Consider the following 56203-nt stretch of genomic DNA (forward strand, 5'->3'; position numbering starts at 1 on the left):
CCACCCTCGAACTGCGCTCGGCAGGTGTGGCCGCCCCGCGCTATTGGCGGAATCCGGCGCGCTAACCGGGGCTGTACCCCGGAAACCGCGCCCGATTCGGGTGGGAACCAGCGCGAGGCTGCCTGCGTCCGATCTGGTGTGCTCGAAGATCACCTTCGCCGCCAGGACGGGGTCGTCACGCTGGCGCAGGCGCGTCGGTCGGGGCTCAGCGAGGACGCGGTACGACACCGGGTCAGCGCCGGGCTGTGGCGGCGTTGCGGTCCCGGGGTGTACTTCGCCGACGATCGTCCGTTCACGCCTGCAGCCAGGATCCGGGCCGCGGTATGGAGTCGCGGGCATCGCGCCGCGGCGAGCGGACTCGCCGCCGCGTGGTGGTTGGGGCTCACCGTGACAGTCCCCGACGTGGTCGAGATCACCGTGCCGCGCAACAGCCACGGTCGCGCCGCCCCGGGGACCCGGGTGCGGCGGCGGGATCTCGCCGAGGTCGATGTCGTCGAGCACCGGTCGCTGCGGGTCACGGCGCCCGCGCTGACCGTGATCGAAGCAGCCGTATCGCCTGGCGGTGGCGCGGCCATCATGGACACCGCTCTGCAACGGCGCGTCGAACTGCCCGCCCTCGAACGCGCACACGACCGTAACCGCGGCCGCCGCGGGTCCACCGCAAGCCGGCAGCTGCTGGACGCCGCCGCCGGCGGCGCGCGCTCCGAGGCCGAGCGGCTGATCATTCGCCTACTCACGCAGGCGGGTATCACCGGCTGGCGCGCCAACTTCCCGGTCGGCAATTACGTTGTGGACGTTGCCTTTCCGGCTCAGCGGGTGGCCATCGAGATCGACGGCTGGGCGTTCCACAGCGACCAGGCCGCTTTCCAGAACGACCGCACGCGGCAGAACCGGCTCGCTCTGCAGGGCTGGCAGGTCCTTCGCTTCACCTGGCTGGACCTGACGCAACATCCCAGCCGGGTGCTCGCTCAGGTACGCGCCGCCATCTCGGCGCGATAACCGGGGCTGTACCCCGGAAACCGCGCCGCATCTTTCACTAGTAATCAATCAAACGATTGATTACTATCGCCAGCAGACCACGAGAGGGGTTCATCGATGACGTCTACCGCCCTGCCCGGCGAATGGGTCGACCACGCACCGGGACTCGACGATCTGGCGGGCAGATTCCAATCCCGGATCTCCGCGGACCGCTACCGCTCGCGGGAGTACGCCGACCGCGAGCGTGCGGCGATCTGGATGAAGACCTGGCAGATCGCCGGCCGGGTGGACGACCTTCCCAAAGTCGGCGACTGGATGGAATACAAGATCTACGACCAGTCCTTCCTCATCGTGCGGGGCAAGGACGAGCAACTGCGCGGTTTCGTCAACGCCTGCCGGCATCGCGGAAATGCCATCTGCCAGGGCCGCACCGGCAATGCCAAGCGCGGGTTCCTGTGTCAGTACCACCTGTGGTCTTACGACCTCGACGGCCGACTCAAGGGACTGCTGCGGGAACAGAACGCGGGCGGCATCGACAAGAACGACAACTCGCTGATCACAGTTCCGGTGGACACCTTCGGCGGCTTCATCTTCATCAACCCCGACCCCGCCGCCCAACCGCTTGCGGACTGGATCGGTGCGGAGGCGATGGCGACGCTACAGCCGTATCACCTCGAACTGATGTCGACGGTGATGAACGTCCGAGAAGCTCTGGACTGCAACTGGAAAGTCGTGATGGACGCCTTCAACGAGGGCTATCACGTCAATGGAGTCCACCCGCAGCTGCTGGCAGTGCTCAACATTGCGCCCGAGACCACGCGCTACAAGTTCTTCGAGAACCACACCATCGCGATAGCCCCCTTCGACGTCGTCGGGGCGACCCCCGAAAAGCAGGTCGAGGGCACGCTGTCGCTGCCCGAGACCTTCCCGGGCACGGTCGCGGTGATCCCACGATTCCAAGAACTCGTCAAGGAGTACACCGCCGATGACGGCTCCATCGGCTTCCCCGACGGGGTTACGGCGCGCACGCTGCTGCAGAAGGCGACCCGTGCGCACCTCACCGAGATTGGCTTGGATGTCAGCGGCCTGACCGACGCCCAGATGAGCGACAACCACGGCTGGTTCCTGTTCCCCAACTTCATGATGACCATCAGGGCCGGCGAGTGCCACGTGATCTTGGCGAGGCCGCACCCCGACGGCGACCCCAACCGGTGCGTCTGGCATGTCGCGAGCTACATGTATCTGCCCAAGGAGATAGCCGACCAGTTCTCGGTGGACCTGACCGAGGTCGACGAACCAGGCAGCTACAAGTATTTCGAAGCGCTGCAACAGGATTACGAGCAGATGCAGCGTCAGCAGGCCGGGTTGCGCAACGAGAGCCTCGATCACCTGATGCTGGTGAGCGAGGAGATCGTCGTCGCAAAGTTTCACGACACCATGGATCGATGGATGGCAGGAAAGGCCGCACAGTGAACCTCGAAGACCGCATATCGCTGCACAATCGGATGGCCAGGGCCTACGGTGACGCCTACCTGCGCCAGGGTGTGCAGGACGGCGAGAAGTTCGTCGACGTCTGGAAGTTTCACCCGGACTGCATGTATGCCTCGCCATACTTCACCGGCGATGAGGCGTTCAAGCTCAGCGAGTTTCCCGAAGAGTCCGCCCGCGCGTCGACCATGGAGGCCAAGGTCTACTCGTTGCGCTTCCCGGATTGGAAGCCCGTCGACTTCAAGCACTGGCCTGCCGACAACGGCTTTGTGATGAAGACCCGTTGGCAGGGCACCAACAAGGACACCGGTGCCGTAATGGGCTTCTACTCATACAGTTTCATCGACACCGACGACAACGGTGAGGTCGTGCGCTGGGAGACCCACGTCAACAGCGAGTACAGCGACTTCCTCGACGTCGCGATCGGGGTGCACGGCCCGTTCCACGGAACGCACGAATACACCGACGCATTGGACCGACGGCTGGCCGAGGAGAGGCTGACCGTCTGATGACCCTGTCGCAGACCGTGCTGGACTACAGCGCTCTGATGAAGCGGCTGGTCGACGAGGCCAAACAGCCCGGCTTCTCCACCGAGAGCTGGGCGCCGCTGGCCGAGCTCATCGACACACCGAACTTCGTGCGGGTGGGCAACTTCAAAGAGGTGATGAACTGGGACGACTACGTCGCGTTCCTGACCAACTGGGCGACGTCGTCGGAGTGGGAGTCGGAGTTCAAGCGGGTCACCGAAGCCGGCAACGTGGTGTTCCTCGAGCTCGAAGAGCGCAGCAGAATCGGCGATTTCAGCAACTCGGTCAACTCGGTGTCGGTCTACGAATTCGACCCGAGCGGAAAGATCACCCGCATCGGCGTATACCTCCAAATGGCACTCCCCGATCCCGACATGCTGGCGAGCTACTGCGGCGTCGAGATCTAGCGGAGCGGCGGACCGGTCGCGCAGTACAGTCCACAACCGTGGCCCACTACGACTACGTCGTCATCGGTGCAGGGTCGGCGGGCTGTGCGGTGGCCGCCCGCCTGGCCGAAGGACATGCACGGGTCCTGCTGCTGGAAGCAGGCGGTTCGGACCGGCGCCTGACGGTGCGGGCGCCGCTGGCCTTCGCCGCGCAGATGGGCGGCCCGACCGACTGGGACTACCGCACGGCTCCGGAACCGGCGTGTGACGGCCGGGTCATCCCGCAACCCCGGGGGCGGGTTCTCGGCGGGACCAGCTCGATGAACGCGATGGTCTGGATCCGGGGCACCCAACTCGACTACGACGGCTGGGACCTGCCCGGTTGGGGGTGGGCTGATGTCGAGCCGGTGTTCCGCCGGATCGAGTCGCACTATCTGGGCGGCCCGTCGCACGGCACCGCCGGCCCGGTCCGAATCACCCGGCTGGCGGAGCCCGACGTGACCTCCATTCGATGGGTGGACGCCGCTCGCGCCGCCGGTGTCAGCGACAACGAGGACATCGGCGGACCTGATCTCGATGGGTCTTCCGTTGCGCCGGTGACGGTCTGGAAGGGGCAGCGCTGGAACGCCGCTCGGGCGTATCTGCCTGCGGCCCGGCGCCGTGCGAATTTCACCGTCGTGACCGGGGCGCTGGTGCACCGGGTGGTGATTCGCGACGAACGCGCGGTGGCCGTGGAGTACGAACGCAAGGGGCGGCGGCATATCGTCTCCGCCGACCACGAGATCGTCCTGTCGGCGGGGGCGTACGGAACGCCACAGCTGCTGCAGCTCTCCGGCATCGGCGCGGCCGATCACCTCAGCGCGGCGGGCATCACGCCGGTGGTCGAAAGCCCCAGGGTGGGAACCAACCTCACGGATCATCCGGCGGCAGCGATGAGCTGGGACGTACACCCCGGCTTCATCGGCCTGTCGGATGCGCAGAAACCACAGTGGTTGCTGCGATGGTTGTTTCGGCGTACCGGAAAACTCACGAGCAATGCGATGGAGGCGATCGCGCAGGTCCGGTCCCACCCCGACCTGCCTGCCCCGGATTTCCAGCTGATCCACTCCCCCAGCTACGTCAACCTGATCGCGATGGAGCAAGAGCTTCGCCGCGCCTCGTCGGTGCTGCAGTCCTACTGGACCCCGAAAAGCCGCGGCACCGTGCTGGCACAGTCCGCGGATCCACATGTGCCGCCGGAGATTCGGCTCAACACCCTGGCACACCCGGACGACGTGCAGGCGTTCATCCGCATCGTGCGACGCACCCGAGAGATCGTCGGCACCGAGCCGTTCGCCTCGGTGATCACCACCGAACTGCACCCCGGCTCGGACACCGTCACCGACGGCCAGATCGAGGCGTGGCTGCGTAGTTCGGTCGCCACCACCGGGCACCCCGCCTGCTCGGCCGCGATGGGCAGCGAGACCGACAGCGTACTGGACGAGAACCTGAAAGTGCGTGGCGTCACCGGCCTGCGGGTGGCCGACGCGTCGGTGTTCCCCCGTATCCCCCGCGCCAACACCAACGCCCCGGCAATCCTGGTCGGTGAGCGGTGCGCCGATTTCATCAAGGCCGACCGGTGACCATCTTTGACGCGCATTTCCACATCATCGATCCCCGGTTTCCTCTGGTGCCCAACAACGGTTACCTGCCGGCAGCGTTCACCGTCGCCGACTACCGCGAGCGTGTCGACCCACTCGAGGTGACCGGCGGTGCCGTGGTCAGCGGATCCTTTCAGGAATTCGACCAGGACTACCTGAAAGATGCTCTGGCACAACTCGGTCCGGGATTCGTCGGCGTCACCCAGATCGCCGGCGACAGCACCGACGGCGAGATCCTCGCACTCGACCGCGCCGGCGTCCGCGCTGTCCGGTTCAACCTGTACCGCGGCGGATCGGCGACACTCGACGACGTCGACACCCTGGCCCGCCGCGTGCACGAGGTTGCCGGCTGGCACTGCGAGTTCTATCTCGACGCCGCTGATTTCACCGAGCTGGCACCTATCCTGGCCGCCCTGCCCCAGATCAGCATCGACCACCTGGCCATGTCCGACGACACCGGCGGAGCGCTGCTGCGGCTGGTGGAGTCCGGCGCGGTGGTGAAGGCCACCGGCTTCGGCCGGATCAGCGTCACCGACCCCGACGCCCTGATGCGCGACATCGTGACCGCGAACCCCGCCGCGCTGATCTTCGGCAGTGACCTGCCCTCCACCCGAGCGGCAATTCCATTCCAGGACAGCGATATCGAGCGGATAGCCAATGCCGTCGGCGCCGACCACGTCGATGCGGTGCTGGCGACGAACGCGCGGAACTTCTACCGGCTCTGACCGAAGAGCTGGCCCCGCAGCAGCTGTTTAAGCGCAGCCACCGTCGCGTGGTATTCCTCGGGCGGCGGTGTGCTGGCGGCGTATTCGTTCAGACCCCGGAAGATCATGTACACCGCGTTGGCCGCACTTTCCACGTCGACCCCGCGACCCAACACCTTTTCGCGGGCACCCTGGGAGAGGATGTCCCGGATCAGGTTGCGCAGCGCGACGAATCGGGTGTCGCTGTTCTCGGCGAGGTGCAGGTGCTGCGGGCTCTCGGCGCGGATGGCCCGGTCGAACGCGACGGCGAGCGGGTAGTCCTGCATCACCCGCACGCTCTCGTCCAGCACAGCCATCAGTTTGTCCAGTGTGGCCGCGTTGTCTTCGGCGGCCTGTTCCAGGCGGGGCACCGCGATGGTCGCGACCTCGTCGAAGGTGGCCTTGACGAGTTCAGCCTTGTTCGGAAAGTAGTGATAGAGACTGCCGCTGGTCATGTGCGCCTCGCGGGCGATCTCGCGGATCGTCGTCCGCGAGTAGCCGACGGCCGCGACGCAGCGCATGGTCGCCTCGAGGATGCGCCGCCTCGTCTCCTCGCTGTTGGCGCCCACCGGCCGGCCGAGGAGCGAGGAATTGGCCGACGCTGCACCTTTGGGTTTCGCCATCGCTTTCAGAAGCTTCTCACAGACGTGAGCCGATCGGTTAGAGTCCGCGTCGTGGCAGACCTCATCGACACCGTCGCAGTAGTCACCGGCGCAGCCCGCGGCCAGGGCCGCAGTCATGCCGTCGCTCTGGCAGCCGAGGGCGCCGACATCATCGCGATCGACCGCTGTGCCGACATCGACTCGATCCCCTACCCGCTGGCCACCAAGGACGATCTCGACGAGACCGTCCGCCTCGTCGAGGCCCAGGGCAGGCGCATCGTTCCGGTCGTCGCCGACGTGCGCGATCTCGACGCCGTGACGGCCGGGGTACGCAGCGGTGTGGACGCGCTCGGGGAGATCGACGTCGTCGTGGCCAACGCCGGCGTTGTCGCGATCGGCCTCAAGGATCCGCTGGACACCGAGGTGTACCGCGACATCGTCGAGACCAACCTCAACGGGGTGTGGCACACCATCGCCGCCACCGTGCCTTCGATCATCCGCAAGGGCCGCGGCGGCTCGATCATCTTGACGAGCTCGGCGCAGGGTCTGGTCGGCAAGGGTGGCGACGGTAGCGCGGCGATGTTCGCGTATGCCGCGGCCAAGCACGGCGTCGTCGGGCTGATGCGCTCGGCGGCCAATGCCTATGCCCAGCACAACATCCGGGTCAACACGGTGCACCCCAGCGGTGTCGGCACCCCGATGATCCTCAACGACCACACGCTGCGGACGTTCCAGGAGAACCCCAACGGTGCCGCGTTGTCGGCCAATCTGCTGCCGGTCCCGTTCGTCGAGGCCGAGGATGTCACCAACGTGGTGGTCTTCCTGGCCGGCCCCAAGGCCCGTTACATCACCGGCGTCGCGCTACCGGTCGATGCCGGTCACGCGGTGATGTGACCGCAGGTAGAGCAGCCCACCCGCGGCCAGAATGACCCATGCGCTCAACGCCAACCAGAAGAACACCAGCGAGACGGTGGTCAATCCGCGCCACCCCGTTTCGGCTGCCGTCGCGAACGTGGCCGCCGAGTACATGCCGAGCGGGAACACCATCGCCCACCACACTCCCCTGAACTTCCACCCGCCCGGGTGGTAGTCGATGCGCCGGATCGCGAAGTAGGCCAGCACCGGAATCCACAGTGTCGCAACCACCCAGGTGAACACGGTGATCGCGACGACGGCGTCCGACGGCCAGATGCGGTGGATCCGCTCACCGGCGAGGGTCGCGATCGCCAAGCCGCCCATCAGGATCCATCCGTCCGGGTCGAACCCGTCCGGGTTCAGCCGCTCGTGGAAGGCCCGCCAGAGGATCAGCGCCGTCATCGCGACGTATGCCACCAGCGCCAGCACCCAGAACAACAGTGCGCCGAACAGCCAGTGCAGATCCGCGGACAGGATGGCCAGCCCTGAGGTGGCCACACTGGCCAGCTCCCACGCGCCATGCGAACGGTCGCGCAACCCGACCCAGCGGATCCGCCACATCCGCCGGACCACCAGTGGCGTCAGCGTGAGCCAGAACTGCAGTGCCAGACCGGCGAGGATCCACAGCACAGTGCGGTAGTCCGCCAGGCGTGTACCGAGCACCGCGCACGCCGCGACGTAGGTGAACAGCCGCAGCAGCACGTCGGGGTCGCCGAAGTCCGGTGTTGACCGCCGCCAGCTGAGCGCGCACGCCACGACGAGCACCGGCAACGCAACCGTGGCGATCACGGCCAGCGCCACGCTGATCCAGCGATATCCGTGGTCGGCGGCAGCTATCGAAACGATGCCGGTGGCCATCACCGCCGCGAACACGTCGGGCGGTGGCCGCATGTCAGCCAAGCTCGACGAAGAGGTGCCGAATGCCGGTGTGCCGGTTGCTGCGGGCCCATTCGACCGGCTTGACCACCGCGATCTCCGGGAAGCGGGTCAGCAGTTCCTCGTAGAGCACCCGCAACTCCAGCCGGGCCAGGTTGGCGCCAAGGCAGTAGTGCACACCCTGCCCGAACCCCAAGTGCGGGTTGCGCTTACGGCCCACGTCGAAAGAGTCTGGGTCGTCGAACACCGAGCCGTCGCGGTTGGCCGAACCCTCCCACACCAGCACCTTGTCGCCCGCCCGGATCGAGCACCCACCGAGCTCGGTGTCCCGTGTTGCGGTGCGCCGCTTGGACGGTGACGGCGAGGTCCAGCGGACGATCTCCTCCACCGCGGTCGGCAACAGCGCGGGATCCGCCCGCAGTCGCATGCGCTGATCGGGGTGCTGCGCCAACGCCAGCAGGCCGCCTGCGACCGCATTACGGGTGGTTTCGGCTCCCGCGCTGAACAGCAGATTGAAGAACAGGTACAGCTCGATGTCGCTGAGCGACGGCGCATCCGGATCGTCGACGGTGGCATTGGCCACCACCGACAGCATGTCGTCACCGGGCTCGGCACGCTTCTTCGCGATCAGCTCGGAGCCGTAGGCGTAGATCCGTGATCCCGCCTCTTCGATCGACATGGTGCCGATCTCACCTTTGCGGGAATCCCCGAAGTCGAAGCTCGGTTCGATCGCACGGAACAACCAATGTCGTTCGCTCTCCGGCACTCCCAGCAGAATGCAGATCATCTGCATGGGTAGTTCCGCGGCGACCTCGACCAGGAAATCGAAGGGGACCCCAGGCTCGACCGCGTCCAACAACACGCGGGTACGCTGCCGCAGATCGTCTTCGACCCGGCCGATCATCCGCGGGGTCAGGCCCGAGCTGACCAGTCGTCGGATGCGGGTGTGGCGCGGGTCGTCCATCATATTGAGCACTTGACCGGCGATCGACAAATCCTGCAGGAGCGTGCCGCCGAACGGGCGGTCACCGCCGGTCACCGACGAGTAGGTGTCCTGATCCCGCAGCACGGCAAGGGTTTCCGGATGGGTGGCCACCGACCAGAATCCTTCGCCGTCCGGCGTGTTGTCGGTCGGTGCGTGCCAGTACACCGGCGCGTCACGACGGTGGATTGCGAACAAGTGATGCGGGAAACCCTCGGCGAAGTTGTCGAGGTCGGTGAAGTCGATGTCGCGCAGCAACATTGGTCTACAGGATCGCGCCGGGCGTGTACTTCGCGGCGTCGGGGTAGTCGCTGACCACACGGTCCACCGCGACGATCACCTGGTCGACCTGACTTCCCGCCGCCCCGGTGAACGCCGCCTTGTCGGCCAGCGCCGCGTCCAGTGCCGCCCGGTCCAGCGGCAAGCGCTCGTCGGCGGCCAACCGATCCAGTAGGTCTGGTTCGGCGCCCTTCTCCCGCATCGCGAGTGCGACAGCCACGGCGTGTTCCTTGATGACCTCGTGCGCGGTCTCGCGGCCCACACCGGCCCGCACCGCCGCGATCAGCACCTTGGTGGTCGCCAGGAACGGCAGGTAGCGATCCAGTTCCCGCTGGATCACCGCGGGATAGGCGCCGAACTCCTCGAGCACCGTCAGGAACGTCTCGATCTGCCCGTCGATGGCGAAGAACGCGTCCGGCAGCGCCACCCGGCGCACCACCGAACAGAAGACGTCACCCTCATTCCATTGCGCGCCGGCCAGTTCCGCGGCCATCGACGCGTAGCCGCGCAGCACCACCTGCAGTCCGTTGACCCGCTCACAGCTGCGGGTGTTCATCTTGTGCGGCATCGCCGAGCTGCCGACCTGTCCCGGCGCGAAGCCCTCGGTGACCAGCTCGTGTCCGGCCATCAGCCGCACGGTGTGCGCGAAGGACGACGGGCCGGCACCCAGCTGAACCAGCGCCGAGAGCACATCGTGGTCCAGCGACCGCGGGTAGACCTGGCCGACGCTGGTGAAAACGGCTTTGAAGCCCAGGAATTCGGCGACCCGGCGTTCCAGTTCGGCCAGCCGGACGGCGTCGCCGTCGAACAGGTCGAGCATGTCCTGAGCGGTGCCCATCGGGCCTTTGATGCCCCGCAGCGGATAGCGATCGATCAGCTCACGAACCCGCGTCAGAGCGGTCAGGGTCTCCTCGGCGGCCGACGCGAACCGCTTACCCAGCGTGGTGGCCTGCGCGGCAACGTTGTGGCTGCGGCCGGCCATCACCACATCGCGGTAGAGCACCGCGCGCTCGGCCAGGCGTGCCACCACGGCCACCCCGTGGGCATGCACGAGTTCCAGCGAGCGGCGGATCTGCAGCTGCTCGACGTTCTCGGTGAGGTCGCGACTGGTCATGCCCTTGTGCACGTGCTCGTGTCCGGCCAGGGCATTGAATTCCTCGATGCGGGCCTTGACGTCGTGGCGGGTGACCCGTTCGCGGGCGGCGATCGACGCGAGGTCGACCTGATCGAGCACCCGCTCGTAGTCCTCGACCACACCGTCGGGCACGTCAACGCCGAGTTCGGACTGGGCGCGCAGGACCGCCAGCCACAGCCGACGCTCGGCGACGATCTTGGCTTCGGGCGACCAGATCGCGACCATGTCCGCGCTGGCGTAGCGGCCGGCCAGCACATTGGGGATTGTCACAATGCCACAGCTTACGGCCCTGGTACGGCAAGGTAGACGGATGCACTTTGTCGGCCTGGATCTGGCCTGGGGTGAACGCAAGCCGACGGGCGTCGCCGCGCTCGACGACGACGGACGGCTCGTCCATATCGCTACCGCGCAAGACGATTCGAGCATCCTCGACGAGGTCCGCCCGTTCGTCGACGGATCCTGCCTGGTCGCCATCGACGCCCCGCTCATTGTGACCAACGCGACCGGCCAGCGTGGCTGCGAGACGGACCTGAACCGTGACTTCGCCAAATTCGAGGCCGGCGCGCACCCGGCGAACAGGGGTAAGCCCGAATTCGCCGGAACCCCGCGCGGCGCGCGGATCGCCGAAGCGCTGGGCTTGGACATGGACCCACACTCACGGGCGGCACGGCGAGCCATCGAGGTCTACCCGCATCCGGCCACGGTGGTGCTGTTCCGGCTGGGCCGCACGCTGAAGTACAAACAGAAGCAGGGCCGCAGCCTGCCCCAACTGCGCACCGAGCTGCTGAGGTTGATGGACGAGATCGAGCGTCTCGCCCACGCCACGGTGCCGCTGCGGGTCGGCGATCACCCGGACTGGATCGCCATGCGCGCGACCGTCGAGAACGCCGAGCGCAAAAGCGAATTGCGCCGTGCAGAGGACCCGATCGATGCGGTCGTGTGCGCCTACGTCGGGTTGTACGCCACCCAGCGGCCGGGTTCGGTGACCACATACGGAGACTTCGCCACCGGTTACATCGTCACGCCGACACTGCCGTCGGATCTGACGCCCACACCCCCGGAACCCATGCCCGGTGTGGTCGGTGACGCCGTCGCCCGGTACGCCGAGCGACGGCCCGCCTTGGTCGCCACCACCGAGCACTACCTGGCGCTGGTCACGCGTCTGCTCGACGATGCCGGCATCAACTACCTCAGCGTGACGGCCCGCACCAAGAGCGTGGCGTCGTTCGCGGCCAAGGCGGATCGCAGCAGCAACGGCCGGCGGCTCTATACGGACCCGTCATCGCAGATCACCGACCAGGTCGGCCTGCGGGTCATCACCTACCTGCGCGAGGACGTCACCGCCGTCGGCACCCTGCTGTCGGAGGAATTCGACGTGTTGACCGACCTCGACATGGGGCAGGTCACGGCTCGCGAGGGCCGCTGGGGGTATGCCAGCAGGCACATGCTGATCGCCAATGACGCTGAGACGCAGCCGGCCTCGGTCCAGATACGCACCGTCCTGCAACACGCGTGGGCGGAGTTCGAACATGACATCCGGTACAAGGGAACGGTCCCCGAGCAGGACGCCGCGGAACTCGACCGCCGGTTCACCCTGGCCGCGGGCCTGCTCGAGTTGGCCGACCGGGAGTTCACCGAGATCCGTGACCGATTACGCACATCCATGGCCGAAGTGCGCAGCCCGGGCACGGCGGAGGCGGGCATCGCGACGCCGGTGCTGGCCACCTACCTGGGGCACCGCTTTCCCGAAGCCGGCTGGTCGCGAACCGAGCATTACGGCTGGATGGCGGCACTGCTCGTCGACCTGGGCATCCTCACCCTTGACGCTCTCGAGGAGCTGTTGACCAATGTCGACACCGAGGCCGTCAACAAGAAGATGGACTACCGCTTCCCGGCAGGCGCGGTGCGACGCTTGGACGACGCACTACTGGCCACGTTCGCCGACCGCTACGTCGGTCTGCCGGGCAACGCGCATCGGGTAGCGCTGCTGCAGAACCGGCTCCTGCGGTTGCAGGGCCCGCCGAGCTGACGCCGAGATCGACGTAATGCTCACGCCCGCAGGCCGGTCCACTCGTCCGACGTCCCGGTCAGCCTGCTGACCTGTTCGAGCAGGCGCCGCACCTTGGCCGGATTTTCGTGACGTTGCCAGCCGAATGTGGTCGGCCGCTGGCGACGGTCATGCCAGAAATGCCCGGGCTTGGACTCCGGCCGGGTGGCGACCAGCCAGACGGCGGTGTCGGCGCCGTCGGCCACGTCCCTCAGCAGCGGTCGGGTGAGGACCCGAAACCGCGGCAGGTACTCGGCCACACCGGGGGTGTCCACCCAGCCGGGATGCATGCTCTCCACCCGGATGTCGGTGCCTGCCAGTCGGCGTGCCCACGAATCGGCCAGCACCACTTGCATCTTCTTGGTCCGCGCGTAGGCCCGCACCCCGTTGTAGCCGCGCCGGTACTCCAGATCGTCGACCACCAGCGGCGAGCCGTACATGCCGCCCGAGGACACCCACACCACCGACGCCCCGCCTGCCGCCCGCAGCAGCGGCAGCAGCCGCTCGGTCATCAGATGTGGACCCAGCACGTGCGTGGCCAGCTGCACCTCATGGCCCTCACGCGTGAGGACGCGGTCCTTGGGCATCAGGCCTGCGTTGTGGACCAGGCCGTTGAGCGCAGGCACCCGGTTGGCGAAGTCGGCTGTCCAGTCCCGCACCGCATCGAGGTCCGAGACGTCGCACACCTCGCCGACCACGTGGGCGCCGGCGACCGATTCCCGGATGGCGGCGCACGACGTCTCCACCTTGTCGGGATTGCGGCCCAGCAGGTGGACGGTCGCACCCAGCGCGGCGAACGAGCGCGCCATCGCCAGGCCGATCCCGGCCGTCGCGCCCGAGATCACCACCCGTTTGCCCAGCAGAGCCTGCGGGTCGGCATCCGCCGCCCACCAATGCCTGCGCAGGCCCGAGCCGATCTTGGTGTAACCCACGACCAGCGCCCGGTCCATCGCGCCGTCGAGCAGTTCGGTAGCCGGCCGGGCGAGCCCGGAAAGATCCATGTCTTCGAACGTAATCGTTCAGACCCGGACAGTGCGCTCGTCGATCGGGACCAACACGTCGATCACGTCCATCACCGTGGCCCTGGCCGCCTCTCGCGGGCCGTCGCCGTCGCTGACCAGAGCCGACACCACCGAGCCGTCGACGGCGTTGACCAGAGCAGTCACCAGATCGGTCCGCACATTGCGGCCCGACCGCGCCATGGCCGACACCACGGCATCGACTCGCTGCTGGGCCAGCCGGTGCTGGATCTCGCGCAGTTCGGGGTGCCGGGCGCAGGCGATGTAGCGCTCGTATCGCGAGATCAATTTTTCGCTGCTCGCCTCCCCGTCGGGATCGCCGACCAGCAGGTCGACCAACACGTCGGCAATCGCATCCGCACCGCGCCGCCGCCGCGGGAGCGCGTCCACCCGGGCCCGCAACTGCGCGGTTTCCACTGCGCAGATGTATTCGACGGCCTTGAGCACCAGGTCGTCGAGTGAGGAGAAATAGTAGGTGGTGGACGCCAACGGTAACCCTGCGCGACGCGCCACCGAACGATGGCGCACCGCTTCGAATCCGCCTTCGCGAAGCAGCTCGGCGGCAGCGCTGATCAGCGCATACCGTCGCCGCTCGCCTTTGGGCGTCATCGCTGCTGTCACGTTCAGCAATGCTGCCAGCAGCATCAACGGGACATCGCTCTTTGGAGAAGAATCATCACCTGGCATCGCCGTGCCGCTAGGCTCGATCGCCCACTCCACGTCGCGATGGCAAGATGGCCCGCATGGCGAACCTGAGCCGTCGCGCAGTTCTGCGACTGGGCGCCGGAGCCGTTGCAGGTGCCGCAGGTGCCTTCGCTGCCGGCCGTGCCCTGGATCCCTCGACTCAGCTCGCACGGCCGGACGTCGCGATGACCGGCGTCGGCGCTCCCCTGGCACCGCCCGCCCCGCTGGAGCCGCCCGCGGCGGGAGCCGCTGCCCCGACGATGGTCACCGGGTCGTTCGTCTCGGCCGCGCGCGGTGGGGTGAACACCAACTGGGCGATCGCCCGCCCGCCCGGGCAGACCGCGCCGTTGCGGCCGGTCATCGCCCTGCACGGCAAGGGCCAGGACGCGGCGGGTGTGATGGCCGGCGGCGTCGAAGAGGGTCTGGCTCAAGCGGTTGCGGCCGGACTCCCCCCGTTCGCGGTGGTTGCGGTCGACGGCGGTGGCAGCTACTGGCATCAGCGGGCCTCGGGCGAGGACTCCGGAAAGATGGTGCTCGACGAGTTGATCCCGATGCTCAGCAGCCAGGGCCTGGACACCTCTCGGGTGGCGTTCCTGGGCTGGTCGATGGGCGGTTACGGCGCCCTGCTGCTGGGGGCGCGGCTCGGCCCGGCCCGCACCGCGGCGATCACCGCGGTCAGCCCGGCCCTGTGGTTGTCGTCCGGAGCGGCGGCGCCCGGTGCGTTCGACGGTCCCGACGACTTCGCCGCCAACACCGTGTTCGGGCTACCGGCGCTGGCGTCGATCCCGATCCGGATCGACTGCGGCACCAGCGACCCGTTCTATTCAGCAACCAAGCAATTCATCGCCCAGCTGCCCACTCCACCGGCCGGCGGATTCTCGCCCGGAGGCCACGACGGCAGCTATTGGAGTTCACAGCTGCCTGGCGAAATCGCCTGGATGGCGCCGCTGCTCACGGCCTGAGGCCGCCGCAGTCCTTCGTGAAATCGGGCTTCTCCGACGATTGTCTCCCGTTGTGGAATTGTCTACAGTCGCAGTTACTGTCACCCATTCGATAAGACTCTCGACAGCCCCGGCGAGGAGATCATGACCGTCGAAAGCCCCCCGCTCTCCCCGCGGCCGTACCACCCCCTCGATATCTCGGCGCCGGACTTCTGGACCGCCGACTTCGCCACTCGGGACCGGACGTTCGCACAACTGCGGGCCGCCGACGGGCTGTCGTGGCATCCGCCGGTGTCCTCGGTCTTCCCCCATTCGGAGACCGGCTACTGGGCGATCACCCGCCACGCCGACATCAAGTACGTCAGCCAGCACACCGACATCTTCAGCTCGGCGATGGGCATGAGCGTGGATCCCCTGCCCGCCGAGATCCAGCAGGCCACCAGCTTCTTCCTGGCCATGGATCCGCCGGAGCACACCCTCTATCGCCGGTTGATCAGTGCGACGTTCACACCCAAGCAAGTTCGCCGCATCGAGGCCCAGATCCAGGCCAACGCCGCCGATATCGTCGACCGGCTGATCGAAAGGCTGCGCGACGGCGACGAGATCGACTTCGTCGCCGAATGCTCGGCGAAGCTCCCGATGCGCACGGTTTCGGACATGATCGGCATCGCCCCCGAAGACCAGCAGGCGGTGGCCTACGCAGCCGAAAGCCTGTTCAGCGCAACCGATGACGACTACGCCTCTTTCGAAGAACGCGCGACGCATGCGCTGACCCAGATCGGGATCCTCACCAGTTCGGGAATCGAACTGGCTCAGCTGCGCCGCCGCGAACCGCACGACGACCTGATGACCAACATCGTCAACGCCGAAGTCGACGGCCACCAGCTCACCGACGTCCAGATCGGGTCGTTCATGGTGCTGCTGGCCTCGGCGGGCAACGACACCACCAAGCAGACCACGTCGCATGCGTTCAAGGCGCTGGCCGACAATCCCGACCAAAAAGCTTGGCTGATGGACGATTTCGACGCCCGCATCGCCCCGGCGGTCGAGGAGTTCATCCGATGGGCCACCCCGGTGCTGAACTTCGCCCGCCATGCCACTGCCGATACCGAACTGGCAGGCACCCCGATCAGGGCCGGGGAGAAGGTCGCGCTGTTCTATTGCTCCGCCAACCGCGACGACGCGGTGTTCGACCGGCCCGGCGAATTCGACATCACCCGCTTCCCCAACCCGCACTTCGGCTTCGGTGGCGGCGGGCCGCACTTCTGCCTCGGCGCGAACCTCGCGAGAACCGAGCTGCGGCAGCTGTTCCACCAGCTGCTCACCCGACTACCAGAGGTGCAGGTCGGCGAGCCGGAGTACTTGCACAGCAATGTGATTCACGGCGTGAAGCGGCTTCCGGTCAAGCTAGTGTAATGCGGCCCTCGGCGGCCGCCAGTGCAATGTCACTGCGGAAGTGGCTGCCCGGCAATCGGATCGAGGACACGATCCGGTAGGCCTCCTCGCGGGCGGCGACCAGGTCGGCTCCGGTGCCGATGATCGAGAGCACCCGACCGCCGGAGGACACGACTGCGCCGTCGTCGCGCCGGGCGGTGCCGGCATGCAGGACGCCGTCGGCCTCCGACCCGGTGATCACATCCCCGACCCGAGGACGGCCGGGATAGTTCTCGGCGGCCACCACCACGGTGACGGCGTATCCGTCGCGCCACAGCAGTGGGCCTGCGTCGGCCAGCGTCCCGGTCGCGGTGGCATGCAACAGCTGTCCCAGCGGGGATTCCAGCAGGGCCAACACCGCTTGGGTTTCGGGATCACCGAAGCGGCAATTGAATTCGATGACGGCGGGTCCGTTCGAGGTGATCGCCAGCCCCGCATACAACAGCCCGGAGAATGGACAACCGCGCTGAACCATCTCGGCGGCGACGGGTTCGACGATTCCGCTGACGATCGCCGACAACACGTCGGCGGGCAGCCACGGCAGCGGCGAATAAGCGCCCATCCCACCGGTATTGGGCCCGGCGTCGTTGTCGGCGACCCGCTTGAAGTCCTGGGCGGGCAGCAGCGGCACCACCGTCGCACCGTCGACCAGACAGAACAGCGACACCTCGGGTCCGTCGAGGAAGGACTCCAGCAGGACCGGGTGCCCCGAGTCGAGCAGCGAGGCGGCGTGCGCACGGGCCACATCGCGATCGGCTGTGACCACTACACCTTTGCCTGCGGCGAGGCCGTCGTCCTTGACCACCCAGGCGGGTTGGCCGGCCGCGGGGCCGAAGCGATCCAGCGCGGCATCGAGGTGCGCCGGGTTGTCGACGGTCTCGCTGCCCGCGGTGCGAACACCGGCGGCGGCCATCACGTCCTTGGCAAACGCCTTGGAGCCCTCGATCCGGGCGGCATCCTTCGACGGGCCGAAGCAGGCGATGCCCGCCGCACGCACCGCGTCGGCGACACCGAGAACCAGCGGCACCTCGGGGCCGATGATCACCAGGTCCACCTCGAGCTTGCGAGCCAGCGCAGTGACGGCTTCGGCCGAGGTGACGTCCACCTCGTGCTGTTCGGCTACCGCCGAGGTGCCGGCATTGCCGGGCGCGACGGCGAGGAAGTCGATTTGCGGATCTCTGCGCAGGCCCAACAACAGGGCGTGTTCGCGGGCACCGGATCCGATCACGAGGACGCGCACAGGTTCACACCCTATCGCCCTGCCCCGCTACCAGGTGTCGACGAACCGCCTCGGCGGCGGGAGTTCACCGCGTGCTGCGGCGGCGGCCAGTGTCGCGACGATCAGGTCGCGGGTCTCCGACGGGTCGATGACATCGTCGACCTCGAAGATCTGGGCGGCGTTGAGCGCTTTGGCGTTCTCCTCCATCGCCGCGGTGGCCTCGGCGACCCGCCGCTCCCGCTCGGCCTCGTCGTCGATGGCCTCCAACTCCTTGCGCATGCCCAGGCGCACCGCGCCTTCGAGCCCCATCGGGCCGAGGTGGGCGCCTCCCCACGCGACGGTCAGCAGCGGCTCGTGCAGGCTGCCGCCGGTCATCGCCTGCGCGCCCAGTCCGTAGCCGCGGCGCAGCACGACCGCCACCAGGGGCACCCGAAGCGCAGCGCCGGCGACCAGCATCCGCGACGCCCGCCGAACCAGCGCCTCCGCCTCGGCAGCCGGGCCGACCATGTAGCCCGGGCAGTCGATGAGCGAGACGACCGGCAGTGCGAACGTGTCGCACAGTTGCAGGAAGCGCGCCGCTTTGTCGGCCGCCGCGGCGGTGATCGCCCCGGCCATCACCATTGTGTTGTTGGCGATGACACCCACGGGTCGGCCGTCGATGCGGGCCAGCGCGGTGACCATCTCGGCCGCGAACTTCTCCCTCAGGAAGGTCACCGAGTCTTGGTCGGCGATCGTCTCGATGACCGGCTTGATCGGATATGCGCGCCGGGCCCGCTCGGGAATGACTGTGCGCAAAGCGTTTTGGTCGGCGACCCCACCGGGCGCGGTGACGCCCTGAAAGTAGCCGAGGAGCCGTTTGGCGACCGCCACGGCCTCGGCCTCGTCGGCGACGACGACATCGACGACGCCGTTGGGCGCCTGTACCGAGATCGGGCCGACGGCATCGGGTTCGACGTCGCCCAGCCCGCCGCCGGCGATCATCGCCGGCCCGCCCATGCCGATCGAGGTGTCGGCGGTGGCCACGATGAGATCCGAGCAGCCGGCGATCACCGCGTTGCCCGCGAAGCAGCGGCCCTTGACGACCGCGATGCGCGGCACCACGCCCGACAGCGCCGCCCACAGTTTGAAGGCCCTGGTCTCCAGCGAGGAAACCGTGGGGACGTCGGTGTCGCCGGGCCGGCCGCCGCCGCCCTCGGCGAAGAAGATCGTGGGCAGCCGCATCCGCTCGATGAGTTCGAAGAGCCGGTCTTTCTTGCGATGCCCGACGTAGCCCTGGGTGCCGGCCAGCACCGTGTAGTCGTAGGACAGCACCGCGCATGGCTTGCCGTCGACCTGTGCGGTGCCGGCGATCAGCCCGTCGGCGGGGGTGCGGGCGATCAGGTCGTCGAGGTCGCGGCGGCGGCGCTGCGCGGCGATCGCGAAGCGCCCGTACTCCACGAAGGAATCGGCGTCCACCAGGTCGGCGATGTTCTCGCGGGCGGTCCGGCCGCCGGCGGCGTGCCTGCGCTCGACCGCGTCGGGGCGGGCCGCGTCTTCGGTCAGCGCGCGGCGGCGCAGCAACTCCGCGAGGTCGGGACGATCCGTCATCGATCGAACCTAACGGGCATACACTCAGCGTCGAGGTGTATGGTCGTTTCAAAGGTGCGCTACATCACAACTACAGCGAGGTAGACCATGACCACCGCCAGCGTGTGTCCGTTCGGAGCTGACCCCAATTCCCGGGTCGCTGCGCTCCTGCCCTCCGGCTTCGACTTCACCGACCCCGACCTCATCCAGGCGGGCATGCCCGTCGCCCAGTTCGCGCAGTTGCGCAAGACCGCACCGGTCTGGTGGAACGAGCAGCCGCTCGGGAGCACCGTCTTCGACGACGGCGGGTATTGGGTGATCACCAAACACCGCGACATCCGGGACATCTCCCGCGACGGCGACCTGTGGTCGACCAACCAGAGGGGCGTCGTCATGCGCTTCGCCGACGACATGACCGCAGACCAGGTCGAGATCACCAAAGCACTGCTGATCAATCACGACGCGCCCGAGCACACCCGGCTTCGCAAGCTGGTCTCGAGGCTGTTCACCCCGCGCGCGGTGGCCAAGCTGGAGGAGAAGCTGGCCGACGCTGCACGCGACATCGTGGCCGCTGCCGCCGCGAAGGACACCGGCGATTTCGTCGACGACATCGCGATGCAGCTTCCGCTGTTGGCGATCGCCGATCTGCTCGGCGTTCCGGAAGAGGATCGACAGAAGCTCTTCCACTGGACCAACAGCATCATGAACACCGACGATCCGGAATTCAACGACGTCGACCCGATCGAGGCGAACGCAGAGCTGATGGGCTACGCGTACTCGATGGCCGAGCAGCGCAGGCAGTGCCCGGCCGACGACATCGTCACCCGCCTGGTGGAGGCGGACTTGGATGGCGAGTCCTTATCTGAAGTCGAGTTCGCGTTCTTCGTGATCTTGCTGGCGGTGGCCGGCAACGAAACCACCCGCAACGCGATGACCCACGGGATGAACGCGTTCTTCGAAAATCCGGACCAGTGGGAGCTTTTCAAGCGCGAACGCCCCGAGACGACGGCCGACGAGATTGTCCGTTGGGCCACGCCCGTGCACTGCTTCCAGCGCACCGCGACCAGAGACACCGAGATCGGCGGTGTCACGATCCGCGAGGGGCAGCGGGCCGGCCTCTTCTACAGCTCGGCCAACTACGACGAGGAAGTCTTCGACAACCCGTTCGGATTCAACATCTTGCGTGACCCGAACCCCCACCTCGGCTTCGGTGGCAACGGCGCACACTTCTGCATCGGCGCCAACCTCGCGCGGATGGAGATCAAGCTGATCTTCAACGAGATCGCCAACCAGATCCCGGACATCAGCAAGCTTGGCGAGCCGCAGCGATTGCGGTCGGGCTGGCTCAACGGCGTCAAGCATTTGCCGGTCACCTATCGCTAGCGCGATAGCATCCCGGGTCATGGGCTACCCGGGCTATCCGCCCTACCCCGGCTATCCGCCGCCGCCGGCCGCGCCGCCACGCTCGGCGGCCGACCTGACGATCTCGATCATCTTCATGGTCCTGACGCTGGTGGTCGGCGCCGGCGCTGCGTTCCTCGGCCTGTTCTCACTGGCCTTCCTGGACTACTGCCCGCCGGCGACATGCAGTGCCGAGGGCGCGGTGACCGCAGTGATGACCTCGGTGGCCGTCGCCGCGGGAATCGGTGTGATCGGAGTCGTCGTCGCGATCGTTCAGCTCGCGCGGCGCAAACTGGCGTGGCCCTTCGCCGTTGGGACGTTGGCGCTGTGCTTGATCGTCCTGCTCTTCGGCGGCGTCGCCTACTACTCCGCGGTGGGCGGCTGACATGCGGACACACGGATGGTCCGGGGCAGCCCCCGCCACCGACGAGGAGGCCGTCGCGAGGATCCTGGCTGCGGCCAACAAGGCCATCGACTCGCACGGTGCCGACCTCAGCATCGCCGACGTCGCTCGCACGCTGGGTGTCACCCGCCAGACTGTGTATCGCTACTTCCCCAGTACCGACGCGCTGTTGCAGGCCTCGGCCATGGCGGCCGCGACCGGGTTCCTCGACCGGCTGGCCGACCACCTGGCCGGCATCACCGACCCGGCCGATGCGGTGACCGAAGGCATCGCCGCGGCGGTGGAATGGTTGCCACACGACAAGCACATGGGGTTGTTGCTCGGGCCCGAACGGTCGAGCACGTTCAGCGCCGAGGTCACTTCCGATGTCGCTCTAGCGTTCGCGGGTTCGATGCTGCGCCGCTTCGACGTCGATTGGGGCGCAGCGGGTTTCAGCGACAGTGATCTCGACGAGCTCGGCGAACACCTGCTGCGGATCATCCAGTCGTTCGTGCTCGATCCGGGCCGCCCGCCGCGACACGGCGACCACCTTCGCCGGTATCTGCGCCGCTGGGTCGGCGCGGCGTTGCTCGCGCCGGCTAGGGAGCCGGAGCGCTCTGCTGCACCTGGGCGTTGACCGGCCCGGAAATCGCTGCATGGCCGACGAGTTCACTCGGATCCTGGGCAGGCCACACCACGGCGGCGAAGATCGCGCACGCCGAGACCACCGGCGGGCAGAGTACGGTCACGGTCGTGTCGATGACACCGGCCCACTTTGATGCCTGACGAACGACCCTGCCGCGCTTGGTCGGCGGCTCCGTCCAGAGGCTGAGCATGGTCGGGGCCGTCCATGACTGGTCGTACATCGCCATAGAAGTCATAGCCACTCCCATCCCTCACCGAGGCCCGCGGCGCTCGATTTCACTTCGGTAACACTGGTGCACAAATGTCACATTTGTGACACGGCGCGATAACCGTTTGCGATCTGCGCGTTTCCTTACCGTTGTCTTACCGACCTCTTTGTTATGCGCCGGCGGCCCGTTGGAGCCCCCAGACGGGCTCCAGCGGGCAGCGGCTCAGTTCTCGGTTCGGCCGTTGTGGACGGCCGCGGCGACATCGCGTGCCGCCTGTCGCCGCGTCGCGGTGATCTGCTGGTGTGAACCGGCCATCGCGACGCGGTTGCCGGCGATCTCGGTGTGGCCGCTTTCGCGGTGCGCACTGATCTGTTGTGCGGCTTCCTGCTTGCTTATGTCGCCGGCGCGCGCACTCTGTCGCACCGCGACATTCTCGCTGGCGACGGTCCTGCGAACCGCCGCGTTCTCCTGGGCGTCGGCGACGATCGCGGACCGGGTCATCGCGTTGTCCTTCTTGGCCGTGTCGAGGATGGCCCGCACATCCTCGACCGTGCCTCCGTCGTGGCTGACGGTGATGATGTCGCGGATATCCGCTGCCGCGCTCTGCCGGGTCTGCCGGATGTCGTCGCGCGAGACGCCGATGGCCTGGTGTTCATCGTGAATCGCGCTGCGGGCAGCCTCGGTGATCGCCACGATCTGGCCCTCGCCCACTGCGCCGGCCAGGACGCTGGACCCGATGGCGTGGGCGGCGTCTCGTCGGGTGACACGGATCGCCTGCCGATCGGCCGCGACGTCACTCCGGTCGGTGTGCACGGCGGTGTGCGCGGCCGTGAGCACGTCGTGGATGGCCGACGATACTTCGGCCGGCAGTGCTGTCAGGCGAGCCGACATCGTCGAACTCACCGGCCCGGTGGCGAGTGTGGTGAGCGACATTGCCGCCACGACGCTAAGTGCGGCGACCGCCGCGACGGACGAACGCGGAGCCTGTTCTCTCAAGATCATCTCTGTTCCCTTTCCCTGGATCGTGTCGACGTCCACGATGGGCGCCACGAGGAACAGTCGACCACCACAGATGTTGGTTGCGTGTTTGCGGCACAACCCGATTGGCTGGACGAACCAACTACCGAGCCTTGGGGAACACCACGTCCACAGTCAGTCCACCGCGGGGGCCAGGGGTCGCGGTGACCCGCCCACCGTGGGCGTGGGTCACCGCGCGCACGATCGACAAACCCAGACCGGCCCCGGTGAAGACGGTGGTGTCGGACTGCTCTCCGTTGGCCAGCCGGCGAAATGGCTCGAACATGACGTCCAGGTCCGACGGTGCAACGATCGGCCCTGCGTTCTGCACTCGCACCCACGCAGCGCGCGCATCAGCTCCCACGCTGACGTGCACCCACCCATTCTTCGGAAGGTTGTAGCGCACGGCGTTGTCGACGAGGTTGTCGATAAGGCGTTGCAGCAGAGCCGGATCGCCCGCGACAAGTGCGGGGCCGATACTCACGGTGACACGGACGCCGGCCTGTGAAGCACGTTGCCCCACATTTGCGATCGCCTGGTTCGCCGCCTCGCCCAAGTCCACCTGTACCAGTCGGTCGATGCGCTGGTCACTGCTGGCCAGTACCAACAGTCCGTCGATCAGGCGCTCATGCCGCTTGTTGACACCTAGCAGCGTCTCGGCGAGATGACGCGTCGACTCGACGAGTTCGGGATCTTCCAACGCCACTTCAATAACCGTGCGGTTGATGGCGAGCGGTGTACGCAATTCGTGAGACGCGTTGGCTACGAATCGATATCGACTCTCGAAGGCACGGTCCAGTCGCTCCAGCATCGCATCGAAGGTATCGGCCAGCTCTTTGATCTCATCGGGTGGACCGGTCAGCGAAATGCGCTCGTGGAGATTACGGTCGACGACTCGGCGGGCGGTTGCGGTGACCTCCTGCAGTGGTTGCAGGAATCGGCCCGCCAGCACCCAGCCGAATGCGAAGGCCGCCAGCCCGATAACGGCCAAGCACACCAGCGACCAGACGAGCACCGCGCGCAGCGTGTCACGACGCTGTTGCTCAGCCTGAGCGCTCAGACTGGTCACCAAATCTTCGAGGAGCGGATGTGCCTGCATCCCCCGCTGCCCCAGGAAGCTCTGCGCTGTCGCCAACGCATTCGCCCCGGGACTGTTGTCCAGAGACTGGCGCACATAGAAATACATCACCGCCACCAGCAGTGCGCCCGCGACGAAGAACGCCCCACCGTAGAGCACGGTCAGCCTCGTTCTGATGGTCCTGCCCCGCAGCGGCCAACCCAGCAGGTGCGATAGCCCGAATGACTGCATGCAGTCATCGTCGCCGATCTGGTGTTTGGCCGCCGTGGGGAAGCCCAGTGGCGCGACCGGCGCGGTCACCCGCCAAGCGGTCCGGCCGGTAGTGACACACCGCAGCGCTGGGCGAACTCGTTCAGCGGTGAACGCAGCTGCTGCAGGTCGGCGCGCACAGCGGGGTTGGCGTTGAGGTACTGCTGTGCGTCGGCACGCATCTGCGCACGAGGCTCGCCCTTCAGTTTGGTGAAGGCGTTGTTGACGTCGGGGTGGGCGTCGAGATAGTCGGCCATACTTGCCGACACACCCGATACCGTCCGGGCCAGCCCGCTGGCGGTGCAGTCGGCTGCGGCAGAAGCGGGCGCCGCCTGCGCTACGGCCGAGACCGCGATGGCGGCCGCGATACCGATGAGGGTTCGGCGCCAGGTAGACGCCGCGGTGGTGATGCTGATGGCCATGAGTGCCGTCCTTCCAATCGTTCACATGTGCCGGCAACGCCGGTCGGGTATCAGATTGCCGCCGAGGCTGTTTGGTCGGCGTGAGGACGGACCTCACCGGGACTGAACGCCGTCCGCACAACACTGACGGCTGCACGAATCCACCAACATGGAAGGAAAACTCATCATGGGTTATCGAAGAATCACGGTGCGGGCGCTGGCCGGGCTGGCGGGCGCCGCAGCTGTCGTCACTGTGCCATTGACGGTCATGTCCGGGGTGGCCAATGCCGACCCCGGTCTGGGCTGGGGCGCTCCCGGTCCCGGCATCCTGCCCGGCCTCGGCTTCGGCGGTGTCGGAGGCCCGGCATCGGGCTTGGGCTTGTTGCCAGGAGCCGGACTCGGCGCTCCCGGAGCCGGTCTGTTGCCCGGACCGGGGCTCGGCGGGCTCGGCGGACCGCTGTCCGGGCTCGGCCTGCTGCCCGGTGCGGGCGTCGGGCTTCCCGGTCCCGGTCTGATCTGACCGGCTGAGCGGCGGGCGTGCGGCGAGTTCGACAGCTCGCCGCACGCCTGCCCGCCAAACAGCCACCAAACGCGGCGGCGAGCATACTTTGTCGCATGCGGGTCCTGGTCGTCGAAGACGAAGTCGTGCTCGCCGACGCGATCGCGGCAGGCCTGCGGCGCCACGCGATGGCGGTTGACATCGCGTACGACGGAGCCAGCGGACTGGAACGCGCGACGGTCAACGATTACGACGTCATCGTCCTCGATCGGGGCCTTCCGGTGCTCTCCGGCGACGATGTCTGCGCTCAACTGTCCGGCAACGGGCGTCTGGCCCGGATCTTGATGCTCACAGCAGCCAGCGCCGTCGCCGACCGGGTCAGCGGTCTGCAACTGGGCGCCGACGATTATCTGAGCAAGCCGTTCGCGTTCACCGAACTGGTGGCACGTGTGCAGGCGCTGAGCCGCCGATCGCAGGCCGCGGTGCCACCGGTACTGGAACGCAGCGGCATCAGGCTCGATCCTCACATGCTTATCGTGACTCGAGACAACACTCCAGTGAGTCTGTCCCGCAAGGAATTCGGGGTGCTGGCGGAGCTGCTTCGCGCCGAGGGCGCGGTGGTGTCGGCCGAGCATCTCCTCGAGAAGGTCTGGGACGAACATGCCGACCCGTTCACCGGCGCCGTGCGGTACACCATCATGATGCTGCGCCGAAAACTCGGATCGCCGCCGATCATCGAAACCGAAACCGGTGTGGGATACCGCCTCCCGTGATGGAACTGCCTATCCGCCGCATTCGGCGATTCGCCGGCACAGGAAGGCGCGTCCCGGCTCCGAGCCGTTAAGGCTGAGCGCTTCCCGGTAGGACTGCACTGCCTCGTCGTGCCGGCCCGCTCGGCGCAACAGGTCCGCACGCACGGTCGGCACCAGCGCGGATCGGGCCAATCGCGGATCGTGGGCGACCTTCTCGAGCGCGGCGAGCCCCGCCTGTGGCCCGTCCCGGAAGCCGATTGCCAACGCGCGGTTCGCCCGCACCACCGGGGAGTCCGTTTGCCGTAGCAGTTGGTCATATGCCCGGCAGATGGTCCACCAGTCGGTCCGCTCCCAGCTCGGGGCGGTCGCGTGCGCGGCGGCGATCACCGCCTGCGGCAGGTACGGACCGCTCGCACCCTCGGCGCGGCGCAGGGCGTCGACGCCGCGGGCTATCCGCGCCCGATCCCACCGGGACCGGGCCTGCTCCTCCAACGGCACCAAGACCCCGGCGGGATCGACTCGGGCTTTCCTGCGTGAATCATGGAGCAACACAAGGGCATAGAGTGCACGGGCGTCGAGATCGTCAGGCATCAACACGCACAGTTCACCGGCCAGCCGCACACCTTCATCACACAGCTCGTCGCGAATCGCGGACGGACCGGCGGTGGACCAATACCCCTCGGTGAACACCGAGTAGATGCAGGACAACACGTGCGGGACTCGTTCACCCAGCAGCTCCGGCGGCGGCACCCGAAGCGGGATGTTGGCATGTCGGACCTTGTTCTTGGCTCGGGTAATGCGTTGTCCCACCGCTGTTTCGCTGATCAGAAGCGCTCGGGCTATCTCCGGCACCGTCAAGCCCGACACCAGTCGCAGAGTCAGCGCGAGCTGCGAGAGCCGTTCGAGGGCGGGATGAGCACAGGTGAACATCATCCGTAGCTCGTCGTCGCGGACCCGATGCACCACGCGGTCGTCCGCCCAGCCGTCGCCCTGCACCGCCGCCAATTCCTTTCCCGGCCGCGCCGATTCGCGGCGCAGACGATCCATGGCCCGATTGCGCGCCACCGTCATCAACCACGCGCCCGGATTGTCAGGAACCCCGTCGCGACGCCAGCTCCGTAGCGCTTCGGCGCAGGCTTCCTGGACGGCGTCTTCGGCGACGCCGAGATCACCCGACCACCGCGCGAGTGCGGCCACCGTGGGACCCCACTCCCGCCTGAAGACGCCGTCCAGGGAACGCATCTACAGCCCGGACACTCCCGCCATGCGGCGCAGTTCCACCACCGACGCCGGGATCATCGACGCGATCTTGGCCGCCTCGTCGCGATCACTCGCCGACAAGACGTAGTAACCGTTGGCGACCTCGACGCCCTCGGCGTAGGGCCCATCGGTCAGCAGCAACTCTCCGTCACGCACGCGCACCGTCGTCGCCGTCGTCGGAGGATGCAGGGGCGCCCCACCGAGGATGTGAGACCCGGCCGCTCTACCGAACTCGGCGTGCTCGGCCAGGCCGCGGTCCCACTCCGGGCTGCCGGGCACGTTGACGTCATCGGCGGGTTCGAGCAAAAGCGCCAGCCAGTCCGAATCGGTCGTCGGCCGCCCCACCGCGGTCCAGTGGACAGCAGGCCACACCTCGACCGCACCATATTGGGCCGCCGGGATCTGCCGGGCCAGCTGCAGCGCCTCGTCGAGGTTTTCGGCCTCGAACATGTAGTAACCGCCGGCCACCTCGGCGCCCTCGGCGTACGGACCGTCGGTGATCACCGGCGCATCCGGGCCGCCGGTGATCCGGACCGCCTCGGCGGCCGGGCCCAACGCGTCGCCCTCTCGAATCGCCGCCGATTCACGCGCGTGGAACTCGGCGTAGGCCTGCATCTCCCGGCCCGCTTCCTCGGCGCTGAGGTCACGCTCCGGGGTCTGCAGCAGTGCGAAGTAGTACATGGCGACGTCCTCTCACGGTAGGGCGTGAAACCCCGCTGGTCTCACTCTCTACCTCTACGACGAACAGCGCTTCGCGAATCCGACATCAGGTCGACATCGAGTCAGACACCCGAGCGACGATTCTCGCGGATTCGTCGCTCACGATTCTGAATCGACGACGATTCAGTCCGGACGGTGGCGCTGATAGTGGCGCGCCACCCGCGTTCTGTTGGCGCAGATGTTCTGGGTGCAGAACTTGCGACGCGCGTCAGATGCGACGAAAAGCATGCTGCAGGCCGGGTTCTGACATCTCCGCAAACGGTCTTGAGCAGGCCCGGTGAGCACGTCGATCAAGCTTTCGGCGGCTGCGGCGAGCGAGAGCCGGTAGGGGCGATCGACGGGCGCGTGGCGTGTGCTGATGGCTGCCCAACCGGCCGAGGTCTGCACAAGCGACCGGGTCGAGGGTGCGCAGGCGGCGGCGTCGTTGACACGGCCGATCGCAGCGTCGTCGGGCGCCACCCCCGCCAATCGTGCGTCCAGGATGTGCCGGATCGCCTGGCGCAGTTCGACGGTGGGCTCGAGCGGCGGGAGCGGACCGCCGGGCAACCGGTCCTGCTGCAGGCTCCACCACAACCGATTCGCCTTCTCGTCCGCGAGAAGGTCCACGGCAGGCTCGCCGACGGTGATGAGGGTGTCCGCCAGGTCAACAGCTAGAGGCTCTCCGGCCACGATGAACCCCGCCGCTTGCGCCCTGTGCAGCAGAGAACCCGGTTCCATCGCACTAATGCTAGCAGCGGGTTGACAGCGTTAGGGTCGGCGCCGTAGAAAGGCTAACGTCAATATCAGTACATAACCGTTAGAAACGAGGAATTGTCAATGGACCCACTGGACGTGCTGCGTCGCGCCGATCGCCGCCTGGTTGACCTGGTGACCACGCTCGACACCACTGATCTGGGCCTGCCCAGCCCCTGTACAGGCTGGGATGTCCGATCCCTGCTGAGCCATACCATCGCGTCGATCGATGCCTTTGCCGCCGCCGCGGACGGCGGCGACGGCCCCAGCGAAGAGGAATTGTTCAGCGGCGCCGACATCCTCGGCTCCGACCCCCTGGCCGTCGCGCGGCGTTCCATCGAGCGCTCACAGCGAGCCTGGGCGACGATCACCGACTGGCAGCACCCGGTCACATCGGTGCTCGGTGAGATGCCCGCCGGCCAGGCGCTCGGAATCGTCACCTACTCGACGCTCATCCACAGCTGGGATCTGGCCGTCGCGGTCAACCGGGCAGTCGAGTTCGACGACGCTGAGGCGGCACTCGCCGAAAAGGTGGGATCGGCACTCGTCCCGGCCCTGCGGCCCCAGGAACTCTTCGGCCCCGAGATATACACAGACGGCGCGGCCACCCCGACCCAGCGGGTCGTCGCCTTCGCCGGCCGCCACCCCCTCTGACGAGGATCAGGCGTAGCTATGACGCATGAAGAACGGCTCGCCGCTGTGGGATTCCACAGCGGCGAGCTGGCCGTCCAGAGACGAGCGGGCGTTGGTGCGCGAGCGGCGCGACTCGCACCCATGGCGAGTCGAGGCCGCCTCGGCGATGGCACCGCCGCCTTCCTGGCTTCGGCACGGCTGGTCGCCCTCACCGCGCGCGACCCCGAAGGGCGGCTGTGGATTTCGCCGCTGCAGGGCGAACCCGGGTTCCTCCGAGCCGCGACACCGACCAGACTTCACATCGACGTCGAGCTCCCCGATATGGATCCATTGGCTGGAGCACCGACCGATCAGCCGGTCGGCGTGCTTGTCATCGATCTTGCCGCACGGCGCCGATATCGCATCAATGGACAACTGATGCAACGGGATTCGGCCGGTTTGGCAATCGACGTGGACCAAGCCTATGGCAACTGCCCGAAGTACATCGACCCGTCCGCCCAGGCCACGGCAGACCCGCGCCGGCCCGATCGCACACGGGTCTACACGGGCACCGCGCTACGTCCCGAGGATCGTGAACTCATCGAAAGGTCGACGGCGTTCTTCCTGGGCACCACCCACCCCACATCCGGCAACGACGCCTCGCACCGCGGCGGACCCGCCGGCTTCGTGCGCGCAGATGCCGGCAGACTGTGGTGGCCGGATTACCCGGGCAACAACATGTTCAACAGCTTCGGCAATCTGACCGTGGACCCGAGCGCGGCGCTGTTGTTCGTCGACGCAGGTACCACTCTGCAGTTGTCCGGTAGAGCGGAAGTGGTTTGGGACGCCGAGCAGTCCGACGCTAACCTACGAACCGGACGTCGGGTGATCTTCGCGGCTCAACGCGTCATCGCCACACGCCGCTAGTCGTCGAGCTTCGTGCCGCTGTGCATCTTGAGGGCGTCGTTGACGTTGGCCTTCTTATCCTCGCCTTGACCCGCCTCGGCGGCCTTCTTGCGCTTGGACACGACCTTGGTGACAACCCCGTCCAGCTTCGAGCCCAGCGGGAATCCGAGGTAGTGCGTCAGGAAGATCGCCATCTCCTTGAGCTCCTCAGGCGTGAGCTCCTCGTTGTGCAGGGCGGCATTGGCCTGGATCTCGGCCAGATCGGATATACCGAGCGCGGTGACGACGGTCAGCGTCATGATCCGCTTGTCGCGCATGGACAATCCCGGGCGCGACCAGATCGTGCCGAACAGGTGGTCGGCGGTGAGCGCGAAGTAGTCGCCCGGCGAGTCCGGCATCTCCCAGCCGTAGACCTCGTTCATCTTGTCCAGGCCTTTGCGGCGCAATTCGTCCATCGTCACTCCTTCGTGTTGGGCACACCGAGACCGGCCGCCAGGTCCCGTAGCGCGATCTCGGCCAACGGCAGTTCGACGCCGTTGGCCGCACCGAGGCCCAGCGCCAACTTCAGATCTTTCTCGGCCAGACCGCGGGTGTGAATGAACATGTTGTAGACGAAGTGGTCCGGCTCCAGCGGCTTGGTGTCGTCGCGGACCATGATCGCGCCCGGTCCGCCGCTCTGGGCGTCGCTGTGCCTCACCACCCGGCCCAGCTTCTGCAAGTCGATTCCCGACGCTTCGGCAAGCCGCGAAGCCTCGCACGCGGCCGTGAAACCAATGTAGGTCAACATGTTTCGAGCGATCTTCATCCGGGTGCCCGCTCCGGGCTCGCCGGCGCGAACCACCAGTGACGCCCACTTCTTGAACACCGGCTTGACGATGTCGTACGCCTCGTCGTCGGCGCCGACCATCACGGCCAGTTCACCCTTGTCGGCGGCACCCGCTCCCCCGCTGACCGGGGCATCGACAACGTGAATTCCCTTGGGGCGCAGCTGCTCGGCCAGCTCGGCGGCAGTGTCCGGCTCGATCGTGGAATGGATGGCGATCACCGTGCCCGGCTTGGCGTGTTCGGCGAGATCGCCGACGACGTCGCGGACCTGCTCGTCGTTGAGCACGGTCACTTCGATGACATCGGCTTTCGCGACATCGGCGACAGAATCCGCACGCTCGGCACCCAGTTCGGCCAGCGGTGTCATGGCCTCGGTCCGCACGTCGAAGACGATCAGCCCGCCGGGCCACTCGGCCAACCGTTTCGCCATCGGCAAGCCTTGATTTCCGAGCCCGATGTAACCGACCTTGACCTCTGTCATGAGCGGAAGATCTGTCCACCGTCGACATTGAAGATCTGGCCGGTGATCCACTTCGCCTGATCGGACAGCAGGAACAGGCACATCCCAACCAGGTCGTCGACTTCACCCATGCGCGACAACGGAATCCCCTTGACGATGTCGGCAACCATCTCCTGAGGCGTTGTGGTGCGGTTGGCCTCGGTGTTGATCGGCCCCGGCGCGATCGCGTTGATCCGGATGTTCTGACCGCCGAGTTCGGTGGCCAGCTGCTGGGTGAGGCTGTTGACCCCGGCCTTGGCCAATCCGTAGAAGTTCGAGTACAGCCAGGCCGCGGTGGAGGATTGGTTGATGATCGCACCGCCGCCGCGCTTGGCCATCTTCTTGTACACCGCCCTGGTGCAGACCAGAGCGCCGTCGAGGTTCACGCTCATGAACTTCTTGTAGTAGTCCCAGTCGACGGTGATCAGGAAGTCCAGCTTCATCCCGCCGAAGATCGCGGCGTTGTTGACCAGATAGTCGATGCCGCCGAACTCGGCGAGCGTCTGGTCGGCCATCGCCTTGGCCGATGCCGGATCGCTGACGTCCACCGGTAGCGCCAGCGCGGTGCCGCCCTCACCTTTGATCCCGTCGGCGACCTTCTGCGCGCCATCGGTGTTGATGTCGGCGACCACCACGGCCGCGCCTTCCCTGGCGAGGGCCTCGGCATACGCCTGACCGATACCGCTGCCTGCGCCGGTGACGATGGCCACCTTGTCGTCGAACTGTCCCATACGAATTCCTCTCTAGTCTGTGGTGCGGTCAGACCGCTGTGGCAATGACTTTCAGCTCGAGGTATTCCTCGAAGCCGGCCAGACCCATCTCCCTACCCACGCCGGACTGCTTGTAGCCGCCGAAAGGTACGTCCGCGGAATACCAGACGCCGCCGTTGACGTTCACGGTGCCGACCCGCATCCGGTCTGCGACCCCCTGCGCCCGCTCGGGATCACCGCTGAACACACTGCCCGACAGGCCGTACGGCGAATCGTTGGCGATGTTGACCGCATCGTCGTCACCGTCGTGGGCGATCACCGTCAGCACCGGGCCGAAGATCTCTTCGCGCGCGACCCGCGCGGAATTGTCCAGGCCTGCAATCACCGTCGGTGAGATGAAGTACCCGGTGTCGCGGTCGGCCGGCCGCCCGCCTCCGCACGCGAACCGACCGCCCTCGCTGATCGCGAGGTCGAGGTAGGACTGCACCCGGTCACGCTGACGCTCGGAAATGACCGGCCCGCAAATGGTTCCGGGGTTGGTCGGGTCGCCCGCCTTGATGCCGCCCATCGTCGCCGCGGCCGCCTCGACCGCTTCGTCGTAGCGGGCGCGCGGCACCACCAGACGAGTGGTGATCGCGCAGCCCTGTCCGGCGTGCATCGACGCGGTGAACGCCGCCATCGAGCAGGCGCCGGCCAGGTCGGCGTCGTCGAGCACCAGGAACGCGGACTTGCCGCCGAGCTCCAGGAAGACCTTCTTGATGGTCGCGGCGCCGGCGGCCATCACCGCCCGGCCGGTGTTCGTCGAGCCGGTGAACGACACCATGTCGATGCGCGGATCGCTGGACAGCATGGCTCCGACCGAGTGGTCGTTGGAAGTGACGATGTTGACCACGCCCGGCGGTATGTCGGTGTGCTCGGCGATCAACTCGCCGAGAACCGCTGCACACCAAGGGGTATCGGGAGCAGGCTTGAGCACGATGGTGTTGCCCGCCGCCAGCGCCGGGCCGAGCTTGGCGAGGTTGATCTGGTGCGGGAAGTTCCACGGCGTGATCGCACCGACCACGCCGACGGCCTCGCGGACGATGGTCCGCTGAGTCTTGATGCCCATCGGCGCCGCGACGCCGAGATCGTGGCGCCACGAATAGCTCTCGGCGGTGTCGGCGGAGAACGACAGGTCTTCGACCGGCCCCTCGAGTTGGGCGGCCGCGGTCAGCATGCGCGGCGCACCCACCTCCGCCATCGTCATCTCGCGCAGTTCCTCGACGTGTTCCTTCATCGCATCGCGCAACTGGCGAATGCCGCGCACCCGAAGTTCGGTGTTGGTGGACCAGTCGGTCGTGTCGAAGGCACGGCGCGCGGCGTCGATGGCGCGGCTCATGTCCTCGGCATTGCCGTCGGCCGCGGTACCCAAGACTTCTTCGGTCGCCGGGTTGATCGTCGGGTAACGGCCGTTGCCGCCCGGCACCAGTTCCCCGTCAATGAAGAGGTCGCTGTTCCTGTCCGCCGCAATCGCCATCCCGATTCCCGTCTGCTTCGTTGGACACGTGTCCGAGATTTCGTCTTTCGCACCATAGCGGCAGACGCGGGGACGGTGCAAGGGTATGGCGTTCGACCGCGCCAGGACGCATACGAACAGGTAATTTACCGCGACCTCTTGCCTTGTCAGACACGGTTCCGATAACCTGGACATGTGTCCAGCGATGCCGCGGTAGCCGCCACCCCCAACGGGGACGACGCGCCGCGCAATCGTCGCCAGGAAGAGACCTTCCGAAAGGTCTTGCGGGCAGGCATGGAGATGCTGCGGGAATCGTCGTACGCCGACCTCACCGTCCGCGCCGTCGCCGCACGCGCCAAGGTCGCGCCGGCCACCGCCTACACCTACTTCTCGTCGAAGAATCATCTGATCGCCGAGGTGTACCTCGACCGGGTTCTCGAGGTGCCGTACTTCACCGACGTCAACGACACCCGGCTGCACCGCGTTCAACAATCGCTGCGCAGCCTCGCGCTGGTGATCGCCGACGAGCCGGAGTTCGCCGCAGCCTGCACCACCGCGGTGCTGAGCAACGACGCCGGGGTGGTCCGAGTCCGCGACCGGATCGGCGCCGAGATCCACAAACGCATCAAATCGGCGCTGGGACCGGACGCCGATCCGAAGATCGTGTCCGCACTGGAGATGACGTACTTCGGCGCGCTCGTGCACGCCGGCAGCGGCTCGATGAGTTACCGCGAGGTCGCCGACCGGATGGAATACGTCGTGAGCCTTATCCTGGGAGAGAACGAATGAGTGTGCAGAGTCCGGATATCGTGCTGGACCCGTACAACTACGACTTCCACGAGGATCCGTACCCGTACTACAAGCGGCTGCGCGACGAGGCTCCGCTGTACTACAACGAAGACCTGAAGTTCTGGGCGCTGTCCCGGCACGCCGACGTCCTCCAGGGATTCCGCAACAGCACGACTCTGTCCAACAAATACGGTGTCTCGCTGGACCCGGCCTCCCGCGGGCCGCACGCCTCCAAGACGATGTCCTTCCTGGCGATGGACGACCCGGCCCACCTGCGGCTGCGGACCCTGGTTTCGAAAGGCTTCACGCCCAGGCGGATTCGCGAGCTCGAGCCGCGCGTCACCGAGATCGCCACCAAGCATCTCGACGTCTTGATGGAGAAGGCCGCCGCCGGAGGGACGGTGGACTACGTCGACGAGTTCGCTGGCAAGCTGCCGATGGATGTCATCTCCGAACTGATGGGGGTGCCGGAAGCCGACCGCGTGCAGGTGCGGGCGTGGGCCGACGGTGTGATGCACCGCGAGGAAGGCGTCACCGACGTGCCGCCGGAGGCCGTCGAGGCATCGCTGAACCTGATCGTCTACTACCAGGCGATGGTCGAAGAGCGCAGGAAGAACCCGAGCGATGACCTGACGTCAGCGTTGCTGGACGCCGAGATCGACGGTGACCGGCTCACCGACGACGAGGTGCTGGGCTTCATGTTCCTGATGGTGATCGCCGGCAACGAAACGACCACCAAACTGCTTGCCAATGCCGCATTTTGGGGTCACAAGAACCCCGACCAGCTGGCCGAGGTCTACACGGACCTGTCCCGGGTGCCCCTCTGGGTCGAGGAAACGCTGCGCTATGACACGTCCAGCCAGATCCTGGCCCGCACCGTCGCCGGTGAGCTGACGCTCTACGACACCGTCATCCCGGACGGCGACGTCGTTCTGCTGCTGCCGGGATCGGCGCACCGTGACGAGCGTGCCTTCGAGCGTCCCGACGACTATCTCATCGGCCGCGACATCGGCGCGAAGCTGCAGAGTTTCGGCAGTGGCGCGCACTTTTGCCTCGGTGCGCACCTCGCCCGGATGGAAGCGCGAGTTGCGTTGGAGGAGTTGTTCAAACGTATCCGCGGCTATGAGGTCGACGAAGCGAATTCGGTGCGCGTCCACTCCAGCAACGTCCGCGGTTTCGCCCATCTGCCCATCACAGTGCAAGCTCGCTAGAAGGACGCCCCGAAAGGTTCCCGAATGCCCCGTTTCGCCCCTCTCCCCGACCGCAGGCCGGCGATCGTCGCCGGTGCCTCGTCCGGTATCGGTGAGGCCACCGCGTTCGAACTCGCGGCGCACGGATTCCCGGTCGCGCTGGGTGCGCGGCGCGTCGAGAAGCTCACCGACATCGTCGGCAAGATCAACGCCGAAGGTGGTGAAGCCGTCGGCTTCCACCTCGACGTCACCGACCCGAACTCGGTGAAATCCTTTGTCGCCCAGTCCACCCAGGCGCTCGGCGACATCGAGGTGCTGATCGCCGGCGCCGGTGACACCTACTTCGGCAAGCTCGACGAGATCACCAGCGACGAATTCGATTCGCAGCTGCAGATCCATCTGGTCGGCGCCTTCCGGTTGGCGAACGCCGTGCTGCCCGGAATGCTGGAACGCCGGCGTGGTGACCTGATCTTCGTGGGATCCGATGTCTCGTTGCGCCAGCGCCCGCACATGGGTGCCTACGGCGCCGCCAAGGCGGCACTGGTTGCCATGGTGAACAACTTCCAGATGGAGCTCGAGGGCACCGGCGTCCGCGCGTCGATCGTGCACCCCGGACCGACCAAGACCTCGATGGGCTGGAGTCTGCCCGCCGAGAAGATCGGCCCCGCACTGGAGGATTGGGCCAAATGGGGACAGGCGAGGCACGACTACTTCCTGCGCGCGGCCGATCTTGCGCGGGCCATCACGTTCGTCGCGGAAACACCCCGCGGCGGGTTCATCGCCAACATGGAGCTCCAGCCCGAAGCTCCGCTGGCCGACAACACCGAACGTCAGAAGCTCGCCCTCGGCGAGGAAGGGATGCCATCGTGACCATCACGAAAGAGGTTCAGCGAGTCTCCGGTGGCGAGGAGGAACACGGCCACCTGGAGGAATTCCGCACCGATCCAATCGGCCTGATGCAGCGCATCCGGGATGAATGTGGTGACCTCGGCTGGTTCCAACTGGCCGACAAGCAGGTCATCCTGCTCACGGGTTCCGAGGCCAACGAGTTTTTCTTCCGCTCCCCCGATGCCGACCTGAACCAGGCCGAGGCCTACCCGTTCATGACGCCGATCTTCGGCGAGGGAGTGGTGTTCGACGCCGACCCCGAGCGGCGCGCGGAGATGCTGCACAACACCGCACTGCGCGGTGAGCAGATGAAGGGTCACGCGGCGACCATCGAGAACGAAGTCCGCCGCATGATCGAGAATTGGGGCGACGAAGGCGAAATCGACCTGCTCGAGTTCTTCGCCGAGCTGACCATCTACACCTCGACGGCATGCCTGATCGGTCTGAAGTTCCGGAACCAACTCGACTCGCGGTTCGCGAATTACTACCACTTGCTCGAGCGCGGGACCGATCCGCTCTGCTACGTCGACCCGTACCTACCGATCGAGAGCTTCCGCATTCGTGACGAGGCAAGGACCAGCCTGGTGGCGCTGGTGCAGGAGGTCATGAACGGCCGAATCGCCAACCCGCCCACCGACAAGAGCGATCGCGACCTGCTCGACGTCCTGGTGTCGATCAAGGACGACGACGGCAATCCGCGGTTCTCGGCCAACGAGGTCACCGGCATGTTCATCTCGCTGATGTTCGCCGGGCACCACACGAGTTCGGGCACCTCGTCGTGGACGCTGATCGAGTTGCTGCGCAACCCCGAGTTCTATGCCAAGGTGCAACAAGAGCTCGATGATCTCTACTCCGACGGTCAGGAGGTGAGTTTCCATGCGCTACGCCAGATCCCGAATTTCGACAACGCGCTCAAGGAGACGCTGCGGCTGCATCCCCCGCTGATCATCCTGATGCGGGTGGCCCAGGACGAGTTCGAGGTCGAGGGTTACCCGATCCACAAGAGTCAGATGGTCGCCGCCTCGCCGGCGATCTCCAACCGCATCCCCGAGGATTTCCCCAACCCGGACGCCTTCGATCCGGACCGCTACGAGAAGCCCCGGCAAGAGGACATCGTCAACCGCTGGACCTGGATTCCGTTCGGCGCCGGACGGCACCGTTGTGTCGGAGCCGCGTTCGCGCAGATGCAGATCAAGGCGATCTTCTCGGTCCTGTTGCGCGAGTACGAGTTCGAGATGGCACAGCCGCCCGAGTCCTACCAGAACGATCACTCGAAGATGGTGGTTCAGCTGGCCCGGCCTGCGAAGGTGCGCTACCGCAAGCGCGTGAAGGCGTGAAGGCCTGACATGGGTTGCTACCGAATCGAACTCGACGAGGATCTCTGCCAGGGGCACGCCATGTGCGAACTGGAGGCGCCCGACATCTTCAAGGTGCCCAAGCGCGGCGTCGTCGAGATCGTCGACTCCGAACCACCCGACGAGATGCGCGACGACGTCGAACGAGCCGTCGAAATGTGTCCTACCCGAGCACTATCCATAACAGAAAAGGAAAACTGACAATGGCGTCACGCGAACAACTAGAAGACTGGGCCGAGCGTTGGCTGCAGGCCAACAAGGACTCCGAGGCGGCCGGCGACTGGACAAATCTCGCGGAGTTCTACACCGAGGATGCCACCTACGGCTGGAACATCGGCCCCAAGGAAGACGTGATGTGCGTCGGCAAGGACCAGATCCGCGAGGTCGCACTCGGGCTAGAAATGGAAGGCCTGGAGAACTGGGTCTACGAGTACCAGAAGGTCCTCATCGACGAGAAGCAGAACGAGATCGTCGGCTTCTGGAAGCAGATCGCGCATAAGAGTGACGGCGGCACCGACGAGATCTACGGCATCGGCGGCAGCTGGTTCCGGCTCAACGACGATCTGCTGATCGAATGGCAGCGCGACTTCTTCGACTTCGGCCACGTGCAGAAGGCCTTCGTCAAGCTGATCTCGTCGGGCGACCTGACTCCCACCATGCAGAAGCGCATCGAGCGCAGCGTCGCGGGCGAAAAGCTGCCGGGTTACTACCCGCTGGGTCAAGCCCCCGTCCCGATCTGGTAGAAACTCGACAGCTGTCAAGAACCGGGCCCCGACCGCTAGGATGAAGTGACGGAGGTCATAATGTTCCACAGGACAGGAACACGTTCTAATTTTGACCTAGATTGACCATCCGGCACGGCCGGCCGCCCTGGAAAACCCCGGGGTCGGGTTTTGCGAGTGGAGGTTCGCTGTGAAGACAAAAGGTGCTCTCATCTGGGAGTTCAACCAACCGTGGTCGATCGAGGAAATCGAGATCGGCGACCCGGTCAAAGACGAAGTCAAAATCCAGATGGAAGCTTCGGGCATGTGCCACAGCGACCACCATCTGGTCACCGGCGATATCCCGATGGCCGGATTCCCGGTTCTCGGCGGTCATGAGGGCGCGGGCGTCGTCACCGAGGTAGGCCCGGGCGTCGAGCATCTGGCCCCCGGCGATCACGTGGTGCTCTCGTTCATCCCGTCGTGTGGTGAGTGTCCGGCCTGCCAGGAAGGGCTGCGCAACCTGTGCGACCTGGGCGCGGGCCTGCTGGCCGGCACTGCCGTGTCCGACGGCACCCACCGCATCCACGCCGTGAAGAACGGCCAGCCGGTCATCCCGATGACGCTGCTGGGCACCTTCAGCCCGTACATGGTGGTGCACAAGAGCTCGGTGGTGAAGATCGACCCGTCCATCCCGTTCGAGGTGGCCTGCCTGGTCGGCTGCGGCGTGACCACCGGTTACGGCTCGGCCGTCCGCAGCGGTGACATCCGCCCCGGCGACGACGTCGTGATCGTCGGCGTCGGCGGCGTCGGCACCGGCGCCCTCCAGGGTGCGCTGAACGCGGGTGCGCGCAACATCTTCGCTGTCGACCCGGTCGAGTTCAAGCGTGACAACGCACTCAAGTTCGGTGCCACCCACGCCTACCCCGACATCTTCAGCGCGATGGCCGGCGTTGCCGAGGTCACCCAGGGCCGGATGGCGCACAAGACCATCGTCACCGTGGGCGAACTCAAGGGCGAGGACATCGACCACTACATGAACATCACCGCCAAGGGCGGCACCGTGGTGGCCACCGCGGTGGCGAACATGGCCGACAGCAATGTCACGCTGAACCTGGCGATGCTGACCCTCATGCAGAAGCGCTTGCAGGGCACCATCTTCGGCGGCGGCAACCCGCACTACGACATCCCGCAGCTGCTGTCGATGTATAAGGCAGGTCGCCTGAACCTCGACGACATGGTGACCCGGCAGTACCGCCTCGAGCAGGTCAACGAGGGCTACAAGGACATGCTCGAGGGCCGCAACATCCGCGGCGTCATTCGTTACACCGACGAGGACCGCTGACCTGCGCGTGTCCTGTGCGGATCTTCCGGGCCGTGCCCGCCTTGCCCAAAGGCGCGGGCACGGCCCGGAATTCATGGCGCAGCGTCCATGAGCAGCTTCCCGAACCTGTTGCGTGAGGGCCGCATCGGCTCGATGACGGTGCGCAACAGGCTCGTGATGTCTCCGATGGAGACCATGTACGGCACGCCCGAGGGTCTGCCCTCGCAGCGCACGCGCGACTACTTCGCCGCTCGCGCCAAGGGCGGTGTCGGGCTGATCACCGTGGGCGCCACCGGCATCGACCACCTGCAACCCGAGACTCCGGGCGGGCTACACCTCGGCACCGACGAGGCAGTGAGCGTCCACCGCGCACTGGTCGAGGCCGTCCACGAGCACGGCGCGAAGATCCAGCCGCAGATCGTGCACGCCGGCCCGGACGGGCTCGGGCCCGAGATGCACGGCGTGACGTCGCTCGGCCCGTCGGTGATCCCGTCGTATCTGACCGGACGTCCCTCGGCCGAGGTGACCGAGGCCCAGCTGACCGGGATCATCGACTTGTTCAAAGCCGCGGTGCGCCGCGCGGCCGAGGCCGGCTATGACGGCATCGAACTCCACGCCGCACACGGGTACATGTTCCTGGGGTCTTTCCTTGCCCCCCAGCGCAACCGGCGCACCGACGAGTACCGCGGCGACTCCGCCGACGGGCGCATCCGGGTGGTGTTGCAGACACTGGCGGCCATCCGCTCCGAGATCGGCGACACGCTGCCGGTCACGCTGCGGATCTCCGGCTACGAGCGGGTGGCCGGCGGCCGGCCGAGTTACGAGACGGCTCAGATGGCACCGCAACTGGTGGCCGCCGGCGTCGACGCCTTCCACGTCAGCGGTGGGGTGATCGACCGCCTGGTCACCGGGATGGTCAACGCCGCCGACGACGGCGACGCACTCAACGTCGGCGCCGCGGCCGCGGTCAAGCAGGTGGTCGATGTGCCGGTGATCGCGGTGGGCCGCATCCACGACCCCGCGCGCGCCGAGCAGATCCTCGCCGACGGCCACGCGGACTTCATCGCGATGGGCCGGCCGATGCTGGCCGACCCTGACCTGGTCGCGAAAGTCCAAGCGGGCCAGGCTGCTCGGGTCCGTCGCTGCATCTCGTGCGAGAACTGCATAGACGCCATGGAACAGCGGTTCGCGGTCGACTGTGCGGTGAACCCCCGCACCGGCAAGGAGCGCGAGCTGGCGGTGCACCCGGTCACGCAGCCCAAGCACGTTGTGGTCGTCGGCGGCGGGCCCGGCGGACTGGAGGCGGCAAGAGTGGCCGCCGAACGGGGGCACCGTGTCACGTTGTTCGAGCGCAACGCCGAATTGGGCGGTGCGCTGGTGTGGGCGTCGATCGTGCATCCGGAGAACGAACCGTTCCTGAAATACCTTCGCAGCGAAATCGCCGCCAGCACCGTCTCCGTCGAGATGTCCCACCCGGTCGGCGTCGACGACGTCGCCGAGCTGGAACCCGACGCGGTGATCGTCGCGACCGGCGCCGACATCGTGGTGCCCGACATCGACGGCGCCCGGAATCCCCGGGTGATCAGCGGTCACGAGGCGCGCGACCTGCTGATGAACCCCGCCGCGCTCCCGGCCGGTCGCCAAGTCGTGATAGTCGGCGGCAGCCTCGCTGCGATCCAGCTCGCCGAATATCTCTGTGCCCAAGACCGATTCGTCACCGTGCTGGAATCCGGACGCACCATCGCCGCCGAAGTCGGCCTCAAGCGCCGCACCGAACACATGGACCGGCTCGACCGCCTGGGAGTCCCGGTGCACGTGCGCGCCGAGGTGCACCAGATCACCGACGACAGCGTGGTGTTCACCCCGTATGGCGGTACCCGCCGCGGGCTCGCGGCCGACGCCGTGATCATCACGGGACGCCTCGAGGCGGACACCGTCCTGTTCGACGCCATCACCGACCGGTTGCCCGGCGCCAAGGTGCATGCCGTTGGCGACTGCACAGGTCTGGGATTGATCCGAAAAGCCACCGACGATGGCGCTCGCGCCGCCTGCAGTATCTGACAAACCCCCAGTATCTGACAACCCAAGGAGGAACTGATGTCCACGACCACCGAACAAACTCCCGCGCTGGCCGCATCGCAGGCATCCTGGCGATGCGTGATGTCGCACGACCGCGAGGGCTGGCTGGCCCTGATGGCTGACGATGTCGTGATCGAGGATCCGATCGGGCAGGCCATCACCAACCCCGACGGCAACGGCGTGCGCGGCAAGGCGGCCGTCGCCGACTTCTACGACGCGAACATCTCGGTCAACAACCTTCGGGTCACCTGCGAGGAGACGTTCCCATCCAGCTCCGCCAACGAGGTGGCGCACATCCTGGTGCTGCGCAGCCAATTCGAAGGCGGGATGACCAGCACGGTGCGCGGTGTGTTCACCTACTCCGTCAACGATGCCGGGCTGATCACCAACATGCGCGGCTACTGGAACATGGACGGCATGCAGTTCGGTCAGGCTCCCGCCAGCGGTGAGTGACCGCCCGCTCGAGGGATTCGGCGCCGTCGTCGTCGGCGGCTCTCGGGGCATCGGGGCCGCCGTCTCCGCCTTGCTGGCCGAGTGCGGCGCCGGCGTGGTGGTCAACGGTCGCGACGAGGCGGCAGCCGAGGCGACCGCGGCCGCCATCACACAGGTCGGCGGCCGCGCCGTCGCACACACCGGTTCGGCCGCCGACGAGACGGTCGCCGAAGAGTTGATTGCGCTGTGCGAGAGCGAGTTCGGCGCCGTCGATGCCCTGGTGAACTGCGCGGGTGCGCCCGAGCCCCGGGGCTCGTCGATACTCACGGTCACCCCTGCCGAGTTCCGCGCTCTCCTCGACGTCCACGTCGGTACCACGTTCGCGACCTGTCGGGCGGCCGCCCCCAGAATGGTCGTCCGCGGCCGGGGCGCGATCGTCAACACCAGTTCCTTTGCCTTCCTTGGCGATTACGGCGGCACCGGATATCCGGCGGGCAAAGGTGCGGTCAACGGCTTGACGATGGCGATCGCGGCCGAACTGGCCGAACACGGCGTGCGCGCCAACGTGGTGTGCCCGGGTGCCAAGACCCGGCTGTCCAGTGGGCCGGACTTCGAGGATCAGATCGGATCGTTGCGGCGACGCGGCATCCTCGACGACGTCAGCGCCCAGGGTGCGCTGGACGCCGCGCCACCGGAATACGTCGCCCCGATGTACGCCTACCTGGTCAGCGACCTTGCCAGCAAGATCACCGGCCAGATCTTCATTGCCGCAGGCGGTTTCGTCGGCCGGTTCGACAAGCCCTCGCCGAAGTTCATCAATTACCGGGACCATCACGACTGCCCGCCCTGGACGGTCGGCGAGATCGCGGCGATGTTGGCCTGACCTACGTCGTGAGGTCGTAGATCAGTACCCTGCCGACCCGCATCGGGGTGAAGTTGCGCTGAACCCATTGCTGGATCAGCGCATTGGTGTCCAGGTGTCCCCACTTGTCCTCGTGGACCGGATTGGTGACGATGAAATAGTGGATCTTCTTGGACAGCGCCATCCGTAGGAACTCGTCGGGTGCCGGGGACGGATCGGTGCCGTTGAATCCGCCGACCGGCATCACCGGGTGACCACTGGCCAGTTGGTAACCGGCCGCGCACATCGATCCGATTGTCGCGGCCACCCAGGTGTACCGCTGCGCGTCGGCGTCGAGCAGACCGACGAGCTGCCGGTCGGGCACGCCGGAGTCCAGCAGACTGCAGCCGACCAGATGCGTTCTTGCGGCGGATGATCCGGCGGGCAGCAGGAATCCGGGCCCACTGGCCGACGTGATCTCGGCGCGCTGGACCGGCGCGACACCCTTGGTCATGGCGGTGACAATGCGGGGAACCGGTCCGGCGATCGGCAGTGCACCGGAATTGCCTCGTTCGACGGTCGTGACGCTGTAGGCCACGGGTCCGCCGAGAGCGACCAGTGCGCCTGCCGCGACGATCACCGGCATCGGGATGACGGCGGTCATCAGCCCGACCAACACCAGGACGGCGGCGAGCGGGATGGCCCACCGCAACCACGGATAGAAGGTTGCGACGTGCCGCAGCACGACCACCGCGGTGGCGGCCGTCAGCACCACCGCGACCGCAAGTGCCGCCTTGACCCACAGCCGTTGTCGTTCTTGCCAACTCACGGCAATGCCGATGCCGGTCAGCGCAGCGATCGGCGGGGCAAGAGCCACGGTGTAGTACGGGTGGAAAATGCCGGCCATGTAGCTGAACACCCACGCCGTCACCAGCAACCAGAGCACCCAGACCAGAACGGCGGCGCGGCGCAGATCCCGCCGCGCGGCCCGGCCCCGCCACACCAGCACGACGACCGCGAACACCAGCGCCGCGGGCAGTAGCCAGCCGATGCCACCGATCTGCTCCGGCTCGAACAACCTGCCGATGCCGGGCTGACCCCACGGGTGCGGCGAAGTCCGGCCACCGGTATGGACCGGCGAGATGAAGCCGGGTGAGGCGAGGCTGCCCGGCTCGTCGCCATTGAGCCGGCCGAAGCCGTTGTAGCGCAAGGTCAGTTCGAGGATCGAATTGGTCTGCGTCCCACCGATCCACGGCCGCGTGCTCGCCGGCCACAGCTGCACCAACAGCACCCACCACCCGGCCGCGACCACAACAGCTGCCAGCGCCACCACGAGTTGCCCCAGCCGGGTGAATAGCGATCGCGGACCGGCCACCAGATACGGGAGCCCCAGGGCGGGCAGCACCAATGCCACCTCGAGCTGCTTCGCCAGATACCCCAGTCCCACACAGCATCCCGACACCAGCAGCCAGCGCAGCCGCCCGTCGTCGATCGCCCGCAGCACCGCCCACACCGCGGCGAGCATCAACAGGACCAGAAGCGCGTCAGGGTTGTTGTAGCGGAAGATCGTGACAGCCATCGGGGTCAGCGCCAGGACCGTGCCGGCAATCAGTGCGGCTACTTCGCCGAACGGCCTGCGAACCGCATCCCAGAGCAGGGCGACCGAGGCCACCCCGATGACCGCCTGCGGTGCCAGGATGCTCCACGAATTGAGCCCGAACAGGCGGATGGACAGAGCCGGGAGCCACAGCGACAGCGGCGGTTTGTCGACGGTGATCGAGTTTGCGGCGTCCGACGATCCGAACAGCAGCGCCTTCCATGACTGCGACCCCGCCTGCTCGGCGGCGGAATAGAACGCGTTGGCCCAGCCTGACCGGTCCAGTGCCCACAGGTAGAACACGCCGGTCGCGGTCAGCAAGACGACAAGCGCCCAGCGCTGCGGACCTATCCGTGTTCGTCGGGTGATGGCTTGTGCGACGCCGACTTCCGGCGACTCGACGGTGATCGTCATATCAGCGGGTGGACGCGCCGAACACCCGTCGCAACGCCACAAATCGCACGAGCGTGGCAACCAGGTTGGCCACCACAAGAACTGACAATTCGACGCCCTTGCCGACCGTCGGATCGTAGCGGTGCAGCAGATACAGCGAGCCGCTGGTGATCGCCAGCCCGAACGCGAAGATCACCAGGCCGCGCAGGTGGTGGCGAGCGACATCGGCGCGGCCGCGGATACCGAAGGTGAACGCCCGGTTGGCGGCGGTGTTGGCCAGTGCGGTCAGCAGCAGGGCGATCAGGTTGGCGGCCTGCGCACCGAGCGCGGGGTGCAGCGAAAGATACAGCAGCGCATAGGCGATGGTGCTGGCGATGCCGATCAGCCCGAAGCGCACCATCTGGCCGACCATGCCGCGCGGCACACCGGGCACCAGCGGTTCGCGGCCCAGTGCGGCCTGCAGGTCGCGCAGGGGCAGCGCGCCGGTGGTCAGCGCCCGGCCGACTCGCCAGCAGCCTTTGAGGTCTTCGATCGCGGTGGCGAGGATGTCGACGCGGGAGTCCGGGTCGTCGATCCAGTCGACCGGCACTTCGTGAATTCGCAGGCCGGCCTTCTCGGCCAGCACCAACAGTTCGGTATCGAAGAACCATCCGGTATCGGCGACCAGCGGCAGCAGCCGACGGGCCACGTCGGCGCGCAACGCCTTGAAGCCGCATTGGGCATCGGAGAACCGCGCGCCGAGCAGGCCGCGCAGCAGCAGGTTGTAGCCGCGCGACACCACTTCCCGCTTGATGCCACGGACCACCCGCGACGAGGCCGCCAGCCGCGATCCGATGGCGATGTCGGAATGCCCGGACACCAGCGGCGCGACCAACGGCATGAGGGCCGAAAGATGGGTCGAGAGGTCGACATCCATGTAGGCGACGACGTCGGCCGGGGACGACGCCCACGCGGCGGCCAGCGCGCCGCCGCGGCCCTTGGCGTCGAGGTGCATCACCTCGACGTCGGACAGTTCCTCGGCGAGCTGTCGCGCCACCGACAAGGTGCGGTCGGTACTGGCGTTGTCGGCCACCACGATTCGGGCCCGGTAGGGCACCTCGTCGAGCAGGAACTGGTGGAGCCGTCGCACGCAGGCCGCGACGTCGCGCTCCTCGTCGTACACGGGGATGACGATGTCGAGAATGTAGCGACCCCCGACGCCGATCGCAGCCGTGTCCTGCTCGGCCGGCAGGGTGTCGGTCATACCGATGATCGTCGCGTTGCAAGCTGCCGTGGCACTGGGCCGGATCTGAGGGGTTGCTGTGAGCCAGCTACATGATCGACCCGGGGCGGCGACTCATATGCTTGGGCTCATGGCCTCCGTCTTCACCAAGATCATCAACCGCGAACTGCCGGGACGCTTCGTCTACGAAGACGACGAGGTCGTCGCGTTCCTGACCATCGAGCCGATGACGCCCGGGCACACGCTGGTGGTTCCGCGGGCCGAGGTCGACAACTGGCAGGACGTCGAGCCTGCCGTGTTCAACAAGGTGATGGCGGTGTCCCAGCGGATCGGCAAGGCGGTGTGCGCGGCGTTCGGCGCCGAGCGGTCCGGGCTGATCATCGCCGGGCTCGAAGTGCCGCACCTGCACGTGCACGTGTTCCCCGCACGCAACCTGTCCGACTTCGGCTTCGCCAACGTCGACCGCAATCCCTCTCCCGCGTCGCTCGACGAGGCGCAGGCCAAGATCAAGGCCGCACTGGCCGAACTCGGCTAGATCGCCGGGGCCACCGGGGCCGCGACGTCGGCGATGCGCGGCAGGCTCACCCGGAAACAGCAGCCCTGCCCCGGCGCGGTCGACACCGTGACGCGCCCACCGTGGGCGTAGACCAGCGAGTCGACGATCGACAAGCCCAGCCCGGTGCCACCACTGGCGCGGGCGCGGGATGAGTCGGTGCGATAGAACCGCTCGAACACCCGCCGGGCGTCCTCCGGTGTCATGCCCGGGCCTTCGTCGGCGACCTCGAGCACCGCGTCGTCGGACGACGTGCCCACCCGCACACTGATTCGGGCGGTTTCCGGGGTGTGCTGCAGAGCGTTGGCCACGAGGTTGCCCAGCACCTGACGCAGCCGGGCCTCATCGCCGATGACCTCGGGGGTGCCGGGCCCGTCGAAGACCTCCATGGTGATGGTGCGCTTCGGGGCGATCGACTGGGCGTCGTGCACCGCGTCGGTGGCCAGGGTGAGCAGGTCGACGCGGCGCTGTTCGAGCGGGCGCTGCGCGTCGAGGCGGGCCAGCAGCAGCAGGTCGTCGACCAGTAGGCCCATCCGGCGCGATTCGCTTTCGATTCGGGACATCAGCATCTCGACGTCGCGGGCCGCACCCTGGCGGTAGAGCTCGGCGAAGCCGCGGATGGTGGTCAGCGGGGTGCGCAATTCGTGGCTGGCGTCGGTGATGAAGCGCCGCATGCGTTCTTCGGAGGTGCGGGCCTGCTCGGCGGAGTCCTCCGATGACGCCATCGCGGTCTGGATCTGGGCCAGCATGCCGTTGAGCGCCAACGACAGCCGGCCGACTTCGGTTCGTGGATCACGTTCGGGCACACGGCGATCCAACTGTCCGGCGGCGATCGCGGCGGCGGTCTTCTCGACTTCGACGAGCGGCCGGAGGCTGCGGTGCACCACCCAGTAGCCGGCGACGCCGAGGATGATCAGCACAGCGATGCCGATCGCGAATTGCGACCACGCCAGACTGCGAACGGTGGACTGGATGTCGGACATGTCGATCGCCACCGTGGTCAGCTCGCCGCTGGGCCCGCGCACCGACACCGCACGCCACTCGACCGGCGAGTGCTCCAGGGAGCCGACGGTCACCGGCACCGGCCCGACGTCGTTGTCGTCGGGCAGCGCGGGTTCGGCGTCCCGGTCGTTGACGGCCATCCAGATGTGGCCGTCGGCGTCGACGCCGCGGACGTAGAAGTTGGACGGCGGACGGGCCGGGTTGGGCTCCTCGTCGGGCGGAGGCATCCGGCGGGGCGCCTGGGCCCAGCCCCGGGAGGCGTCCAGCAGGGTCTGGTCGGCGCGGTTGATGAGGTCGTGCTGGAGCGTCGAGGTGACGGCGATCCCGGAGGCCAGCAGGCCGCATCCCACGAGCAGCAGCATGGCGGCCACCAGGCCGACTCTCAGCGGCAACGCTCGGTGGTAGGGCGTGGGCATCTCTCTATTGTTCGCGCCGACCGGCGCGATGCGCCGGATTACCGCGGCTCCCGCAGCACGTATCCCACACCGCGCAGGGTGTGCAGGAGGCGCTTTTCGCCGGTGTCGATCTTGCGGCGCAGGTAAGAGACGTAGGACTCGACGACGTTGACATCGCCGCCGAAGTCGTAGCGCCAGACGTGGTCGAGGATCTTGGGCTTGCTGAGCACGGTGCCGGCGTTGATGACGAAATAGCGCAGCAAGGTGAACTCGGTCGGCGAGAGCGAGACCGGCTCACCGGCCTTCCACACCTCGTGAGTGTCCTCGTCGAGCTCGATGTCGGCGAAGCTCAGCCGGGAATTTCGCGGCTCCTCCACACCCTTGCCTGCGCGGCGCAGGATCACACGCAGCCGGGCGACGACCTCTTCGAGGCTGAACGGCTTGGTCACGTAGTCGTCACCGCCGAGGGTGAGTCCGGCGATCTTGTCCTGGAGGCTGTCGCGGGCGGTCAGAAACAGCGCCGGCGCGTCGATGCCGTCGGCTCGCAGCCTGCGCAGCACACCGAAGCCGTCCATGCCGGGCATCATGACGTCGAGGATCACGGCGTCTGGCCGGACCTCCCGAGCGCGGTCGAGGGCCGCTGGGCCGCTGGAGGCGGTGTGGACCTCGAAGCCCTGGAACTTCAGACTTACCGACAGCAGTTCCACGATGTTGGTCTCGTCGTCCACGACGAGGACACGTGCCTCGGGTTTGGTTTCGGTTGTAACAGGTGCGGCCATGCTGACAATCTCCTCTCACATTGGTGAACTCACGCTGCCTAGGCGCTGTGAGCTTCCTGTGAGTTGGTTTTCTCGTCGGTTAGCCGATACCTCCGGTTACAAACTTCGTCCGCTCCTACACTTGTGAAATGGACCTGGCGAAGACGCTCGTTGGCATCGCGAGCGCACCGGTACGGGCCGGACTGGCCGCCGCCGAGGTCGGGCTCGACGTCGCCAAAGCCGGTGTTGACCTCACCAAACAAGCCCTTGGCGGGGCTGGGGCGGCAGCTTCGCCGAGTTCGATGGCGCAGATGTTCGGGTTGGAGGACACCATCTCCCGGGCGAACAAACTCGCCCAATTACTCGACGACGACGCCCCGCTGGGACGGGCCCTGGCACCGGACGGTCCGCTCGACCGGCTCATGCGCCCGGGCGGGCTGATCGACCGGCTGACCGCGCCGGACGGTGTTCTGGATCGGTTGACCGCCGAGGGTGGCGGCCTGGACCGGTCGCTGGCGCCGGGTGGGCTTGTCGACCAGCTGCTGGACGAGGACGGCCTGATCGAGCGGATCCTGGGCGAGGAGGGTCTGGCCGACCGGCTGATGGCCGAGGGCGGCCTCGTGGAGAAGCTGACCGCGCGCAACGGCCCGCTGGAACAGCTGGCCGACGTCGCCGACACGCTGAACCGGCTGGCCCCGGGGCTGGAGGCGCTGGCGCCGACGATCGAGACACTGCGCGAGGCGGTCACCACGCTGAGCCTGGTGGTCAACCCCCTGAGCAATATCGCCGACCGGATCCCGATCCCGGGCCGACGTCGCAGCTACACACCGCCACGCACGATCGGCACCGAGCGGGTGCGCAGCGAGCGGTTGGTCATCGACGACGACGAACAGTGAGTTCGCTAGTCTGTTAGACGTGTCGGGGCTATATGCGCCGGCCAATGCCTCCTTAGCTCAGCGGTAGAGCAACGCTCTTGTAAAGCGTAGGTCATCGGTTCAATCCCGATAGGGGGCTCTCGTATTGAGAGCATATGCGCTGGCAAAGATCACTTTTTCGAACTTCGATTGCTCCCGATGCCAGGCGCGATTGCGCTGTCGTCAACATCTGCAGCAAACTTTCGTTAATACGACTGGCCGTTGGCGTAGCGCTGGCGGCGGTAGTGCCGACCGCCACCGCGATTTTTAGCCTTGAACGTGGGCAGCTGGCTGTCGCGTGCTTACCGGGTTTCGTCGGACGCCATGATCACGCGGTTGCGGCCGTTCTGCTTGGCTTGGTAGAGCGCACGGTCGGCGGCGTTCAGAAGATCCTTGGGCGTCGTCGTGTTGCTGTCGGTGGCGGCGACCCCGAGGCTGATCGAAATCGCGCGTTTGGGCCATGGCGCCCGTTGCACCGCGCGCCGAAACCTCTCGCCCAGGACAAAGGCACCTTTGCATGTGGTGTCGGGCAAAATGACGGCGAATTCTTCTCCGCCATAACGGAAAAGATGGTCCGATACCCGCAGCTCGGATTTCAACAGGTGGGCCACCCCACGCAGGACCTCATCGCCTGCCGGATGCCCGAAGTCGTCGTTGTACCGCTTGAAGGTATCGACGTCGATCATGATCAACGACACCGTCGTGTGGCGGCTTTGCGCTCGCATACATTCCTCTTCCAGCCTGAGGTCGAACGAGCGCCGGTTCTGCGCACCGGTCAGGACATCCGTCACAGACTGCGACTCCAGGTGCACCCTGATCTTCTCGATGTCCCGCTGATACTCCTGCATCAGCTCCACGTACTTCTCCTGGTCCAGCACCGCCTGCTCCAACGTATCGATACTGCGGCGCAGCTCGAGTTGCACGACGACCTGGCGAGACAAAATTTCCAGGGCTTCCCGCTGACTCTCGGTTAGCTTGCGGGGTTGGCGATCGATCACGCAGAGGGTCCCCAGGGCCTCACCCGTCGGCGCCACCAGCGGAGCGCCCGCATAGAAGCGGATCCCGGGGTCCCCCGTCACCAGCGGGTTGGCGGCGAAACGCTGGTCGGCGGTGGCGTCCTCGACGGTCATCACATCGTCTGGATTCATGATCGCGTGCGCACAGAACGCTTGTGATCGGGGTGTTTGGTTGGCGTCGAGACCGATGTTGGCCTTGAACCATTGCCGCTGCTCGTCAAGCAAGGTGATGAGAGCGATCGGCGTGCCGCAGATCGCCGACGCCAACCTGACGAAGTCGTCGTAGGCCTGCTCGGGCAACGAATCCATGATGTTGTAATCCGCGAGGACGCTAAGTCGTCTGGCCTCGTTCTCGGGAATCGGAAAAGCGCCTTCCGACATCTGCTCCCCACATGTCGTATGTCCTGGCAACTACGGTTGTCGGACTCAGGATGCCCACAGTGAGCCGAAATTTTAACCTGTCGATTCGGGATTGCCGTGCGGACGGCTCGACCTGTGCCGCCGTCACGGTCACGCCAGGGCAGCCCGTTCGACATCGAGCATCTGCTCACCGCGCCGTTCGTCGTCATAGGCTTCGCGGCCGCCGCGGAGGCCGAAGAGCCGCTTGGACACCAACAGATAGATGACCGCGGCCACGTTGATGACGAATGCTCCGCCGCGCGTGAACGTGACCCCTTTGACCAGAAGGTCGTACACCTCCAACGGCAGGAAGATCGACGTCGCGACAACGGCGAAGTATTCGCCCCAGCGCGACAGCAGCCACAGACCGACGCCCTCGACCAGTTCCAGGAGCGCGTAGACGAGCAGCGCGACGAACACCAGCATCAGCGTGCTTGGCTTGGTGGCCAGCGCCTTCTCCAATTCGTGCACGGCGGTCATCTGGTCGACCTTGATTCCCGAGGCCCGGAGCAAGGGCAGGTCGCGCTCGACGGCGGCCTGGATCGAGCCGCGCGCGCCACGGAATTGCCACACCGCCCACGCGGCAAGCGCGATCAGCAGCGCCCGAACCCACCGCTCCACCGCCAGCGCCCGCACGATGATCGCCTGCCGCAACGCGCTGCCGCGAACGATCAGCGGGGCGCGGTCGGCGGGCCCGCGGCCATGCGGAGGACCGACGATGAACTCCCCGCACCGCAGGCACCGCCACACTTCGCCCAGGCCGGTCATCCCGCTCAACCGCTCGGCGAGAGCGGCGTCGTCAGGTGCGTAGGTGACGTGTCCGCGCCGCGCACAGGTGAACAGTTCCCAGCGGTTCATGCCGCGGACCGGGTTCGCCGCCGTGCGCTGCTCCTTCGAGGTCGCCATCGACCCATCATGTCGCTTCACGATGTCAACTACCTGGGGCTGTCACGATCGGGCGGACTTCGCGCGTAACCGCTCCCGAAAGGCGTCGACGTAGCTTAATATTCGCTGAGAAAGCAAACGGGTGCTCGACCGCCACGGCGGTTCGGCGCCTCTATCGGGGGGTTTGCCTGAAGTCCGCCGACTTCACCGGCAACAGATAACGCACGAAGGCGGTACTTTCATGGCAAATGTCCAGCGTGGCGCACGGGCTGGTGCGGCCGCCGTCGCATTGGGCCTGTCTCTGGCGTGGCCGACCATCGCCATTGCCAGCGCCGACAGCCCCGACCAGGGTTCGTCCTCGGTATCGGCCGGTCCGGCAAAGGCCAGTAGCGGGACCGGGAAATCGGCCCGCACGGCCAGGCCCAGCCATGACAGCGCCGCATCGTCGTCGTCGAAGGCGGCGTCCACCGCCGGCAGCAGCACCCGCAAGCCCACCTCAGCGGCGCGCGTCCACGCCAGCACCCCCAGCGCGACCACCGTCGAGAAGCCCACGGCGCAATCCAGCCGCACGGTGTCCGAGGCCACGTCCGTCGCGAGCTCCGACACCAAGAGCACCACGGCGCAGACAACCGACAACCAACAACCGACCACGAGTTCCGCCACCCAGTCGGTCACCGTCACCCCGGTCGCCGCCGCCACGACGACAACGACGACGATCACCGCTTTCCGCGTGCCCTCGGCCAGCGCCTCGCCCGCCGATGTGTTGACCGGTCTGGTCGGCTCGGTGCAGGGGCTCTTCGAGGGCGCAGCGCTGTTGGTGCGCCGCACGTTCTTCAACGAGGCACCGAAGGTCACCCCGGTTCAGCTCACCGGTGAAGTCACCGGACCCATCACCGGCAAGATCGGCGCAACCGATCCTGAAGGCGACCGCCTCGTCTACAAGGTGACCCAGCAGGGCCACTACGGCACCGTCGCCGTCGACGCCGCGGGGAACTACACCTACACCCCGAACGACCCGGGCTCCAACATCGTCGACTCCTTCGTCGTGTCGGCGACCGATACCGGGCCGCACATCAACCTGCTCAACTGGTTCCGGACCTCCAGCACCTACGCGGCAGGCTCGATCTACCAGGAGCCCGTGGGCACCCCGAAAATCACGTACACATTCACCTACGGCAACGGCTCGCAGTTCTGGTCGAGCGCCGCTCGCGCGGAGTTGGCAGCGACGGCGATCTACCTGTCGAGCTACTTCGAGCCGCAGCACAACGTCAACATCACCTATTCGGTCACCGGCCAGTACTCGCTGGCGGGCGCGACGCTGGCATCGGCAGGCAGCGACCTGATCAGTGAGAGCGGCTTCGCCTCGACTGTCGTGCAGAACAAGATCCTCACCGGCGTGGACTCCAACGGATCGGCCGCCGACGGCACGATCGACTGGAACTTCGGCTACGGCTGGGGCTACTTCACCACCGTTCCCGGCGGAAGCTACGACTTCCAGTCCACCGCGATGCACGAACTGCTGCACACCTACGGCTTCCTGTCGGTCGTGGACAAGGCCGGCAACAACACCGTCGAGAACTGGACGGTGTTCGACAGTCACATGGTCGACAAGAACGGGAACTCGGTGTTCTTCGGACCCGATGGCACGACGTTCAACACCGCCTACAACCCGAACCTGACCGGCGGCGTCAGCAACGGCATGTACTTCGGCGGCGCCAACGCGATGGCGGCCAACGGCGGTAACCCGGTGCCGCTCTACAGCCCGAACCCGTGGGAATCCGGCAGCTCGATGTCGCACCTGAACGACGACTACTACACCGGCGCCAACGAGAAACTGATGAACGCCTCATCCGACACCGGGCTGGGCGTCCGGACGCTGAGCACCATCGAGATCGGCATCATGAAGGATCTCGGCTACACGATGGTGTCGGCGTCCCCGACCGTCGCGGTGCTGTTCATAGGCCTGATGCTCGTCCGCCGCCGCAGGCAGTAGCCACCCGCAGGATCAGTTGCTGCCTGGGCAGGAGATCGTCAGGAACACCGTCGTGTTGGCGGGCGGGTGATCCCCTCGCAAGCCGTCGACACCGGTGATCTTGCACTCCGACAGCGGCCGGTCACTCCCGCTTCCGGCGGAGAAGTTGTATTGGACGTTGTAGCCCTGACTCTGCAGCGCCAGCATTCCGTCGGCGGCGTTCTGATTCTGGTTGAAGGCCCGCGGCGGCATCTGAATGACTCCCTTCTCGACGGGAGACGGTGCCGGCTTGCTGGTCGAGGCGCTGCTCGAGGTGGTGGACGACGGGCTCTCCTTGGACGACTGCCCGCAGCCCGCTGAAAGACCGGCTACCGCAATGACTGCCAGAAAGCCGCCGGCCAGCGTGAGCTGACGAGACATCGTGACCGACCCATTAATGCCGTGCTTGACCATGCCGCAAAACCTATCTGCCTGCGCAGAACCGTCAAACCCCATCAGCCCATTACCTGGCCCGCGTCAGAAGATGTTCGCCCGCACGCAACCTTCCCGACATCACCATCCAATCGCGCCGCCGCTGATAGTCTCCCGACAAATCGGGGGTGCGGCGACGATGCCCATGGGGTCAATCCGAACACGAAGCGCCAGTCGGGCGACGCGGATCTCGCTGCTCGCTGTCGCCGCGGCCCTTGTCGGCCTTGTGCATTCGGTCTCCCCGCCCGACCGGACACCAGCTCTGCCCGGCGCCATCAGCGGTCCGTACGCATCGCTGCTGTCGGCATCCACCGACCTGGGCCCATCCAGCGCAACCGCGGTCCAGCTGGTTGCCGGACTTCGCGACGAATCCCGGCCCGACGCGCTGATCGGCTGGGCGCAGCAGCACGGCCTGTCGGTGCGCTGGCGTCCGGGCGATCACTGGGCCGCGGTGACCGGCGCGCCTCCCGCGGTCGCCCTCGCGTTCGCTGTCCCCGTGCACGACTTTCGTGGCCGGACCGGTCGGGTCTTCTACGCCTCGCCGCAGCAGCCCGCAGTGCCCGCGCCCATCGTCGGCGATGTGACCGAGCTCGGCCGGATCCTCGGCTACGTCCCGCACCACGAGTCGGTGCCGGTCATCGTGCCGCTGGACGTACCCGATCAGGGCCTGGGGCCTGCCGCACTGCTGCGCACCTACAACGCTGCGCCGTTGCGCGAAAGCGGATACACCGGTCAGGGTTCGACGGTCTTGGTGTTCGCCTTCGACGGGTTTGACCAAGAAGACCTCGACATGTTCGCGTCCTCTTTCGATTTACCCAAATTCACTCCAGAACTGTTGGGCGACATGCCATCTCAGCGAAGCGGGGAAGCGACCATGGACCTGGAAGCCATCCATGCGGTGGCCCCCGACGCCAAGACGGTACTCGTCAACGCCCGCGGCACCGTGTCCGGCGACGCCACCTATCAGAAGATCGGCGCTTTGATGGAGGAGGCGGACCGTCGTTATCCCGGTGCGATCTGGAGCTTTTCGATCGGCTGGGGCTGCGACAAGATCGCGACCGCAGCCGATCTGGTTCCGGCCCGTTCCGCGCTGCGGGCCGCACTGCGGCGCGGCACCACCGCGTTCAACGCCAGCGGTGACCTCGCCGGGCTGGAGTGCAAGGGCGGCCACAAC

General features: G+C 66.8%; 59 protein-coding genes, 1 tRNA gene and 1 pseudogene (2 of these 61 only partly in view). 33 read left to right on the forward strand and 28 right to left on the reverse strand.

Translation table 11 applies throughout. The features are described from left to right. The 7 genes from BST42_RS11180 to BST42_RS11210 all read left to right on the forward strand — a co-directional run. Positions 1 to 65, forward strand: partial view of a hypothetical protein gene (locus tag BST42_RS11180; protein ID WP_083118638.1) — the 3' portion only. The gene continues 574 nt to the left of window position 1, outside the view; 65 of the gene's 639 nt are visible here — the last part of the coding sequence; the start codon falls outside the window, past its left edge; the stop codon is at positions 63 to 65. 73 nt (positions 66 to 138) lie between these two features. Further along, positions 139 to 999, forward strand: coding sequence for a PDDEXK-like endonuclease domain-containing protein (locus BST42_RS11185; RefSeq protein ID WP_083118639.1), 861 nt, complete (start codon positions 139 to 141; stop codon positions 997 to 999). Positions 1000 to 1095: 96 nt separating this feature from the next. Further along, positions 1096 to 2451, forward strand: coding sequence for an aromatic ring-hydroxylating oxygenase subunit alpha (locus BST42_RS11190; protein WP_083118640.1), 1356 nt, complete (start codon positions 1096 to 1098; stop codon positions 2449 to 2451). Then, complete coding sequence (locus tag BST42_RS11195; protein WP_083118641.1) at positions 2448 to 2975, forward strand: hypothetical protein; 528 nt, start codon at positions 2448 to 2450, stop codon at positions 2973 to 2975. The genes BST42_RS11190 and BST42_RS11195 overlap by 4 nt, the downstream gene beginning before the upstream one ends. Beyond that, on the forward strand, positions 2975 to 3400 hold the full coding sequence (locus BST42_RS11200; RefSeq protein WP_083118642.1) for a hypothetical protein: 426 nt from the start codon (positions 2975 to 2977) through the stop codon (positions 3398 to 3400). Before BST42_RS11195 ends, BST42_RS11200 begins: the two co-directional genes overlap by 1 nt. Before the next feature lie 38 nt (positions 3401 to 3438). Further along, positions 3439 to 5001: a GMC family oxidoreductase gene (locus BST42_RS11205; RefSeq protein WP_083118643.1), complete on the forward strand. Its 1563-nt coding sequence runs from the start codon at positions 3439 to 3441 to the stop codon at positions 4999 to 5001. After that, positions 4998 to 5744, forward strand: a complete 747-nt coding sequence (locus BST42_RS11210; RefSeq protein WP_083118644.1) for an amidohydrolase family protein — start codon at positions 4998 to 5000, stop codon at positions 5742 to 5744. Before BST42_RS11205 ends, BST42_RS11210 begins: the two co-directional genes overlap by 4 nt. Here the strand turns inward: BST42_RS11210 and BST42_RS11215 are convergent. After that, positions 5732 to 6385 carry a TetR/AcrR family transcriptional regulator gene (locus tag BST42_RS11215; RefSeq protein WP_083118645.1) on the reverse strand — a complete coding sequence of 218 codons (654 nt, stop codon included), beginning with the start codon at positions 6383 to 6385 and terminating at the stop codon, positions 5732 to 5734. The two genes, BST42_RS11210 and BST42_RS11215, sit on opposite strands and share 13 nt — an antisense overlap. A 51-nt stretch (positions 6386 to 6436) precedes the next feature. Between BST42_RS11215 and BST42_RS11220 the strand changes: the two genes are divergently transcribed. After that, a complete protein-coding gene (locus tag BST42_RS11220) occupies positions 6437 to 7258 on the forward strand; it encodes a mycofactocin-coupled SDR family oxidoreductase (RefSeq protein WP_083118646.1) in 822 nt (273 codons plus the stop codon). Here the strand turns inward: BST42_RS11220 and BST42_RS11225 are convergent. From BST42_RS11225 to purB, 3 genes are read right to left on the reverse strand one after another with little or no spacing between them, the layout of a single operon-like run. Further along, positions 7226 to 8170 carry a tellurite resistance/C4-dicarboxylate transporter family protein gene (locus BST42_RS11225; protein ID WP_083118647.1) on the reverse strand — a complete coding sequence of 315 codons (945 nt, stop codon included), beginning with the start codon at positions 8168 to 8170 and terminating at the stop codon, positions 7226 to 7228. The genes BST42_RS11220 and BST42_RS11225 overlap by 33 nt on opposite strands. Before the next feature lies 1 nt (position 8171). Further along, positions 8172 to 9398, reverse strand: a complete 1227-nt coding sequence (locus tag BST42_RS11230; protein ID WP_083118648.1) for a cytochrome P450 — start codon at positions 9396 to 9398, stop codon at positions 8172 to 8174. A gap of 4 nt (positions 9399 to 9402) precedes the next feature. Beyond that, complete coding sequence (purB, locus tag BST42_RS11235; protein WP_083118649.1) at positions 9403 to 10821, reverse strand: adenylosuccinate lyase; 1419 nt, start codon at positions 10819 to 10821, stop codon at positions 9403 to 9405. A 40-nt stretch (positions 10822 to 10861) separates the two neighbouring features. Between purB and relZ the strand changes: the two genes are divergently transcribed. After that, positions 10862 to 12580 (forward strand): bifunctional ribonuclease/(p)ppGpp synthase, encoded by a 1719-nt coding sequence (gene relZ, locus BST42_RS11240; protein WP_083118650.1) that lies wholly within the window; start codon positions 10862 to 10864, stop codon positions 12578 to 12580. A gap of 20 nt (positions 12581 to 12600) precedes the next feature. Here the strand turns inward: relZ and BST42_RS11245 are convergent, their stop codons facing one another. Both BST42_RS11245 and BST42_RS11250 read right to left on the reverse strand, forming a co-directional pair. Further along, the gene (locus BST42_RS11245) at positions 12601 to 13599 is read right to left on the reverse strand and encodes an SDR family NAD(P)-dependent oxidoreductase (RefSeq protein ID WP_083118651.1); all 999 of its coding nucleotides are present in this window, start codon (positions 13597 to 13599) and stop codon (positions 12601 to 12603) included. A gap of 18 nt (positions 13600 to 13617) precedes the next feature. Further along, a complete protein-coding gene (locus BST42_RS11250) occupies positions 13618 to 14247 on the reverse strand; it encodes a TetR/AcrR family transcriptional regulator (protein WP_083118883.1) in 630 nt (209 codons plus the stop codon). A gap of 104 nt (positions 14248 to 14351) precedes the next feature. Between BST42_RS11250 and BST42_RS11255 the strand changes: the two genes are divergently transcribed. After that, positions 14352 to 15263, forward strand: a complete 912-nt coding sequence (locus BST42_RS11255) for an alpha/beta hydrolase (RefSeq protein ID WP_083118652.1) — start codon at positions 14352 to 14354, stop codon at positions 15261 to 15263. A gap of 123 nt (positions 15264 to 15386) precedes the next feature. Then, on the forward strand, positions 15387 to 16658 hold the full coding sequence (locus BST42_RS11260) for a cytochrome P450 (protein WP_083118653.1): 1272 nt from the start codon (positions 15387 to 15389) through the stop codon (positions 16656 to 16658). Here BST42_RS11260 and purD read toward each other — a convergent pair. Further along, on the reverse strand, positions 16645 to 17916 hold the full coding sequence (purD, locus tag BST42_RS11265; RefSeq protein WP_083118654.1) for a phosphoribosylamine--glycine ligase: 1272 nt from the start codon (positions 17914 to 17916) through the stop codon (positions 16645 to 16647). The genes BST42_RS11260 and purD overlap by 14 nt on opposite strands. 27 nt (positions 17917 to 17943) lie before the next feature. Then, positions 17944 to 19482: an acyl-CoA carboxylase subunit beta gene (locus BST42_RS11270; RefSeq protein ID WP_083118655.1), complete on the reverse strand. Its 1539-nt coding sequence runs from the start codon at positions 19480 to 19482 to the stop codon at positions 17944 to 17946. Between the two features lie 87 nt (positions 19483 to 19569). Here BST42_RS11270 and BST42_RS11275 point away from each other — a divergent pair, with 87 nt between their 5' ends. From BST42_RS11275 to BST42_RS11285, 3 genes are read left to right on the forward strand one after another with little or no spacing between them, the layout of a single operon-like run. Beyond that, the gene (locus tag BST42_RS11275) at positions 19570 to 20844 is read left to right on the forward strand and encodes a cytochrome P450 (RefSeq protein ID WP_083118656.1); all 1275 of its coding nucleotides are present in this window, start codon (positions 19570 to 19572) and stop codon (positions 20842 to 20844) included. A gap of 19 nt (positions 20845 to 20863) precedes the next feature. After that, entirely contained in the window at positions 20864 to 21247 is a 384-nt protein-coding gene (locus BST42_RS11280) for a hypothetical protein (RefSeq protein ID WP_083118657.1), read from the forward strand. 1 nt (position 21248) lies between these two features. After that, the gene (locus tag BST42_RS11285; RefSeq protein WP_083118658.1) at positions 21249 to 21881 is read left to right on the forward strand and encodes a TetR/AcrR family transcriptional regulator; all 633 of its coding nucleotides are present in this window, start codon (positions 21249 to 21251) and stop codon (positions 21879 to 21881) included. Here BST42_RS11285 and BST42_RS11290 read toward each other — a convergent pair. The 4 genes from BST42_RS11290 to BST42_RS11305 all read right to left on the reverse strand — a co-directional run bounded on the left by BST42_RS11290 (position 21844) and on the right by BST42_RS11305 (position 24864). After that, complete coding sequence (locus BST42_RS11290) at positions 21844 to 22125, reverse strand: hypothetical protein (protein WP_133057446.1); 282 nt, start codon at positions 22123 to 22125, stop codon at positions 21844 to 21846. The two genes, BST42_RS11285 and BST42_RS11290, sit on opposite strands and share 38 nt — an antisense overlap. A gap of 195 nt (positions 22126 to 22320) precedes the next feature. After that, positions 22321 to 23148, reverse strand: coding sequence for a hypothetical protein (locus tag BST42_RS11295; RefSeq protein ID WP_083118660.1), 828 nt, complete (start codon positions 23146 to 23148; stop codon positions 22321 to 22323). Positions 23149 to 23218: 70 nt separating this feature from the next. Continuing rightward, positions 23219 to 24493 carry a sensor histidine kinase gene (locus tag BST42_RS11300; RefSeq protein WP_237159361.1) on the reverse strand — a complete coding sequence of 425 codons (1275 nt, stop codon included), beginning with the start codon at positions 24491 to 24493 and terminating at the stop codon, positions 23219 to 23221. Continuing rightward, positions 24490 to 24864: a heme-binding protein gene (locus BST42_RS11305; protein ID WP_083118661.1), complete on the reverse strand. Its 375-nt coding sequence runs from the start codon at positions 24862 to 24864 to the stop codon at positions 24490 to 24492. Before BST42_RS11305 ends, BST42_RS11300 begins: the two co-directional genes overlap by 4 nt. A gap of 166 nt (positions 24865 to 25030) precedes the next feature. Between BST42_RS11305 and BST42_RS11310 the strand changes: the two genes are divergently transcribed. Both BST42_RS11310 and BST42_RS11315 read left to right on the forward strand, forming a co-directional pair. Next, positions 25031 to 25363, forward strand: a complete 333-nt coding sequence (locus BST42_RS11310; RefSeq protein WP_083118886.1) for a hypothetical protein — start codon at positions 25031 to 25033, stop codon at positions 25361 to 25363. Between the two features lie 95 nt (positions 25364 to 25458). Next, positions 25459 to 26115: a response regulator transcription factor gene (locus tag BST42_RS11315; RefSeq protein WP_083118662.1), complete on the forward strand. Its 657-nt coding sequence runs from the start codon at positions 25459 to 25461 to the stop codon at positions 26113 to 26115. Between the two features lie 9 nt (positions 26116 to 26124). On the opposite strand, the gene BST42_RS11320 is transcribed toward BST42_RS11315, so the two are convergent. The 3 genes from BST42_RS11320 to BST42_RS11330 form a co-directional block, all read right to left on the reverse strand. Continuing rightward, positions 26125 to 27336: an RNA polymerase sigma factor gene (locus BST42_RS11320; protein ID WP_083118663.1), complete on the reverse strand. Its 1212-nt coding sequence runs from the start codon at positions 27334 to 27336 to the stop codon at positions 26125 to 26127. Continuing rightward, a complete protein-coding gene (locus BST42_RS11325; protein ID WP_083118664.1) occupies positions 27337 to 28035 on the reverse strand; it encodes a YciI family protein in 699 nt (232 codons plus the stop codon). 162 nt (positions 28036 to 28197) lie between these two features. Then, positions 28198 to 28791: a CGNR zinc finger domain-containing protein gene (locus BST42_RS11330; protein ID WP_083118665.1), complete on the reverse strand. Its 594-nt coding sequence runs from the start codon at positions 28789 to 28791 to the stop codon at positions 28198 to 28200. A gap of 99 nt (positions 28792 to 28890) precedes the next feature. Here BST42_RS11330 and BST42_RS11335 point away from each other — a divergent pair, with 99 nt between their 5' ends. Together BST42_RS11335 and BST42_RS11340 are read left to right on the forward strand one after the other, a co-directional pair. After that, positions 28891 to 29460, forward strand: coding sequence for a TIGR03086 family metal-binding protein (locus BST42_RS11335; RefSeq protein WP_083118666.1), 570 nt, complete (start codon positions 28891 to 28893; stop codon positions 29458 to 29460). 18 nt (positions 29461 to 29478) lie between these two features. Next, a complete protein-coding gene (locus BST42_RS11340; protein ID WP_165760833.1) occupies positions 29479 to 30345 on the forward strand; it encodes a pyridoxamine 5'-phosphate oxidase family protein in 867 nt (288 codons plus the stop codon). Here the strand turns inward: BST42_RS11340 and BST42_RS11345 are convergent. Genes BST42_RS11345 through BST42_RS11360 form a run of 4 tightly spaced genes read right to left on the reverse strand, consistent with a single transcriptional unit; the run spans position 30342 to position 33874 of the window. Further along, the gene (locus tag BST42_RS11345) at positions 30342 to 30779 is read right to left on the reverse strand and encodes a carboxymuconolactone decarboxylase family protein (protein ID WP_083118667.1); all 438 of its coding nucleotides are present in this window, start codon (positions 30777 to 30779) and stop codon (positions 30342 to 30344) included. The genes BST42_RS11340 and BST42_RS11345 overlap by 4 nt on opposite strands. A gap of 2 nt (positions 30780 to 30781) precedes the next feature. Further along, positions 30782 to 31630 carry an NAD(P)-dependent oxidoreductase gene (locus tag BST42_RS11350; RefSeq protein WP_083118668.1) on the reverse strand — a complete coding sequence of 283 codons (849 nt, stop codon included), beginning with the start codon at positions 31628 to 31630 and terminating at the stop codon, positions 30782 to 30784. Beyond that, entirely contained in the window at positions 31627 to 32379 is a 753-nt protein-coding gene (locus BST42_RS11355; RefSeq protein WP_083118669.1) for an SDR family oxidoreductase, read from the reverse strand. The genes BST42_RS11350 and BST42_RS11355 overlap by 4 nt, the downstream gene beginning before the upstream one ends. A gap of 28 nt (positions 32380 to 32407) precedes the next feature. Further along, positions 32408 to 33874: an aldehyde dehydrogenase gene (locus tag BST42_RS11360; protein WP_083118670.1), complete on the reverse strand. Its 1467-nt coding sequence runs from the start codon at positions 33872 to 33874 to the stop codon at positions 32408 to 32410. A 174-nt stretch (positions 33875 to 34048) separates the two neighbouring features. Between BST42_RS11360 and BST42_RS11365 the strand changes: the two genes are divergently transcribed. The 10 genes from BST42_RS11365 (at position 34049) to BST42_RS11410 (ending at position 43494) form a co-directional block, all read left to right on the forward strand. Then, positions 34049 to 34642, forward strand: a complete 594-nt coding sequence (locus BST42_RS11365; RefSeq protein ID WP_083118671.1) for a TetR family transcriptional regulator — start codon at positions 34049 to 34051, stop codon at positions 34640 to 34642. Beyond that, complete coding sequence (locus BST42_RS11370; RefSeq protein ID WP_083118672.1) at positions 34639 to 35853, forward strand: cytochrome P450; 1215 nt, start codon at positions 34639 to 34641, stop codon at positions 35851 to 35853. The genes BST42_RS11365 and BST42_RS11370 overlap by 4 nt, the downstream gene beginning before the upstream one ends. A gap of 24 nt (positions 35854 to 35877) precedes the next feature. Further along, positions 35878 to 36702, forward strand: coding sequence for an SDR family oxidoreductase (locus tag BST42_RS11375; protein ID WP_083118673.1), 825 nt, complete (start codon positions 35878 to 35880; stop codon positions 36700 to 36702). After that, positions 36699 to 38057 (forward strand): lanosterol 14-alpha demethylase, encoded by a 1359-nt coding sequence (locus tag BST42_RS11380; RefSeq protein ID WP_083118674.1) that lies wholly within the window; start codon positions 36699 to 36701, stop codon positions 38055 to 38057. Before BST42_RS11375 ends, BST42_RS11380 begins: the two co-directional genes overlap by 4 nt. 9 nt (positions 38058 to 38066) lie before the next feature. Further along, positions 38067 to 38276, forward strand: coding sequence for a ferredoxin (locus BST42_RS11385; RefSeq protein ID WP_083118675.1), 210 nt, complete (start codon positions 38067 to 38069; stop codon positions 38274 to 38276). A 2-nt stretch (positions 38277 to 38278) separates the two neighbouring features. Next, complete coding sequence (locus tag BST42_RS11390) at positions 38279 to 38818, forward strand: nuclear transport factor 2 family protein (protein ID WP_083118676.1); 540 nt, start codon at positions 38279 to 38281, stop codon at positions 38816 to 38818. A 169-nt stretch (positions 38819 to 38987) separates the two neighbouring features. Further along, positions 38988 to 40121, forward strand: coding sequence for an NDMA-dependent alcohol dehydrogenase (locus tag BST42_RS11395; RefSeq protein WP_083118677.1), 1134 nt, complete (start codon positions 38988 to 38990; stop codon positions 40119 to 40121). A gap of 87 nt (positions 40122 to 40208) precedes the next feature. Further along, a complete protein-coding gene (locus BST42_RS11400; RefSeq protein ID WP_083118678.1) occupies positions 40209 to 42161 on the forward strand; it encodes an oxidoreductase in 1953 nt (650 codons plus the stop codon). Positions 42162 to 42197: 36 nt separating this feature from the next. Beyond that, complete coding sequence (locus BST42_RS11405; protein WP_083118679.1) at positions 42198 to 42632, forward strand: nuclear transport factor 2 family protein; 435 nt, start codon at positions 42198 to 42200, stop codon at positions 42630 to 42632. After that, positions 42625 to 43494, forward strand: coding sequence for an SDR family NAD(P)-dependent oxidoreductase (locus BST42_RS11410; RefSeq protein WP_083118680.1), 870 nt, complete (start codon positions 42625 to 42627; stop codon positions 43492 to 43494). Before BST42_RS11405 ends, BST42_RS11410 begins: the two co-directional genes overlap by 8 nt. Before the next feature lies 1 nt (position 43495). Here BST42_RS11410 and BST42_RS11415 read toward each other — a convergent pair whose 3' ends face one another. Together BST42_RS11415 and BST42_RS11420 are read right to left on the reverse strand one after the other, a co-directional pair. Further along, a complete protein-coding gene (locus tag BST42_RS11415) occupies positions 43496 to 45463 on the reverse strand; it encodes an ArnT family glycosyltransferase (RefSeq protein WP_083118681.1) in 1968 nt (655 codons plus the stop codon). 1 nt (position 45464) lies between these two features. Next, positions 45465 to 46685, reverse strand: coding sequence for a bifunctional glycosyltransferase family 2/GtrA family protein (locus BST42_RS11420; protein ID WP_083118682.1), 1221 nt, complete (start codon positions 46683 to 46685; stop codon positions 45465 to 45467). A gap of 109 nt (positions 46686 to 46794) precedes the next feature. Between BST42_RS11420 and BST42_RS11425 the strand changes: the two genes are divergently transcribed. Continuing rightward, entirely contained in the window at positions 46795 to 47199 is a 405-nt protein-coding gene (locus BST42_RS11425; protein WP_083118683.1) for an HIT family protein, read from the forward strand. On the opposite strand, the gene BST42_RS11430 is transcribed toward BST42_RS11425, so the two are convergent. Beyond that, on the reverse strand, positions 47196 to 48635 hold the full coding sequence (locus tag BST42_RS11430) for a sensor histidine kinase (RefSeq protein ID WP_083118684.1): 1440 nt from the start codon (positions 48633 to 48635) through the stop codon (positions 47196 to 47198). The two genes, BST42_RS11425 and BST42_RS11430, sit on opposite strands and share 4 nt — an antisense overlap. 38 nt (positions 48636 to 48673) lie before the next feature. Further along, complete coding sequence (locus BST42_RS11435) at positions 48674 to 49393, reverse strand: response regulator transcription factor (protein WP_083118685.1); 720 nt, start codon at positions 49391 to 49393, stop codon at positions 48674 to 48676. A 128-nt stretch (positions 49394 to 49521) separates the two neighbouring features. Here BST42_RS11435 and BST42_RS11440 point away from each other — a divergent pair, with 128 nt between their 5' ends. Together BST42_RS11440 and BST42_RS11445 are read left to right on the forward strand one after the other, a co-directional pair. Beyond that, positions 49522 to 50268 carry a hypothetical protein gene (locus BST42_RS11440; protein ID WP_083118686.1) on the forward strand — a complete coding sequence of 249 codons (747 nt, stop codon included), beginning with the start codon at positions 49522 to 49524 and terminating at the stop codon, positions 50266 to 50268. A 46-nt stretch (positions 50269 to 50314) separates the two neighbouring features. Beyond that, positions 50315 to 50386, forward strand: a tRNA-Thr gene (locus BST42_RS11445). A gap of 106 nt (positions 50387 to 50492) precedes the next feature. Here the strand turns inward: BST42_RS11445 and BST42_RS30080 are convergent. From BST42_RS30080 to BST42_RS29610, 4 genes and pseudogenes are all read right to left on the reverse strand, one after another. Continuing rightward, positions 50493 to 50582: pseudogene (locus tag BST42_RS30080) on the reverse strand (HNH endonuclease); the annotation flags it as partial. 6 nt (positions 50583 to 50588) lie between these two features. Then, positions 50589 to 51683, reverse strand: coding sequence for a sensor domain-containing diguanylate cyclase (locus BST42_RS11455; RefSeq protein WP_083118687.1), 1095 nt, complete (start codon positions 51681 to 51683; stop codon positions 50589 to 50591). A gap of 129 nt (positions 51684 to 51812) precedes the next feature. Further along, positions 51813 to 52607: a DUF2127 domain-containing protein gene (locus tag BST42_RS11460; protein WP_083118688.1), complete on the reverse strand. Its 795-nt coding sequence runs from the start codon at positions 52605 to 52607 to the stop codon at positions 51813 to 51815. A gap of 183 nt (positions 52608 to 52790) precedes the next feature. After that, positions 52791 to 53306: a hypothetical protein gene (locus tag BST42_RS29610; RefSeq protein ID WP_165760834.1), complete on the reverse strand. Its 516-nt coding sequence runs from the start codon at positions 53304 to 53306 to the stop codon at positions 52791 to 52793. 10 nt (positions 53307 to 53316) lie between these two features. Between BST42_RS29610 and BST42_RS11470 the strand changes: the two genes are divergently transcribed. Further along, complete coding sequence (locus tag BST42_RS11470) at positions 53317 to 54579, forward strand: Ig-like domain-containing protein (RefSeq protein WP_165760835.1); 1263 nt, start codon at positions 53317 to 53319, stop codon at positions 54577 to 54579. Positions 54580 to 54591: 12 nt separating this feature from the next. Here the strand turns inward: BST42_RS11470 and BST42_RS11475 are convergent, their stop codons facing one another. Continuing rightward, on the reverse strand, positions 54592 to 55011 hold the full coding sequence (locus BST42_RS11475; protein ID WP_083118691.1) for a hypothetical protein: 420 nt from the start codon (positions 55009 to 55011) through the stop codon (positions 54592 to 54594). Positions 55012 to 55174: 163 nt separating this feature from the next. On the opposite strand from BST42_RS11475, the gene BST42_RS11480 reads away from it, so the two are divergent. Next, a protein-coding gene (locus BST42_RS11480) for a S53 family peptidase (protein WP_083118692.1) crosses the window boundary here: on the forward strand, positions 55175 to 56203 show its 5' portion. Its footprint extends 597 nt past the window's final position; only the first 1029 of its 1626 coding nucleotides appear in the window; it begins with the start codon at positions 55175 to 55177; the stop codon falls past the right edge of the window.

This window comes from Mycolicibacterium rhodesiae, from assembly GCF_002086695.1.
Classification (GTDB): domain Bacteria; phylum Actinomycetota; class Actinomycetes; order Mycobacteriales; family Mycobacteriaceae; genus Mycobacterium; species Mycobacterium rhodesiae.

Excerpts from the sequence above, each read along its gene's own strand:
- BST42_RS11190 (WP_083118640.1), top strand. The coding sequence starts at position 1,096 with ATGACGTCTACCGCCCTGCCCGGCGAATGGGTCGACCACGCACCGGGA.
- BST42_RS11200 (WP_083118642.1), top strand. The coding sequence starts at position 2,975 with ATGACCCTGTCGCAGACCGTGCTGGACTACAGCGCTCTGATGAAGCGG.
- BST42_RS11215 (WP_083118645.1), bottom strand. The coding sequence starts at position 6,385 with ATGGCGAAACCCAAAGGTGCAGCGTCGGCCAATTCCTCGCTCCTCGGC.
- BST42_RS11225 (WP_083118647.1), bottom strand. The coding sequence starts at position 8,170 with ATGCGGCCACCGCCCGACGTGTTCGCGGCGGTGATGGCCACCGGCATC.
- BST42_RS11230 (WP_083118648.1), bottom strand. The coding sequence starts at position 9,398 with ATGTTGCTGCGCGACATCGACTTCACCGACCTCGACAACTTCGCCGAG.
- relZ (WP_083118650.1), top strand. The coding sequence starts at position 10,862 with ATGCACTTTGTCGGCCTGGATCTGGCCTGGGGTGAACGCAAGCCGACG.
- BST42_RS11245 (WP_083118651.1), bottom strand. The coding sequence starts at position 13,599 with ATGGATCTTTCCGGGCTCGCCCGGCCGGCTACCGAACTGCTCGACGGC.
- BST42_RS11255 (WP_083118652.1), top strand. The coding sequence starts at position 14,352 with ATGGCCCGCATGGCGAACCTGAGCCGTCGCGCAGTTCTGCGACTGGGC.
- BST42_RS11260 (WP_083118653.1), top strand. The coding sequence starts at position 15,387 with ATGACCGTCGAAAGCCCCCCGCTCTCCCCGCGGCCGTACCACCCCCTC.
- BST42_RS11270 (WP_083118655.1), bottom strand. The coding sequence starts at position 19,482 with ATGACGGATCGTCCCGACCTCGCGGAGTTGCTGCGCCGCCGCGCGCTG.
- BST42_RS11275 (WP_083118656.1), top strand. The coding sequence starts at position 19,570 with ATGACCACCGCCAGCGTGTGTCCGTTCGGAGCTGACCCCAATTCCCGG.
- BST42_RS11280 (WP_083118657.1), top strand. The coding sequence starts at position 20,864 with ATGGGCTACCCGGGCTATCCGCCCTACCCCGGCTATCCGCCGCCGCCG.
- BST42_RS11285 (WP_083118658.1), top strand. The coding sequence starts at position 21,249 with ATGCGGACACACGGATGGTCCGGGGCAGCCCCCGCCACCGACGAGGAG.
- BST42_RS11290 (WP_133057446.1), bottom strand. The coding sequence starts at position 22,125 with ATGACTTCTATGGCGATGTACGACCAGTCATGGACGGCCCCGACCATG.
- BST42_RS11305 (WP_083118661.1), bottom strand. The coding sequence starts at position 24,864 with ATGGCCATCAGCATCACCACCGCGGCGTCTACCTGGCGCCGAACCCTC.
- BST42_RS11310 (WP_083118886.1), top strand. The coding sequence starts at position 25,031 with ATGGGTTATCGAAGAATCACGGTGCGGGCGCTGGCCGGGCTGGCGGGC.
- BST42_RS11315 (WP_083118662.1), top strand. The coding sequence starts at position 25,459 with ATGCGGGTCCTGGTCGTCGAAGACGAAGTCGTGCTCGCCGACGCGATC.
- BST42_RS11320 (WP_083118663.1), bottom strand. The coding sequence starts at position 27,336 with ATGCGTTCCCTGGACGGCGTCTTCAGGCGGGAGTGGGGTCCCACGGTG.
- BST42_RS11325 (WP_083118664.1), bottom strand. The coding sequence starts at position 28,035 with ATGTACTACTTCGCACTGCTGCAGACCCCGGAGCGTGACCTCAGCGCC.
- BST42_RS11330 (WP_083118665.1), bottom strand. The coding sequence starts at position 28,791 with ATGGAACCGGGTTCTCTGCTGCACAGGGCGCAAGCGGCGGGGTTCATC.
- BST42_RS11335 (WP_083118666.1), top strand. The coding sequence starts at position 28,891 with ATGGACCCACTGGACGTGCTGCGTCGCGCCGATCGCCGCCTGGTTGAC.
- BST42_RS11340 (WP_165760833.1), top strand. The coding sequence starts at position 29,479 with ATGACGCATGAAGAACGGCTCGCCGCTGTGGGATTCCACAGCGGCGAG.
- BST42_RS11345 (WP_083118667.1), bottom strand. The coding sequence starts at position 30,779 with ATGGACGAATTGCGCCGCAAAGGCCTGGACAAGATGAACGAGGTCTAC.
- BST42_RS11350 (WP_083118668.1), bottom strand. The coding sequence starts at position 31,630 with ATGACAGAGGTCAAGGTCGGTTACATCGGGCTCGGAAATCAAGGCTTG.
- BST42_RS11355 (WP_083118669.1), bottom strand. The coding sequence starts at position 32,379 with ATGGGACAGTTCGACGACAAGGTGGCCATCGTCACCGGCGCAGGCAGC.
- BST42_RS11360 (WP_083118670.1), bottom strand. The coding sequence starts at position 33,874 with ATGGCGATTGCGGCGGACAGGAACAGCGACCTCTTCATTGACGGGGAA.
- BST42_RS11370 (WP_083118672.1), top strand. The coding sequence starts at position 34,639 with ATGAGTGTGCAGAGTCCGGATATCGTGCTGGACCCGTACAACTACGAC.
- BST42_RS11375 (WP_083118673.1), top strand. The coding sequence starts at position 35,878 with ATGCCCCGTTTCGCCCCTCTCCCCGACCGCAGGCCGGCGATCGTCGCC.
- BST42_RS11385 (WP_083118675.1), top strand. The coding sequence starts at position 38,067 with ATGGGTTGCTACCGAATCGAACTCGACGAGGATCTCTGCCAGGGGCAC.
- BST42_RS11390 (WP_083118676.1), top strand. The coding sequence starts at position 38,279 with ATGGCGTCACGCGAACAACTAGAAGACTGGGCCGAGCGTTGGCTGCAG.
- BST42_RS11400 (WP_083118678.1), top strand. The coding sequence starts at position 40,209 with ATGAGCAGCTTCCCGAACCTGTTGCGTGAGGGCCGCATCGGCTCGATG.
- BST42_RS11405 (WP_083118679.1), top strand. The coding sequence starts at position 42,198 with ATGTCCACGACCACCGAACAAACTCCCGCGCTGGCCGCATCGCAGGCA.
- BST42_RS11415 (WP_083118681.1), bottom strand. The coding sequence starts at position 45,463 with ATGACGATCACCGTCGAGTCGCCGGAAGTCGGCGTCGCACAAGCCATC.
- BST42_RS11420 (WP_083118682.1), bottom strand. The coding sequence starts at position 46,685 with ATGACCGACACCCTGCCGGCCGAGCAGGACACGGCTGCGATCGGCGTC.
- BST42_RS11425 (WP_083118683.1), top strand. The coding sequence starts at position 46,795 with ATGGCCTCCGTCTTCACCAAGATCATCAACCGCGAACTGCCGGGACGC.
- BST42_RS11430 (WP_083118684.1), bottom strand. The coding sequence starts at position 48,635 with ATGCCCACGCCCTACCACCGAGCGTTGCCGCTGAGAGTCGGCCTGGTG.
- BST42_RS11435 (WP_083118685.1), bottom strand. The coding sequence starts at position 49,393 with ATGGCCGCACCTGTTACAACCGAAACCAAACCCGAGGCACGTGTCCTC.
- BST42_RS11440 (WP_083118686.1), top strand. The coding sequence starts at position 49,522 with ATGGACCTGGCGAAGACGCTCGTTGGCATCGCGAGCGCACCGGTACGG.
- BST42_RS11455 (WP_083118687.1), bottom strand. The coding sequence starts at position 51,683 with ATGTCGGAAGGCGCTTTTCCGATTCCCGAGAACGAGGCCAGACGACTT.
- BST42_RS11460 (WP_083118688.1), bottom strand. The coding sequence starts at position 52,607 with ATGGCGACCTCGAAGGAGCAGCGCACGGCGGCGAACCCGGTCCGCGGC.
- BST42_RS11475 (WP_083118691.1), bottom strand. The coding sequence starts at position 55,011 with ATGGTCAAGCACGGCATTAATGGGTCGGTCACGATGTCTCGTCAGCTC.